This window comes from Burkholderia lata, from assembly GCF_902499335.1.
GTDB lineage: Bacteria > Pseudomonadota > Gammaproteobacteria > Burkholderiales > Burkholderiaceae > Burkholderia > Burkholderia lata_B.
In genome coordinates, this window is record NZ_CABVQK010000005.1 from 401,144 (window position 1) to 458,011 (window position 56,868).

General features: G+C 67.4%; 50 protein-coding genes and 1 pseudogene. 11 read left to right on the forward strand and 40 right to left on the reverse strand.

The genetic code is table 11. The features are described 5' to 3' along the window. Positions 1 to 733 precede the first annotated feature (733 nt). Together BCO18175_RS14885 and BCO18175_RS14890 are read left to right on the forward strand one after the other, a co-directional pair. The gene (locus BCO18175_RS14885; RefSeq protein WP_089429959.1) at positions 734 to 1,006 is read left to right on the forward strand and encodes a hypothetical protein; all 273 of its coding nucleotides are present in this window, start codon (positions 734 to 736) and stop codon (positions 1,004 to 1,006) included. Between the two features lie 55 nt (positions 1,007 to 1,061). Continuing rightward, positions 1,062 to 1,454 carry a VOC family protein gene (locus tag BCO18175_RS14890; RefSeq protein WP_217483912.1) on the forward strand — a complete coding sequence of 131 codons (393 nt, stop codon included), beginning with the start codon at positions 1,062 to 1,064 and terminating at the stop codon, positions 1,452 to 1,454. Positions 1,455 to 1,592: 138 nt separating this feature from the next. Here BCO18175_RS14890 and BCO18175_RS14895 read toward each other — a convergent pair whose 3' ends face one another. From BCO18175_RS14895 to BCO18175_RS14915, 5 genes are read right to left on the reverse strand one after another with little or no spacing between them, the layout of a single operon-like run. Then, on the reverse strand, positions 1,593 to 2,315 hold the full coding sequence (locus BCO18175_RS14895; RefSeq protein WP_174981952.1) for an ABC transporter ATP-binding protein: 723 nt from the start codon (positions 2,313 to 2,315) through the stop codon (positions 1,593 to 1,595). Further along, positions 2,305 to 3,057: an ABC transporter ATP-binding protein gene (locus BCO18175_RS14900; RefSeq protein ID WP_254608077.1), complete on the reverse strand. Its 753-nt coding sequence runs from the start codon at positions 3,055 to 3,057 to the stop codon at positions 2,305 to 2,307. The genes BCO18175_RS14895 and BCO18175_RS14900 overlap by 11 nt, the downstream gene beginning before the upstream one ends. Further along, positions 3,054 to 4,001 (reverse strand): branched-chain amino acid ABC transporter permease, encoded by a 948-nt coding sequence (locus BCO18175_RS14905; RefSeq protein WP_174981953.1) that lies wholly within the window; start codon positions 3,999 to 4,001, stop codon positions 3,054 to 3,056. The genes BCO18175_RS14900 and BCO18175_RS14905 overlap by 4 nt, the downstream gene beginning before the upstream one ends. After that, positions 3,994 to 4,869, reverse strand: coding sequence for a branched-chain amino acid ABC transporter permease (locus BCO18175_RS14910; protein WP_174981955.1), 876 nt, complete (start codon positions 4,867 to 4,869; stop codon positions 3,994 to 3,996). Before BCO18175_RS14910 ends, BCO18175_RS14905 begins: the two co-directional genes overlap by 8 nt. 37 nt (positions 4,870 to 4,906) lie before the next feature. Then, complete coding sequence (locus BCO18175_RS14915; protein WP_174981957.1) at positions 4,907 to 6,094, reverse strand: ABC transporter substrate-binding protein; 1,188 nt, start codon at positions 6,092 to 6,094, stop codon at positions 4,907 to 4,909. Positions 6,095 to 6,649: 555 nt separating this feature from the next. On the opposite strand from BCO18175_RS14915, the gene BCO18175_RS14920 reads away from it, so the two are divergent. Then, on the forward strand, positions 6,650 to 8,302 hold the full coding sequence (locus BCO18175_RS14920; RefSeq protein WP_174981959.1) for a methyl-accepting chemotaxis protein: 1,653 nt from the start codon (positions 6,650 to 6,652) through the stop codon (positions 8,300 to 8,302). Positions 8,303 to 8,366: 64 nt separating this feature from the next. Here the strand turns inward: BCO18175_RS14920 and BCO18175_RS14925 are convergent, their stop codons facing one another. The 5 genes from BCO18175_RS14925 to BCO18175_RS14945 all read right to left on the reverse strand — a co-directional run bounded on the left by BCO18175_RS14925 (position 8,367) and on the right by BCO18175_RS14945 (position 13,689). Beyond that, complete coding sequence (locus tag BCO18175_RS14925; RefSeq protein ID WP_174981961.1) at positions 8,367 to 9,350, reverse strand: succinylglutamate desuccinylase/aspartoacylase domain-containing protein; 984 nt, start codon at positions 9,348 to 9,350, stop codon at positions 8,367 to 8,369. An 81-nt stretch (positions 9,351 to 9,431) separates the two neighbouring features. Beyond that, a complete protein-coding gene (locus BCO18175_RS14930; RefSeq protein ID WP_174981963.1) occupies positions 9,432 to 10,760 on the reverse strand; it encodes an MFS transporter in 1,329 nt (442 codons plus the stop codon). A 180-nt stretch (positions 10,761 to 10,940) separates the two neighbouring features. Further along, a complete protein-coding gene (locus tag BCO18175_RS14935) occupies positions 10,941 to 11,849 on the reverse strand; it encodes a LysR family transcriptional regulator (RefSeq protein WP_174981965.1) in 909 nt (302 codons plus the stop codon). 123 nt (positions 11,850 to 11,972) lie between these two features. After that, a complete protein-coding gene (locus BCO18175_RS14940) occupies positions 11,973 to 12,938 on the reverse strand; it encodes a dTDP-4-dehydrorhamnose reductase family protein (protein ID WP_174981967.1) in 966 nt (321 codons plus the stop codon). Positions 12,939 to 13,275: 337 nt separating this feature from the next. After that, complete coding sequence (locus BCO18175_RS14945; protein ID WP_174981969.1) at positions 13,276 to 13,689, reverse strand: DoxX family protein; 414 nt, start codon at positions 13,687 to 13,689, stop codon at positions 13,276 to 13,278. 1,019 nt (positions 13,690 to 14,708) lie between these two features. Between BCO18175_RS14945 and fliD the strand changes: the two genes are divergently transcribed. Continuing rightward, positions 14,709 to 16,208: a flagellar filament capping protein FliD gene (gene fliD / locus BCO18175_RS14950; RefSeq protein ID WP_174981971.1), complete on the forward strand. Its 1,500-nt coding sequence runs from the start codon at positions 14,709 to 14,711 to the stop codon at positions 16,206 to 16,208. A gap of 195 nt (positions 16,209 to 16,403) precedes the next feature. Here the strand turns inward: fliD and BCO18175_RS14955 are convergent, their stop codons facing one another. The 4 genes from BCO18175_RS14955 to rbsK all read right to left on the reverse strand — a co-directional run bounded on the left by BCO18175_RS14955 (position 16,404) and on the right by rbsK (position 21,115). Beyond that, positions 16,404 to 17,051: a hypothetical protein gene (locus tag BCO18175_RS14955; RefSeq protein WP_174981973.1), complete on the reverse strand. Its 648-nt coding sequence runs from the start codon at positions 17,049 to 17,051 to the stop codon at positions 16,404 to 16,406. 768 nt (positions 17,052 to 17,819) lie between these two features. Continuing rightward, positions 17,820 to 18,764 carry a dihydrodipicolinate synthase family protein gene (locus BCO18175_RS14960; protein WP_174981975.1) on the reverse strand — a complete coding sequence of 315 codons (945 nt, stop codon included), beginning with the start codon at positions 18,762 to 18,764 and terminating at the stop codon, positions 17,820 to 17,822. Between the two features lie 44 nt (positions 18,765 to 18,808). After that, entirely contained in the window at positions 18,809 to 20,128 is a 1,320-nt protein-coding gene (locus BCO18175_RS14965; RefSeq protein WP_174981977.1) for an MFS transporter, read from the reverse strand. Between the two features lie 60 nt (positions 20,129 to 20,188). Continuing rightward, positions 20,189 to 21,115 (reverse strand): ribokinase, encoded by a 927-nt coding sequence (rbsK, locus tag BCO18175_RS14970; protein ID WP_174981979.1) that lies wholly within the window; start codon positions 21,113 to 21,115, stop codon positions 20,189 to 20,191. 241 nt (positions 21,116 to 21,356) lie between these two features. On the opposite strand from rbsK, the gene BCO18175_RS14975 reads away from it, so the two are divergent. After that, positions 21,357 to 22,442, forward strand: a complete 1,086-nt coding sequence (locus tag BCO18175_RS14975) for a LacI family DNA-binding transcriptional regulator (RefSeq protein ID WP_174981981.1) — start codon at positions 21,357 to 21,359, stop codon at positions 22,440 to 22,442. 37 nt (positions 22,443 to 22,479) lie between these two features. On the opposite strand, the gene BCO18175_RS14980 is transcribed toward BCO18175_RS14975, so the two are convergent. From BCO18175_RS14980 to BCO18175_RS15010, 7 genes are all read right to left on the reverse strand, one after another. Next, complete coding sequence (locus BCO18175_RS14980) at positions 22,480 to 23,550, reverse strand: lysozyme inhibitor LprI family protein (protein ID WP_254608078.1); 1,071 nt, start codon at positions 23,548 to 23,550, stop codon at positions 22,480 to 22,482. Positions 23,551 to 23,681: 131 nt separating this feature from the next. Further along, the gene (locus BCO18175_RS14985) at positions 23,682 to 24,707 is read right to left on the reverse strand and encodes a CobW family GTP-binding protein (RefSeq protein ID WP_254608079.1); all 1,026 of its coding nucleotides are present in this window, start codon (positions 24,705 to 24,707) and stop codon (positions 23,682 to 23,684) included. Then, positions 24,704 to 26,371 (reverse strand): amidohydrolase, encoded by a 1,668-nt coding sequence (locus BCO18175_RS14990; RefSeq protein WP_174981983.1) that lies wholly within the window; start codon positions 26,369 to 26,371, stop codon positions 24,704 to 24,706. The genes BCO18175_RS14985 and BCO18175_RS14990 overlap by 4 nt, the downstream gene beginning before the upstream one ends. A gap of 36 nt (positions 26,372 to 26,407) precedes the next feature. Beyond that, positions 26,408 to 27,802, reverse strand: coding sequence for a sodium:solute symporter family protein (locus tag BCO18175_RS14995; RefSeq protein WP_174981984.1), 1,395 nt, complete (start codon positions 27,800 to 27,802; stop codon positions 26,408 to 26,410). 84 nt (positions 27,803 to 27,886) lie between these two features. After that, positions 27,887 to 28,084 carry a DUF3311 domain-containing protein gene (locus BCO18175_RS15000; RefSeq protein ID WP_174972736.1) on the reverse strand — a complete coding sequence of 66 codons (198 nt, stop codon included), beginning with the start codon at positions 28,082 to 28,084 and terminating at the stop codon, positions 27,887 to 27,889. Between the two features lie 253 nt (positions 28,085 to 28,337). Continuing rightward, positions 28,338 to 29,459 (reverse strand): Fic family protein, encoded by a 1,122-nt coding sequence (locus BCO18175_RS15005; RefSeq protein WP_217483913.1) that lies wholly within the window; start codon positions 29,457 to 29,459, stop codon positions 28,338 to 28,340. Between the two features lie 94 nt (positions 29,460 to 29,553). After that, a complete protein-coding gene (locus BCO18175_RS15010; protein WP_174981985.1) occupies positions 29,554 to 30,471 on the reverse strand; it encodes a LysR family transcriptional regulator in 918 nt (305 codons plus the stop codon). A gap of 128 nt (positions 30,472 to 30,599) precedes the next feature. Here BCO18175_RS15010 and BCO18175_RS15015 point away from each other — a divergent pair, with 128 nt between their 5' ends. Together BCO18175_RS15015 and wrbA are read left to right on the forward strand one after the other, a co-directional pair. After that, positions 30,600 to 31,325 (forward strand): pirin family protein, encoded by a 726-nt coding sequence (locus BCO18175_RS15015; RefSeq protein ID WP_174981987.1) that lies wholly within the window; start codon positions 30,600 to 30,602, stop codon positions 31,323 to 31,325. A 61-nt stretch (positions 31,326 to 31,386) separates the two neighbouring features. Then, a complete protein-coding gene (wrbA, locus tag BCO18175_RS15020) occupies positions 31,387 to 31,989 on the forward strand; it encodes an NAD(P)H:quinone oxidoreductase (protein ID WP_174981989.1) in 603 nt (200 codons plus the stop codon). Positions 31,990 to 32,079: 90 nt separating this feature from the next. On the opposite strand, the gene BCO18175_RS15025 is transcribed toward wrbA, so the two are convergent. The 6 genes from BCO18175_RS15025 to BCO18175_RS15050 form a co-directional block, all read right to left on the reverse strand. Then, positions 32,080 to 32,385, reverse strand: coding sequence for a hypothetical protein (locus tag BCO18175_RS15025; protein WP_166966120.1), 306 nt, complete (start codon positions 32,383 to 32,385; stop codon positions 32,080 to 32,082). A 230-nt stretch (positions 32,386 to 32,615) separates the two neighbouring features. Continuing rightward, positions 32,616 to 33,350 (reverse strand): LrgB family protein, encoded by a 735-nt coding sequence (locus BCO18175_RS15030; protein WP_174981991.1) that lies wholly within the window; start codon positions 33,348 to 33,350, stop codon positions 32,616 to 32,618. Continuing rightward, positions 33,347 to 33,718: a CidA/LrgA family protein gene (locus BCO18175_RS15035; protein ID WP_174981993.1), complete on the reverse strand. Its 372-nt coding sequence runs from the start codon at positions 33,716 to 33,718 to the stop codon at positions 33,347 to 33,349. Before BCO18175_RS15035 ends, BCO18175_RS15030 begins: the two co-directional genes overlap by 4 nt. Positions 33,719 to 33,902: 184 nt before the next feature. Further along, positions 33,903 to 35,891 carry a sensor histidine kinase gene (locus tag BCO18175_RS15040; protein ID WP_254608080.1) on the reverse strand — a complete coding sequence of 663 codons (1,989 nt, stop codon included), beginning with the start codon at positions 35,889 to 35,891 and terminating at the stop codon, positions 33,903 to 33,905. Positions 35,892 to 35,990: 99 nt separating this feature from the next. After that, positions 35,991 to 36,644 carry a FlhC family transcriptional regulator gene (locus BCO18175_RS15045; protein ID WP_254608081.1) on the reverse strand — a complete coding sequence of 218 codons (654 nt, stop codon included), beginning with the start codon at positions 36,642 to 36,644 and terminating at the stop codon, positions 35,991 to 35,993. Continuing rightward, positions 36,641 to 36,964, reverse strand: coding sequence for a flagellar transcriptional regulator FlhD (locus BCO18175_RS15050; RefSeq protein WP_174972724.1), 324 nt, complete (start codon positions 36,962 to 36,964; stop codon positions 36,641 to 36,643). The genes BCO18175_RS15045 and BCO18175_RS15050 overlap by 4 nt, the downstream gene beginning before the upstream one ends. Positions 36,965 to 37,279: 315 nt before the next feature. On the opposite strand from BCO18175_RS15050, the gene BCO18175_RS15055 reads away from it, so the two are divergent. Continuing rightward, positions 37,280 to 38,008 carry a response regulator gene (locus BCO18175_RS15055; RefSeq protein WP_254608082.1) on the forward strand — a complete coding sequence of 243 codons (729 nt, stop codon included), beginning with the start codon at positions 37,280 to 37,282 and terminating at the stop codon, positions 38,006 to 38,008. Positions 38,009 to 38,098: 90 nt separating this feature from the next. Next, the gene (locus BCO18175_RS15060) at positions 38,099 to 39,790 is read left to right on the forward strand and encodes a hybrid sensor histidine kinase/response regulator (RefSeq protein WP_174981994.1); all 1,692 of its coding nucleotides are present in this window, start codon (positions 38,099 to 38,101) and stop codon (positions 39,788 to 39,790) included. Positions 39,791 to 39,925: 135 nt separating this feature from the next. Here the strand turns inward: BCO18175_RS15060 and BCO18175_RS15065 are convergent, their stop codons facing one another. The 4 genes from BCO18175_RS15065 to BCO18175_RS15080 form a co-directional block, all read right to left on the reverse strand. Then, positions 39,926 to 40,966, reverse strand: coding sequence for an alpha/beta hydrolase (locus BCO18175_RS15065; RefSeq protein WP_174981996.1), 1,041 nt, complete (start codon positions 40,964 to 40,966; stop codon positions 39,926 to 39,928). A 65-nt stretch (positions 40,967 to 41,031) separates the two neighbouring features. After that, positions 41,032 to 41,457 carry an organic hydroperoxide resistance protein gene (locus tag BCO18175_RS15070; RefSeq protein WP_174981998.1) on the reverse strand — a complete coding sequence of 142 codons (426 nt, stop codon included), beginning with the start codon at positions 41,455 to 41,457 and terminating at the stop codon, positions 41,032 to 41,034. Positions 41,458 to 41,681: 224 nt separating this feature from the next. After that, positions 41,682 to 42,248, reverse strand: coding sequence for a TetR/AcrR family transcriptional regulator (locus BCO18175_RS15075; RefSeq protein ID WP_174982000.1), 567 nt, complete (start codon positions 42,246 to 42,248; stop codon positions 41,682 to 41,684). A gap of 158 nt (positions 42,249 to 42,406) precedes the next feature. Continuing rightward, a complete protein-coding gene (locus tag BCO18175_RS15080) occupies positions 42,407 to 43,003 on the reverse strand; it encodes a TetR/AcrR family transcriptional regulator (RefSeq protein WP_174982002.1) in 597 nt (198 codons plus the stop codon). Between the two features lie 148 nt (positions 43,004 to 43,151). Between BCO18175_RS15080 and BCO18175_RS15085 the strand changes: the two genes are divergently transcribed. Continuing rightward, complete coding sequence (locus BCO18175_RS15085; RefSeq protein ID WP_174982004.1) at positions 43,152 to 44,171, forward strand: alpha/beta hydrolase family protein; 1,020 nt, start codon at positions 43,152 to 43,154, stop codon at positions 44,169 to 44,171. Between the two features lie 98 nt (positions 44,172 to 44,269). Further along, the gene (locus tag BCO18175_RS15090; RefSeq protein WP_174982005.1) at positions 44,270 to 46,123 is read left to right on the forward strand and encodes an ABC transporter ATP-binding protein; all 1,854 of its coding nucleotides are present in this window, start codon (positions 44,270 to 44,272) and stop codon (positions 46,121 to 46,123) included. 62 nt (positions 46,124 to 46,185) lie between these two features. On the opposite strand, the gene BCO18175_RS15095 is transcribed toward BCO18175_RS15090, so the two are convergent. The 9 genes and pseudogenes from BCO18175_RS15095 to BCO18175_RS15135 all read right to left on the reverse strand — a co-directional run bounded on the left by BCO18175_RS15095 (position 46,186) and on the right by BCO18175_RS15135 (position 56,724). Then, complete coding sequence (locus BCO18175_RS15095; protein WP_174982006.1) at positions 46,186 to 47,676, reverse strand: aldehyde dehydrogenase; 1,491 nt, start codon at positions 47,674 to 47,676, stop codon at positions 46,186 to 46,188. Positions 47,677 to 47,701: 25 nt separating this feature from the next. Then, positions 47,702 to 49,117, reverse strand: coding sequence for an amidase family protein (locus tag BCO18175_RS15100; RefSeq protein ID WP_174982008.1), 1,416 nt, complete (start codon positions 49,115 to 49,117; stop codon positions 47,702 to 47,704). 47 nt (positions 49,118 to 49,164) lie between these two features. Beyond that, on the reverse strand, positions 49,165 to 49,545 hold the full coding sequence (locus tag BCO18175_RS15105; protein WP_174982010.1) for a cupin domain-containing protein: 381 nt from the start codon (positions 49,543 to 49,545) through the stop codon (positions 49,165 to 49,167). A gap of 71 nt (positions 49,546 to 49,616) precedes the next feature. Next, on the reverse strand, positions 49,617 to 50,909 hold the full coding sequence (locus tag BCO18175_RS15110; protein WP_174982011.1) for an NAD(P)/FAD-dependent oxidoreductase: 1,293 nt from the start codon (positions 50,907 to 50,909) through the stop codon (positions 49,617 to 49,619). Between the two features lie 26 nt (positions 50,910 to 50,935). Next, the gene (locus BCO18175_RS15115) at positions 50,936 to 52,498 is read right to left on the reverse strand and encodes a DUF3138 family protein (RefSeq protein WP_174982013.1); all 1,563 of its coding nucleotides are present in this window, start codon (positions 52,496 to 52,498) and stop codon (positions 50,936 to 50,938) included. Positions 52,499 to 52,519: 21 nt separating this feature from the next. Beyond that, complete coding sequence (locus BCO18175_RS15120) at positions 52,520 to 53,461, reverse strand: ABC transporter permease subunit (protein WP_174982015.1); 942 nt, start codon at positions 53,459 to 53,461, stop codon at positions 52,520 to 52,522. Continuing rightward, complete coding sequence (locus BCO18175_RS15125; protein ID WP_174982017.1) at positions 53,458 to 54,441, reverse strand: ABC transporter permease subunit; 984 nt, start codon at positions 54,439 to 54,441, stop codon at positions 53,458 to 53,460. Before BCO18175_RS15125 ends, BCO18175_RS15120 begins: the two co-directional genes overlap by 4 nt. A gap of 10 nt (positions 54,442 to 54,451) precedes the next feature. Continuing rightward, a pseudogene (locus BCO18175_RS15130) lies at positions 54,452 to 55,540 on the reverse strand (ABC transporter ATP-binding protein); the annotation flags it as partial. Between the two features lie 62 nt (positions 55,541 to 55,602). Beyond that, a complete protein-coding gene (locus BCO18175_RS15135; RefSeq protein WP_174982022.1) occupies positions 55,603 to 56,724 on the reverse strand; it encodes a polyamine ABC transporter substrate-binding protein in 1,122 nt (373 codons plus the stop codon). Positions 56,725 to 56,868 lie beyond the last annotated feature (144 nt).

The following is a 56,868-nucleotide window of genomic DNA, read 5'->3' on the forward strand; positions in this document are numbered from 1 at the left end:
TCAGTCCATCGGGCGCGACTTGTCGCTTCATCCCCGCCGGGGGCGCGCGGCATGTGCCGGATCGACCCGCAAAACGCCGGCGTGCGGCACGTCCGAAATCCCGTTCAATGTGGCCCGGCCATCGACCGGGCGCCGTCGATCCTCATCGGCCGTTGGCAAGAGCAAGAACCCGAGAACCAGCGGGTCATCATGGCTTGATCGAGCTAGCGAGAAGCCGACCGGCCGAACCACACGCCCGGACTTCGGGACAAGACCTGCGTGGTTCCTCGTCCAGGGTTTCGCCCCTCTCTCGAATGCCGGACCTCGATGGACGCCCATGCGTTGCGCCTGCCATGCCCGCTCCACCATCAACCATCGAATCAATATTAGTCGCCGATTATTTAAATACCGAAACAATCTAAAAACAAAAACAACAAGACGCAGAATTCAATGAAATCGCATTCAAACAAAAAATTATCGAACCCGATTAACGATAAATTAATTCGATTGGAATTCTCAAATCCAACTAAATAGTCTGTGTTGTGCGCCGCAACACCGCGAGCAGAAATCAACGATATAACGGAGGCGCAGCACGAATCATTGCATTCGTGCTTTGTCACAATGTTTCCCCTTGCCAGGCCACCGTTGATTTCCAGACACTTGTGAATCAGCAATCCGGAAAGACAGAGCAGTCTCTCCGGACGTGACCGACGTCGTCAAATCGCATTACTCCATTCATTTTCGAAGGAAAGTCATGAAGAAGATCGCAACCGTGCTGTTTTCAGCACTGATGCTCGCATCCACGTGCGCGTCCGCCCAGGCGCTTTGCAAAGCCGGCAAGATCGACAAGATCGAAACCGACACCACCGGCAACCTGCTGGTGACCATCAACGACGGCGTCTACTCGTTCGGTGCCAAGGAAGTTTATTCAATTATTTACCAGGCATACTCGGAAAACAGAAATCTTTTTATCTATGGAAATAATTGCGCGAACGGCTCGCCGGCGACCCGCTTTGCCATTCGCTAATCAACCCTGAAACGCTCGACGATTATCAATACGTGGAGCCCGGGGCTGGATTGACATGCTGAATCCAGCGCCACCGCGGGCTGCGGTGTCGACACTGCGTAACATGACACCTTCATGCCCGCTGCCCGCCCCCTGTCGCTGCCGTTCAGGTACCCATGCTATCGATTTCAATTCGCCGCGCATCGTGTACCAGCACGACAATTGCCTGCTGGTCATCACGTCGCCGCTCGACGGCAAGCCGGCCACGATCGCCAATGGTGGCACCATCGGGTTTGCGATCGGCAGCATCGAGCAGGTCGAGGCCTTTCACGCCACCGCCCTGGCGCGTGGCGGCAGCACCTGCGAAGATTCACCGGACGAACGGAACACGCCGTTCGGCCGGTTTTACCTCGCCTACGTGCGCGATCCGGACGGCAACAAGCTTTGCGCGTTCCACAAACCTGCGTGAACAACCGGGATTCATGCTGCCAGCGTTGACAGGCAGCATGATCACCGTGGCATGACGGCCGATCCAGCTGCCGCACGAGCAGCCCCGAACCCGATCCATTCCACCGGCCGCACCGCCATGAGCGGCGCGCGCTGCCGGCTACATCCCCATGTACGCCCGTCGCACGTCGTCGTTCGCCGCGAGGTCCTGCGCGGGCCCATGCGCGACCACCAAACCGCCTTCTAGCACGTAGCCGTAGTCCGCGATGCCGAGCGCGATCTCCGCGTTCTGTTCGACCAGCAACACGTCGACGCCGTCGCGGCTGACTTCGCGCACCACCCGTGCGATGTGGTCGACGACGGCCGGCGCGAGCCCGATCGTCGGCTCGTCCAGCAGCAGCAGCTTCGGTTCGGCCATCAGCGCGCGCGCCACCGCCACCATCTGCTGCTGGCCGCCGCTCAGCGACCCGGCGGGCTTGTCGAGCTTCGCCGTCAGGTCCGGCAGCAACGACAGGCAGCGCGCCAGGCTGCGCGCGATGCCCGCGGTGTCGCGCCGGCTGTACGCGCCGAGCTCGAGGTTCTCGCGCACGGTCATCGGGCCGAACAGCCGCCGCCCTTCGGGCACCATCGCCAGGCCGTGCCCGACGAGCGCGTTCGGCGGCAGCCCGCCCACCGGGCGGCCGAACAGCCGGACCGCGTCGTGCGCCGCGGGCAGCAACCCGCTCACGCATTTCAACAGTGTGGATTTGCCGGCACCGTTCGCGCCGATCAGCGTGACGACCTGCCCGCGCATCACGCGCAGGCTCACGCCATGCAACGCGGGCACGACGCCGTACGCCGCTTTCAGGTGGGTCACCTCGAGGGTGGGCGCGTCAGTCGACATTCACGTTCCCCAGATAGGCGGCCAGCACGTGTGGATCCTCGCGGATCTCGGCCGGCGTGCCGGTGGCCAGCAACTGGCCGTGATGCAGGACGTAGAGCCGGTCGCAGGTGCGCATCACGGCCTTCATGTTGTGTTCGACGAGCAGGATCGACGTGTCGAAGCGATCGCGAATCGTGCGGAACGTCTCGAGCACCGCGCCCACCTCGGTCTGGTTCAGGCCCGTCAGCGGTTCGTCGAGGCACAGCAGCCGCGGCCGCGGCGCGAACGCGATCGCGATGCTCACCAACCGCTGCAGCCCGTGCGGCAAGTCGCCGGCGGTATCGCCGAGTACCTGCTGCAACCCCACCAGCTCGGCCGTTTCCCGCACGCGCCGCGCGCGTTCGCGGTGACTCGTGCCGCGCATGCCGCCGATCGCGCCGATCAGGATGTTGTCCTCGACCGTCATCGTGCGCATCAGGCTGCCGTGCTGGAAGGTCCGCACGAGCCCGTACCGGCTGATCGTCTCGGGAGAGCGGCCGGTCATGTCGTGGCCGCCGATTTCCAGCCGGCCGCAGCTCGGCGCGAGAAAGCCGCTGAGCAGGTTGAACGTCGTGCTCTTGCCCGCGCCGTTCGGGCCGATCAGCCCGAGAATCTCGCGCTCGCGGATTTCGAGGCTCAGGTCCGACACGGCCAGCAGCCCGCCGAAGCGTCGTGACAGGCCCTCCGCGCGCAGCCGGACCGACGGCGTGTTCATCGTGGTCATCGCACGTCTCCCGTCACTGACGGCAGCGCCGTCTTCACGCGCACGGCGCGGCGGCGCGCCAGCCATCCCGTCACGCCATCGGGCATGAACAGCACGCCGAACACGATCGCCGCGCCGTAGAAAATCTGCTCGCCGCCGCCGAAGCGCTGCGCGACGCTCGCGAGCAGCACGAGCAGCACCGCGCCGACCACCGGGCCGAGCGCGTGCCGCTCGCCGCCGACCTTCAGGTACGCAAGCGCGAACGTCGACAACATGAAGCCGAAGTCGAGCGGGCTGATCACGTTGTTCGAAAACGCCTGCAGCGCGCCCGCGATGCCGGTGACGAACGACGCGATGCAGAAGCACAGCACCTTCATCGCATGCACCGGAATGCCGACCGAGCGCACGACGTTGTCGTTGTCCCGAATCGCGACGAACACGCGCCCGACGTGCGAGTGCTCGATCCATGCGAGCAGCAGGATCAGCACGCCGGCCACCGCCACCACGAAGGTCGGGAAACAGTCGCCGAGCAGCGCCGGCGGAAAGATGCCCACCATCCCCGAGTTGCCGCCCAGCCATTCGGAACGCGTGTACAGGATGCGCAGCGCCTCGGTAAACGCGAACCCGATCAGCAGGAAGTACGGACCCTTGACGCGCAGCGTCACATAGCCGAACACGGCGCTGACCAGCAGCGCAACGACTCCGCTCGCGAGCAGCGCGATCGCGAACGGCAATTGCCACAGCGTCGTCGCGGCGCCGCTCGCATACGCGCCGAGGCCGAAGAACGCGGCGACCGCGAAATTGAGCTCGCCGATCAGCAGCACGAAGCGCAGGCTGCTCGCCATCATCGCCGCAATCGCGATCCAGATCACGAGGTTCCCCGCGTAGCCGGAACCCGCGGCGACGCTCAGCAATGCGGCCAGCACGACGGCCGGCAACCCGTAACGAAAGCAACGATCATTCATGGCCGAGCAGCCCCTTCGGTCGAACCAGCAGCACCGCCATCACGAGGACGAAGATCGCGAGGCTCGCGACCGACGGATCGAAATAAAAGCCGACGAAACTCTCGACGAACGCGATGAACAGGCTGCCGAGGATCGCGCCGGGCACGCTGCCCATCCCGCCGATGACGACGGCGATGAAGCCCTTGACCAGATACGCATCGCCGAGCGTCGGCGTGACCGCGGCCACCGGCGCGATCAACGCGCCCGCGACCGCGCCGATCGCGGTGGCCGCGACGAAGCCGCGAAACGCGATGCGCCGGTACGGAATGCCTTGCAGCATCGCGGCTTCGTGGTCGATCGACACCGCGCGCAATGCCTTGCCGAAGCGCGTGCCGCCGAGCGCGAGCGTCACCAGCAGCGTGAGCGCCGCGGCCACGCCGCACAGCACGAGGCGCTGCGCGGCGATGCTGACGCCGAGCACGTCGACGTTGCCGTCGATCAGTGGCGGCACCGGGCGCACGCCGCCGCCGAACAGCTTCATGAAACCGCCCTCGACCATCAGCACGAGCCCGGCCGACAGGATGAACGAGCCCGTCATGTCGCGCTCGACGCGCTTGAAGCCGACCTCGTAGACGAGCGCGCCGAATGCCGACGCGGCGATCACGCCGAGCAAGCACGCGAACGCGTAGGCGAGCCACACGGGCAGGCCGCCGTTCGCGAACCACGGCACCGTCACCGACACGACCAGCGCCGACAGCGTGAAGAACTGGCCGTGCGCGAAATTGACGATGCGCAGCACGCCGAAGATCAGCGTCAGCCCGAGCGCGAACAGAATGTAGACCGCGCCGATCTGCAGCGCGGTGAAGATCAACTGGAGAAGCGTCTGCATGAATCCGCCCGCATCGAAAGGTTGGGTGCGGCCACGCTCAGCGCAGCTCGCCGGACGCGATGCGCGTGACTTCCACGAGCTTGCCGTCCTTGAGCTGCGTGACGATCACCGGCAACAGCATCTGCTGCGGCGAGCCATACACCGCCTTGCCGCCGAATCCCGACCTGCCGCCGTAGAACGACGTGAACGTCACGCCGTTCATCGCCTTCGCGACGTCGGCCGGCGCGGTGCTCTGCGCCTTCTCCATCGCCGCCTTCAGCGCATAGACTGCGTCGTAGATGCCGATCTGCACCGCATTGATCGAATCGCCGGTCGCCTTGCGCACGCCGTCGTCGAGCGCGCGCTGGTGCGCGGTCGCGGACGCCCCGTCGAGGCTCACCGCCGCGCCGAGGTACACGCCCTGCACCGCGCTGCCGCCCGTCGCGATCAGCCCGCTCGCGCCGGTGCCCACCTCGACGATCTTCACGCCGTTCCAGCCGAGGCCGCCCAGCTCCTTGAACACGATTCCCGCATCGGCCGGCGGCGTCGAGCACAGATCGATGCCGTCCGGCTTGAGCGCGCTCAGCTTCGCGGCGACCGGCTGGAACTCGCTGCTGCCGCGCTCGTACCAGTCGCTCGACACCACCTTGACGCCCACCGCCTCCCACGCCTTGCGCGCGATCTTCTCGGTTTCCTGCCCCGTCGCGTCGTTCGGGTTCAGCAACGCGACGGTCTTGATCGGGTGCGTCTTCGCGATGAAGCCGGTCAGCGGCCGCGCGATCTCGAGCGTGGTGTTCATCTGCGTGAACGTCAGCGGATAGTTCGGCCCCTTGATGCTCGCGCCCCACGCGGTCGTGAACAACAGCACGCCCTTGCGCTCGGTCAGCGACTGCAGCGCGCGCACCGGCGCCGTGCCGATGCTGCCGGCGACGAACTTCACGTCGTCCTTGTTGACCAGCGCCTGCGCGACCTTGGCGCCGTCCGCCGCGTTGTACTTGTTGTCATAGGTCACGCACTCGAAGTTGACCGTCTGGCCCTTGACCCGCACGCCGCCCGATGCCGCGATCTCGGCGGCCGCCTTGCGGCACAGCCAGTCCGCACCGACGCCCCACGGCGCACCGGAGCCGGACAGCGGCACCGACAGCCCGAGCTTGATCGTCTCGCCCGCCGTCGACAATGGAACATGCGCGCAACAGGCGATGGCGATCGAGGTGCGCAGCAGGCGGCGAATGGTCGGATGCAACATGGCGGTCTCCTCCGTGAGTGGGGCTGTTTGTGGAAAGCATTAGATTCGCCCTCCGAAGGAAGAACAACGCGCGCGCCGGAACGGTTCCGTACATCGAAAGCGAAGGACGCGAAACGATCTGGACAATCAGGGGAAATCCCGACGACCGGCACACCGGACGATGCCGTCTCGGCCAACCATCGGCAACACGTTCATGCGGATGGCGATCCGCCGTGTGGCAACCCGCTGCCCTTTTCCATACGCGGCACGTGGTACGCCGCGGCACGTCACCTTTGCAGTCCGAACGAGCAGGCCGCGCTCCGACGACAACGCATCGTCACGTCGTCGGCCCCAATGTACGGAACGCGCAACCGCTCACGATTGACCCCTCGACGTGGCGCTCAGTAGCATCGGCCGCGCTGCGTATCGCCGTATTCAAAGTGCGGCGCGCCCCCTTCCGTCGCCGCCGCAACGACACGAACCGGGCAAGCGCGCTGCCCGCGCATCGCATACGGCCGGACGGGCCGGGGCCCGCCGCGACCGGTACATCGACAACAACGAGGAGATCTCACGACAATGAAGCTGTCATTCAAGCAGCGGCTCGGGTTGCCGCTGGTGCTGAGCCTGCTTTGCCTGGTCCTGCTGTCCGTCACCGACGCGTACCGGAGCCGCGAGATGCGCGTCGATGAACGCAAGCTCGATCTCGTTCATGCCACGCAGATCGCGCTCGCGACGGTCGACACGTACGCGAAACGGGCCGCCTCGGGCGCGCTGAGCGTCGACGAAGCGCAACGGCAGGCGATGGATGTCATCCGGGGCATGCGCTACGGCGATTCGGGCTATTTCTCGATCGTGAATTCGAAGGGCGTGGTGCTGATGTATCCGTTCGACGCGTCGCTGCAGAACAAGTCGCTGAACGAACTGAGCCCGAAGGTCGCCGCGATCATCCGGGCGCAGATCGACGTGACGCGACAGACCGGCAGCGGGTTCCAGCGTTTCGACTATCCGAAGGAAACGTCCGGGGTCACGACGGACGCCGTGCGGGTCGCGTACGTCGACACCTATCGGCCATGGGACTGGATCATCAACACCAGCCTGTTCGTCGACGACATCGATTCCGCGTTCTACGCGAGCCTGGCGAAAAGCCTCGGCATTTGCGCGGCGATCGCACTGGTGATGGGCAGCATCGTCGTGGCGATCAATCGCGGCATCGTCCGTACCATGGGCGGCGAGCCCGGCTATGCGGTCGAGATTGCCGGGCGCATCGCGGCGAACGACCTGACGGCCGCCATCGTGACCGCGCCGCACGATCGCGGCAGCGTGCTCTATTCGATGAAGCGGATGCAGGCGAACCTGTCAGGTGCGATCAACGGCATCAAGACGAGCGCCGATTCGATCGCGTCGGCGGCCGCGCAGATTTCGGCGGGCGACCTCGACCTGTCGCGACGCACCGAGCTACAGGCGGCATCGCTCGAGGAAACGGCGGCAAGCATGGCGGAACTCTCGTCGCGGGTGAGCCAGAACGCCGACAACGTGCGCCAGGCGAGTCAGGTCGCGGTGCAGGCCGTGCAGGTCGCCGAACGCTGCAACGGCGTGGTCTCGCAGGTGGTCGATGCAATGGGCAGCATCGACGCCAGCTCCGGCCGGATCGCCGAAATCGTCGGCATCATCGAAAGCATCGCCTTCCAGACCAACATCCTCGCGCTCAATGCCGCCGTGGAAGCGGCGCGGGCCGGCGAACAGGGGCGCGGTTTCGCGGTCGTCGCGTCGGAGGTGCGTTCGCTCGCGCAGCGTTCGTCGGCGGCGTCGAAGGAGATCCGCGGCCTGATTCACGATTCCGTGGATCGTGTGCGCGGCGGCGTGGCGCTCGTGAACGCGGCGGGCACGTCGATGGCCGAAATCATGCACGCGATCTCGCGCGTGACCGACCTGATGGAGGAAATCGCGGCCGCGTCGACCGAGCAGGGCCACGGCATCGACCAGGTCAATCAGGCCGTGTCGGAGATGGACCGGGCGACGCAGCACAACGCCGCGTACGTCGAGGAAGTGGCCGCCGCCGCGCAGTCGCTGGACGACCAGAGCAGGCAGCTCGTCGCGATGATTTCGACGTTCACCGTCCGCGACGACGACGGCGCGCCGCCGCGACAGGAAACGCTCGATGCACGCCCGCCTGTCTCGACCGCGTTCGGCAAGCGCTCCACACCGGTGCGTGAATCGTATGCGGTGTAGCGAGCAACGCACCGGCTGAGCAAGGCCGAGCGCGCCAGATACCGGCGGCTCGCCGCAGACGACGTCAGCGATCCAGCAATCGCCCCAGCCGCATCATCGTGACGTTCACACCGAGATGGCGCATCGACGGTTGCACGATCACGCAGTGGTCGTATGGCGTGACGATCACGTCGTCGCCGTCGCGCGCGATCTCGGTGCCGGCCTGCTCGATCACCTCGAGCCCCGTGAACGGTTGCGAAAACCGGAAGTCCATCGAACGCGCGACGACCGGCTCCGTGATCTCGACGAACTTCTGCCGCACCGGCGCGGCTTGCGTGAGGAATGCCGCGACGTCGTCGCGCGCGACCACACCCGCATGCAGCAGGAAGCGCGCCGCGCTGTCGAGCGCGACATCGCGCGCGCTCGCGGCGAAGTGCTGGCCCGTCTCGATCAGCAGCGCATTCTTCGCGCTCGCCGGATCGCCGAAGCCACCGTAGTCGCGCAGCCGCGTGCCGTTCGCGTGGCCGCGATCGATGATCACGTGCTCCGGCGTGCCGATCGCGGCCGCCAGCGCGATCGCCTTTTCAAGCGGGCCGGTCATCATCAGCGGCGCGGACGCTTCGTGCATCGAATGAATGTCGAGCAGCAGGTCGACCGTATCGAGCAGCGGGCGCATCGCGCGCGCACGCACGCGTTCGCGGCTGTCGCGCGTGCCGTCGAGCGCGGCCGGCGTCCACACGCGATTCATGTCCTCGTCGAGGTAGCGCGTCGCATCGGCATTCGCCGCGCTGAAATGCTCGTACGCGCCGACGTTGCCGAAACCGAGCGACAGCCGGCCCGCGACCGGGCGCAGGCCCGCGGCCAGCAACGTGTCCACCGCGATCGCGCCGCTAACTTCGTTGCCGTGCGTCAGCGCGAGAATCATCACATGCTTGCCGGGCCGGCCGCTGTCGAACGTATGCAGATAGTCGATGCCCGTATTGCCCGCGCGCCAGCGCGAGATGTCGGGGAAGGCCACTTCGATCGGATAGGCCGGCAACGCGGCACGGATGGCTTCAAGCGTGGTCATGTCGGAAAGGCTCAACAGGGTTCGGGAAAGGCGCAGCCGGCATGTGCCGGTTGCGCCGGAATCGGGTTCGGGGCCGGCGCGTCACGCCTCGGTCGCGCGGGTCGACGGCGTGGCGGCGGCCGCCGCGCCGCGCATCCGGCGGCCGAGCGAGATCACCGACGTGATCCCGAGCACTGCCGTGGCCATCACGTAGAAACTCGGCGCCAGCTTGTTGTGCGTCGCGTCGATCAGCCAGGTCACGATCAGCGGCGCGAAGCCGCCGAACAGCGTCACCGAGAAGTTGTACGACAGCGCGAGGCCCGTGCCGCGCGTACTCGTCGGGAAGATGTCGGCAAGCAGCGCCGGCAGCGGCGCGAGGCTCACCGCGATCAGCAGGCCGACCAGCGCCTGCACCGCGAGCAGCGTCTCGACCGTCGGATAGCGGTTCAACATCACGAACAGCGGCCACGTCGTCACGCCGACCAGGATCAGCGCGATCAGCATCACGCGGATGCGGCCGAAACGATCCGACAGATGCCCGACAACCGGCGCGGCGACCATCAGCATCGCGCCCGTGACGACCGCGCCGAGATATGACGACGTGGCCGGGATATGCAGCTGCTTGACCGCGTACGTCGGCATGTACAGCTTGTGCACGTAGTTGAACGCCGTGGCCGTCGCGACGACGCCCGCGCCGAGCAGCAGGTTCGCGCGATCGCGAGCGAACACGTCGCGCAGCGGCGACTTCGCGCGCCCCTTTTCGCCAAGCCGGCGGAAATCGGCCGGTTCGTCGATGTTGCGGCGGATGTAGAGCCCGACCGGGCCGATCAGCAGCCCGACCGAGAACGCGACGCGCCAGCCCCACGCATGCAGCTGGTCGGTCGTCAGCAGCAGGCTCAGCAGCGCGGACACGCCGGCCGCGAGCACCGTCGCGAGCCCCTGCGTCGACATCTGCCAGCTCGCGAAGAAGCCGCGGCGCTTCGCATCGGCCTGCTCGACCATGAACGCGGTGGCCGCGCCGAATTCGCCGCCGGTCGAGAAACCCTGCAGCATCCGCGCGACGATGATCACGAGCGGCGACGCGATGCCGATCTGCGCATACGTCGGTGCGAACGCGATCATCGCGGTGCCGACCATCATCAGGCCGATCGACATCGTCAGCGATGCCTTGCGGCCTGCGCGGTCCGCATAGCTGCCGAGCACGATCGAGCCGAGCGGGCGCGTGATGAACGAAATGCCGAACGTGCCCACCGACAGCAGCAGCGAGGTCGCCGCGTCGTGCGTGGGGAAGAACAGCTGGCCGATCACGATCGCGAAATAGCCGTAGATCAGCAGATCGTAGAACTCCAGCGCGTTGCCGATGCTCGCGGCGCAGATCTCGCGCCACGGGTTGTGCGGGGCCGGCGTCGCGGCGTGCGTGTTGCGGGTCATCCCTGTGCTCCTCCGGTAATGCTGGCCGTCAGGATTTTGAAAGACGGTGCACGGCGTTGCCGGCGGCCGTTCGGGCCAGTCAAGCGCGGAGTGTAGGCAACGCGGGGCGGGCGTTCGTGCCGTTTCGGCACGCAATCGTGCCGATCGGCGCGCGGGCCCCGGCGCCGCTGTCCGGAGCGGCTATGCCGCGCCGTCGTCGCGTGACGGCGCGGTGCGCCAGATCGCGTCCAGTACCGGGTGCGGGTCGTTCCGGCGCCGGTACAGCGCGATGTCGAAGCCGATCTGCCAGTCGGCGCCGCCGACGATCGCGAGCTCGCCGCGCCGCACGTCGTCGGCGACGAGCCGCTGCGGCAGCCACGCGAGACCGAGCCCGCGACGCGCCATCGCGAGGATCGCTTCATACGAATCGGCCTGGTACACGGGCCGTAGCGTCGGGCGGTTCGGCATTTCGGCAAGATGGCGCGCGAGCACCGCGCGCAGCGTCAGCGTGCGCGCGAACGCGAGCCACGGCACCGGCGCCTGCCCGGCCGGCAGCCGGTAGCGCACGCTGCCGCGCGCATCGAACGCGCTGACCGGCACCAGCACCTCGCGCGCGACGGACAGCCAGTCGAAGCGGTCGCGATCGATCAGTAGCCGCGTGTGCGGGCTCGAATAGACGATCAGCATGTCGGCGTCGCCGGCCGTGAGCTGCAGGATCGCCTCCTCCGCGCTGCCGGTCGATACGGTCGCCGTGAAGAAGCCTGCGCGCGCCACCGCCTCGTCGTACCAATCGGGGAAGAAGGTGGCCGAGAGCGTGCGGCCGGTCGCGATCCGGAGATTGTTCTCCAGCACCGGCGCCGCTTCCTGAAGCTGCGTGCGGGCGCCGTGCAGGATGTCGAGCGCGTTCGACGCGGCATCGAGGAACACGGTGCCGGCCGCCGTCAGTTCGAGCGGCTTCGTGCGCGCGATCAGCCGCGCGCCGACCCATTCCTCGAGCGACCGGATACGGCGGCCGAACGCCGGATGCGTGACGAACCGGTTCTCCGCTGCGCGCGTGAAGCTGCGCGTGCGCGCAAGCTCGACGAAGTCTTCGAGCCATTTCAGTTGCATGGCTGGGCTCCTGGGTGGGCGGTGAGGTGCGGGCCGGTGCTCGCTCGCGAACGTCATACGTTGCGCGGCCGCCGCATGGGCAGATGGAGCTCATGCGGCGCGGGCCGCGCGTGGCGCCCGATCCTACAGCACCTGCGGCGCATCGCGCAGCACGGCGCGCAGCGCGGTATCGAACGGCGTCGCGTGGTCGATCCCGGCGGCGCGCACGCGCGATGCGTCCAGATGGCAATCGTACGGGCGCGGCGTCGCGTCGGTCGGCTGGTCGATCCGCGTGAGCGCGGCTTCGATGCCGAGCGCGGCCGCGATCCGCTGCGCGATGTCGTACTTCGTCATCGGCTCCTCGCCCGACCAGTGACGAAGGCCCGTGATCGATGCCCCCGCGAGATGGCGCAGCGTCAGGTCGCGGATCACGTCCGCGACGTCCGGCGTATACGTCGGGTAGCGGATCGCCCATGCGTCCATGCCGACCGCGTCGGCGCCCGGCTGCGCGGAGGCGACGATCGCCGGCACGAGGCTCGTGACGGCCGATTCGCTCCAGTCGACGATCGGGCCGTAGAGCAGCGGCAGGCGCAGCACGCACGACAGCGACGACGCGGCGAGGAGTGCCGCCTCGCCTTCCAGCTTCGTGCGGCCGTAGATGTTCAGCGGATTCGGCGCGGCGTCCTCACGGTACGGGGCGGCCTTGCCGTCGAACACATAGTCGGTGGAGATGCCGAGCGTCCATGCGCCGTGGCGCGCGGCGAGCGCGCCGATGCGGGCCGGCGCGGTGACGTTGATCGCGCGTGCGCCGGCAGGGTCGCGTTCGCAGACGTCCGGACGGCGCTCGGCCGCGCAGATGATCACGGCGGCCGGTTGGCTGGTGGCGAACAGGTGCTCAAGGGCCGGCTCGTCGAGGACGTCGAGTTCGGCGAGGTTTTCCGGGGGCAGTGCGAGACGTCTGGCGCCTGCGCTTTGCGGGTTCCGGATGGTCGCGACGAGGTTCAGCGACGATTCGCGGGCCAGGGATGCGGCAACTGCACGGCCGAGGAGGCCGGCGGCGCCGAGGAGGAGGACGGTCGGGAGGTCGGTGGACGTGGTCAGGTTTGGCATGGGCGGCAATTCGGGGGACGTGGGAGCGCGCGAAGTCGCGATCGACGTTCGAGCCATGGTCGTGCGGAGAATAGCCGAGTATGACAGGCGGTACATCGTCGTGGCAGATCGGAGCCCCCTCGACAGGCGTGCGTCATGTGTGCAGCGGCTGGCGCCTGGCACGGTGCACCGTCCGCCGGATCGACACCGGTTCTGCGGGCGATGTCGACACACCACGCGGCCTCCTCGCCGCGCGAGCGGTCTGCGGAGCCGCCACGTCACGATCATCGCCAAAAAGCAAAGCCCGGTGCGCTTTCGCGCACCGGGCCGTCACACCTGCAGGAAACGTCGTGCTGCCTTACTTCCGGTCGAACGAATACCGCCCCGGGCCAGTCAGCGCGAGCAACAGCAAACCGCCGATGATGCTCACGTTCTTGTAGAAGTTGATCATCGCCATGTACTGCTCCATCCCCTGCAGCGCCCAGTAGCGATGGCCGATCAACGCGGTCGCGAGCGTGTAGGCCGCGAACACCAGTGCGAGCGGACGCGTATAGAAGCCGATCGCGATCAGCAGGCCGCCGGCCAGCTCGATCCCCACCGCGATCGCGGCCGCCAGCTCGGGCGCCGGGTTCCCCGTCGACGCCATGTATGCGACCGTGCCCGAGAAGCCGCTCAGCTTCTGCCAGCCGAACAGCACGAACAGGATCATCAACAGCACGCGAGCCGCCAGCAGCAGCTCGTCCTTCTTCGACTCCAGCGAAACGTAACGCATAGCAATCACCCTTGAATTGACGGTTTGATGCGTCCGGTGCCGATATGCGCCGAATCGGCGCGCCAGTTCGGCAACGAACCACTCCTCGCACGATCGGACAGCAAGCCGGCTGGCCCGCCGCCGAAGAATCCGTCGGGTCGCGCCGTTCCTGGCGCGCTCCGGATCGGTTCTGGCGAAGCACGGATGCAGTCTACTGTCCCACACGAAATCATCAATCCGCTAAAAAAAGATTCGCTGTCACATACAAGTGGACAATTCGAGACAGCGACGCCACTAGACAACGGCCTGCGAGCCGTGCCGATCAACCTTTCCGATGTTTCACGAGAATGAAAAATGCCCTTCTTGTTTCAGGCCACTTGATTCAGTCGACATTTCAGAATTCAATTGACGCGGATCGGCCACGACACGCATTCCTGCCGTCATTCATCGACAACCGGATACACGGCTCACGCAGACCGGTTTGATTTCCGAAATTCCGTCAACATTGCCAACGGATGTGCACTTCGTTTCAGAAAAAGACACATGGCCCGAAAATACGCATTGGCAAAGGAAAACGCTTCACGGGCATGCCGAGTGATGTAGCACGCCGGGAATCGTCCAGCCGACGCGGATTCCATCTTGATCCCGGGCCGGCAGATCGCCTTCCGCACACCGTCAACCGATCCGGTGTTTAGTGGAGAAAACGAAAAAACTTAAAACATTCACGTTCCCGGCAAGTTTTCAATGCCGGCAAAAATCATCGAATGAATTTAATCAAAACGATGTGTTAACGGCAAAAAATCGCCGATCTTTAGCCCTCGCTTAATCACCCCGCTCCCGCCCACATTTTTCCCAATAACCATTACAAAAAATTACCAATTAATGCCGATTTAAATATACGATAGCGCACGTCCTTACGTTTTCCCGACATTCCCGTGAACCCCGGAACGCGTCTCGCCGGAGACGGTCTGCATTCGAATCGCCGCAGGCCGTCCCGGCAGCCGCTCGTCACGGGATCGCTTTCCAACCGGAGACCACCCATGGCAATTAACACGCCCGTGAACAGCAGCGCGAATACGAACAGCGTGATGCAACAGGCGGTGCAATCGATCATCAGCGGCTCGACCGGCAATACGTCGGATATCAACGCGCTCGTCAAGGTGCTGGTGAACGCGAAGACGGCCGGCCGCGCGGCCGCGCTGACGTCGACGCAAGCCACCAGCACGACGCAGATTTCCGCATTCGGCGCGCTGTCGTCGGCGCTGGGCGCGCTCGAGGCGGGCCTCGCGTCGCTGAAGAACGGCGCCCTGCAGTCGACGTTCAACGCAGTCGCGAGCGGCAAGGGCCTGACCGCAACCGCGGGCGTCGGTGCGGTCGCCGGCACCTACACGGTCGGCGTCACGCAGATCGCAACCGCGCAGGCGCTCGCGTCGTCGGGCTTCGACGGGAGCAAGGCGCTCGGCACCGGCACGTTGACGCTGTCGCTCGGCAGCCAGTCGTTCAAGGTCCCGGTCGGCAGCACGAACAACACGCTGTCGGGCATTGCGGCCGCGATCAACTCCGCATCCGACAACCCGGGGATCAGCGCAACCGTCATCAAGGGCACCGACGGCGCGCACCTCGTGCTCTCGTCGACGAAGACCGGCTCGGCGAACGCGATCAGCGTCGCGGTTGGCGACGTGTCCGGCGACAACGGGCTGTCGAACCTCGGCGTCAAGTCGACGGCCGACACGTCCGGCGGCGCATCGAAGATCGAATCGGCGAACAGCGCGGCCGCGTGGCAGCAGAGCACCGCCGCGCAGGACGCGAAGTTCACGCTCAACGGCATCGCATCGACCAGCGCGAGCAACGCGGTGTCGGGCGTGCTGACCGGCGTCACGCTGAACCTGTCGGCGGACGCGATCAACGCGACCGGATCGCAGACGCTGACGATCAGCACCGATACGAAGGCGCAGGCGGCGACGATCACGAATTTCGTGAACCTGTACAACACCGTCGTCAAGACGATGGGCACGCTGACGAGCTTCACGCCGGGCGCGAACTCGCAGGGTGCGTTGATCGGCGATTCGACGCTGAACACGATCCGCAACTCGCTCGCGTCGAGCATCGCGCTCGGCGTCCCCAACGAGAACGGCAACGGGCACACGAACCTGATGACGCTCGGCATCACGCTGGAGAAGGACGGCACGCTGAAGATCGACAACGCGAAGCTCGACAGTGCGCTGTCGACCAACCAGGCGGGAGTCGCGCGTCTGTTCAACTCGAAGAACGGGATCGGCGCGCGCCTGGCCGAGCAGATCGCACCGTTCACGAAGAAAGACGGGATGATCGACGTGCGCACGAACGCGCTGAGCGCCGATCTGAAGCGCGTCACCAAGCAGCAGTCGGACCTGACGGACTACGCCGACCAGCTGACCAAGCAGTACCAGGCGCAGTTCACGGCGCTCAACTCGCTGATGGCCAAGATGAACTCGAACACGAAGTACCTGACGCAGCTGTTCGGCGGCGCCAACAGCGCCGGCACGCTGGCGAACAAGTGATGAACGCCAGGGCCGCCCGATGATCGTGGCGGCGGCCACCGGTCGATTCATCGACCGGTGGCCGCCGCACACGATGTCCCGCCTGGAAACATCGCTCACGCCCGGCAGTGCGCAAGCAAGCGCCGGGCTCTCTTCCCCGGTTCGCGCCCTGGCGGCAGGCAGCCTGCCCGCGGTTCGCCGGAAGCGTGCGTGCCGTCAGCCGAGACCTTCGACGCGATCGGCGAACAGGTCGATCGCACGCGACACCTGACGCCCGAAATAGCCCGGCCGCTCGCGCTCGTACGCGCGCAGCAGCGACGTGCATTCACGCTCGGCCCAGCGCCACACGGGGCCCTGTTTCGCGAAGACGGGATGATCGTGCAGCTCGGCCGGCACCATATGCTCGTCGTCCCAGCCCCAGAAATACGCCTGGTATGCGCGCGCGAACGGCACCCCCAGATTGCTCGCCACGGTCTCGTCGTGACGCAGCGTGAAATCGACGATCTCCTTGCGTGCACGGCCGCCGACGTCGTCGTGACGCGCCTCGATCCAGCAGTGATATCTCGCCAGTTGCGACAGATGCCGCGCGGTGCGGCGCCGCTCGCGCGTCGTGCATAGCGCATACAGGTTGCCGCCGCCGAAATCCAGCACCTCCCCGCCCGCGAACGGCCGGTAGGGCTTGCCGGTCAGCAGCGTCAATACCTGCGCGCCGACAATCGCGTAGTCGGCACATCGCATATAGCCGCTGCGCGTCGTCGCTTCCGACACGCTCCGGTGGATGACCTCGTCGATCACGGCGTGCAGCATGGCATCTACCGGTGCCGCCAGAATCGGTGGCTGGCCTGTCGTCGTGGCGTGTTGCATGGGAAGCAGATGCGGATTCAACGGTTCGTCGGTAAAAAGCGCTCGTCGGCGCGATATTACGAATCGTTACAAGAAACGCCGAAAGGGATTGATCAGATTTGTGTGCTTTTGTCGTCCTACGTGAACATGCGCCGGTCAGCCGGTGGCGGAGGCGGAAGATCGCCGGGCGCAACGGGTCGGATGGACGAGCGGCGGCGTTGGGCTTGGGGCTTGGGGCTTGGGGCTTGGGGCTCGCGGCTCGCGGCTTGCGGCTCGCGGCTCGCGGCTTGCGGCTCGCGGCTTGCGGCTTGCGGCTTGCGGCTTGCGGCTCGCGGCTCGCGGCTCGCGGCTCGCGGCTCGCGGCTCGCGGGCGGCTCGATAGTGCGACGGGATGGATGAAGGTGGAGCCGTGCGTCGGCGTCGTGTCGGCGGCACGCCGTCATTCGTGACAACCAGCCCCCTGTGACCGCCCGGCCAGTGCGGCGACCCGGTTGTGAATGGCGAATTCACCGCCTTCGACCGAATTGAAAATCCCGATGGGTTCGCGCGTTACGCGTTCGGCCAGAACGCGGCGCCGGCCTCACCGCATCCGGGCCGTGGCAGGTGCGCCACCGACGTCGCTTGTCGCATCGCGTGCGCGACGCTTCGCGACAAGCCGACCGTGCCTACGGCCAGCGCGCGCCGCTACCGCGCGCCTCCCGAGGTACTCATGCGAGCGAAGGCGGCCGCCGGAGCGGCACGCCATACGGTCGCGCACCGCAAGCCTCGAACGGCACACCGCGTGCCCTATTACGCAGCGATCCGCCGGCGGAAATGCTCGGTGCCGGCCACGATCTTGTCGAGCACCGCATCGAGCGCCCAGAACCGTTCTCGCACGTCGTAGTCGATCGCACGGCACTTGATCGACGCGAACGTGCCGATCCGCTGGTGATACAGCTTCGCGAGCGCCGGATACCCCAGCGCCTCGGACACCGCCGAAACGACCAGGAACGTCGAAAGCTCGTCGGCCAGCGCCGGATTCGTATGCGCTTGCGTACGCAACCACCGGTACAGGTCCGGATGGAAGTTGGTGAACACGCCGTTGAAGCCGGCGGAACCCGCCTTCATCGCATCCCACGCAATCGCCGCGTTCGCGTTGAGGATCTTCAGCGGCGAGCCCTCGGCGAGCGCGACCCGCCGCTTCACCGTCTCCAGGTCGCAGCTCACGTCCTTGAGCATCACGAAGCGGCCCGTGTCGATGCACGCGCGCAGTTCGTCATCCGACAGCAGCCGCCGGTAAGGCGCCGGACACTCGTACAGGCCGAGCGGCAGGTCCGCCGGCAAGCGCGCGAGCAGCCGGTGAAGATGGTCGAGCAGCGCGCCGCTGCCCTTGCGCTGCGGATCGAGGCGGTTGGTCACGAGCACGACGCCCTGCGCGCCCGATTCGGCCGCCGCGCATAGCTCCTCGACCTGCGCGTCGAGATCGTCGCTGATGTGCCCGGACGCGACGACGGGCACGCGCCCGGCCACTCGTTCGACCACGAAGCGCGCGAGTTCCGCGCGTTCGGCCAGACTCAGGAACTGCATCTCGCTCGACTGCGCGACCGCGAACAACGCATCGGCGCCGTGCGCCAGATACCACTCGATGAGCCGCTCGAGCCCGGCGTAGTCGATCGCGCCGGCATCGTCGAACGGCGTCAGCATCACCGGGACGATGCCCTCGATGGTCACGTTCGATTGCTGCGGGTGTTGCATCTGTTTCTCCTTGCTTCAGTGAATGCGGGACGCATGCCGCGTGCTCAGGCCGGCAACGGCCCGGACGCGGCGCTCGCGGCCTGCTCGGGAATCGGCTTGCGCACCAGCAGCAGGTAGGCCATTGCACCGGCGAACGCGATCGCCGCGGCCGTCAGCAGCGCCGGCACGAACGACCACTTCTGCGCAATGATGCCGGTCAGGATCGGCGCAAGCGCGCCGCCGATGAAGCCGCCGAAATTCTGGATCGCGCCGAGCGACGCGATGCGGCTCGGCGGCGCGGCCGCCGTCGCGAGCGCCCACGAGCAGGCCGATGCGGCGTTCGCGAGAAAGATCACGACGGAAATGCACGCGAGCGCCACCGTGTTGCTCTGCACGAGCGCGGCGGGAATCGTGAACGCGACCATCCCGAGCATCGCGACCACCACCGCATTGCGCCTGCTGACGACCGGCGAACGGCTGCGGCGCGTGACCAGGTCCGACAGCCAGCCGGCCAGCAGCGAGCCGACGAACCCGCACAGGAACGGCACCGACGCGGCGAAGCCGGTACGGATCAGGCTCATGTGCCGTTCCATCGTCAGGTAGCCCGGCAGCCAGGTCAGGTAGACCCAGTTCAGGTACACGGATCCGAAGAAGCCGATCAGCATCCCCCAGGTCGTGCCGTGCGAGAACAGGCCGCGCCATTCGGCGAACGTCAGTTTCGGTGCGGCAACCACGCTTTGCGCGTCGGCATCGAGATAGCTGCGCTCGGCCGCGGACAGTTGCGCGCGCACCGGATCGCGATACAGCGCGAACCAGACGACGGCGACGACGAGGCCGGCCGCGCCCGTCGCGACGAACGCCCAGCGCCAATCGAACGACGCGACGAGGATCGACAGCAGCAACGGCGCCAGCGCGGTGCCGAGCGGCGACGCGGCGTTGAAGATGCCGGTCGGCGTGCCGCGCGCCCGCAGCGGAAACCAGTTGCTCACCACCCGCGCGGCCGACGGGAACTGCGGCGCCTCGCCGATGCCGAGCACGATGCGCGCGACGATGAACCAGCCGAAGGTCGACACGATGCCGCCCGCCGCCTGCGCGAACGACCAGACGATCAGGCCGATCCCGAGCAGCCGGCGCGGCCCGATGCGGTCGACCAGCCCGCCGACCGGGAACTGGCACAGCGCGTAGCTCCACGAGAAGGCCGACAGCAGCAGCCCCATCTGCGCGAGCGACAGGCCGAGATCGCCGCGGATCGCCGAGCTTGCGACGGCCAGCGTGCCGCGATCGAGGTAGTTGACGATGCCGCTCGCCATCAGCAGCGCGAGCGCGATGCGCTGCCCGCGCCGGATCCGCGGCGGGGCTTGAGGAACAGGTTGGCTTTCGTTCATTGCGGTTGTCTCCATGTCACTGATATCGGCCGGTTCCGGCCTGTCCGTCTCATGCGGAATTCAGGGGTCCAGGCGCGCCACTTCGTCGCGCGTCGGGATCGAGGTCTGCGCGCCGTAGCGCGTCACGCTGATCGCGGCGGCGCGCTGGCCGAAGCCGATCGCGTCGCCCATCGATGCGCCGCCCGCGCGGGCGGCCGCGAACCCGCCGACGAACGTGTCGCCGGCCGCGGTGGTATCGACGGCGGTCACCGACATCGCCGGCAAGCGGCCGTTGCTCGCACCGCCGCGCCAGCAGACACCGCGCGCGCCGAGCGTGACCAGCACGTTGCCGACGCCCTTCGCGCGCAGCGCATCGGCGGCACGCACGGCGGACGCATCGTCGCCGACGGCGATGCCGGTCAGCGACTCGGCTTCGGTTTCGTTGACGACGAGGTAGTCGACCCGTGCGAGCAACGCGTCGAACAGCGGCTGCGCGGGCGCGGGATTGAGCAGTACCGGCGTGCGGTGCGAGCAGGCACAGGCAATGGCGCGCGCGACGGTCGTCACCGGTACTTCGAGCTGGCACACGAGCATCGCGGCCCCCGCGATCGCTTCGCGTGCCGCGTCGATCCGGTCGGCATCGAGGCGCGCATTCGCGCCGGGCACGACGACGATGCTGTTCGCGCCGCCCTCGTCGACCGTAATCGTGGCCACCCCGGTCGACGTGCCGCCGATCCGGTCCAGGTGCGCCACGTCGATGCCCTCGGCCGCCAGCGCGTCGTGCAGGCGCGCACCGAACGCGTCGTCGCCGACGCAGCCGATCATCGCGACCGACGCGCCCAGGCGCGCGGCCGCGACCGCCTGGTTCGCACCCTTGCCGCCATGAACGGTCTGGAAATCCGTGCCGAGCAGCGTCTCGCCCGGCACCGGCAGGCGCGGCGCACGGGTGACGAGGTCGATGTTCACGCTGCCGACGACGGCGATACGCGGTGGATAGGTGTAGCTCATTTCCGAATGTAACCGCTTACATTTGCGACGGACAAAATGGCCGGAATGGCCGTCGTCGATGAAAATTTCACGATATGGATAGAATATGGGTCAGACACAATACGGAAGCACGTCAAGATAGCGCTTACATTCTCACAAGGTCGAGCGAGAATGCAAGCGAAGCCACCAAGAATTAGGGGTAAACAATGACGCATTTGACAACGCGCGGCGCCGCCACCGCCGCCACGCCGGGAGCCGGCCGATGAGCACGCCTCCGTCCCGCGGCGGTGCACCCCGCGCGCGCCGCGGCAGCGGCCGCTCGGTGCTCGGCGATGTCGCGAAGCTGGCCGGCGTATCGACCGCGACCGTCTCGCGCGTGTACAACGATCCCGGCAAGGTGTCGGCCGACGTACAGCAGCGCGTGCGCGACGCGGCGCGCACGCTGAACTGGATTCCAAACGCGGCGGGCCGCGCGCTTGCGTCCACGCGCACCCACATCACCGGCGCGATCATTCCGACGCTCGACGACCAGGTGTTCGCATCGCAGGTCGCGGGCATGCAGACGGTCATGGCCGAGCACGGCATCACGCTGTTCCTGGGCTGCTCGAACTACGATCCCGCGCAGGCGCTGGCCCAGGTGCGCGCGATGCTGTCGCGCGGCGTGGAAGCCGTGTCGCTGGTCGGCGAAGCGTATCCGCCGGAACTGTTCGAACTGCTTGCGCTGCACCGCGTGCCGTACGTCGTCACCTATGCGTATCGCGACGACAGCCCGCATTGCTGTATCGGCTTCGACAACCGCGCGGCGTTCGCGCGGCTCACCACCCACCTGCTCGACCTCGGCCACCGCGATTTCGCGATCATCATGCAGCCGTCCGCCGACAACGATCGCGTGCAGGCCCGCCTGCGCGGCATTCACGACACGCTGGCCGCGCGCGGGCTCGCGGTGCGCCCCGTCCACCAGCACGAAGGCGCGGCCACGATTGCCTTCGGGCGGGCGAGCCTGCGGGCGATCGCCGGCAGCGACGCGGCCACGCGGCCGACGGCCGTGATCTGCGGCAACGACGCGCTCGCGCTGGGCGCGTTGCTCGAGGCGCAGGCGCTCGGCATCGACGTGCCCGCGCAATTGTCGATCACCGGGTTCGACGACATCGCGCTCGCGCGCGAAATCCAGCCGCCGCTGACGACGATGTGGGTCGACACCGACGCGATCGGGCGCCAGGCCGCACAGGCCTTGCTCGACGCGCTCGAGAACGGCGCAACGGGGCCCGGTCATGCGGTGCTGCCGGAGTTGCGCACGCGGGAATCGGCTGCGGCGCCGGCGCAGGTGCGCGCAGCGCGACGGAAATGACGATGCGCCGGGCGGCTTCGGCCGCCCGGCCCGCCCGTCACTGCATCACGTCGACCGGCAGCGTCTTGTCGAGCGTGTCGTGCCACGCGAGGATGGTCTTCGGCACGTTTTTCTTCCATGCGGGCACATTCGTGTAATAGCGCATCCGCACGTTGTTCTTCGCGTCGAATACGAGCAGCCCGATCCACAGATCGTTACCGCGGCGCATCACGATCGCCGCGTTCGTCGTCGCGATGCCGCGTACCCAGTACGAACTCACGTGCGCATTGAGCCCGTCGAGATCCTTCTCGTCGGCGCTGTAATTGACGTTGTCGACGAGCGTCTGGTAATCGGCGCCGAGCAGCTTGCGCGCGGTCGCGTTCTGCGTCGCGTCGGCGACGACCTTGAGGCTCAGCAAGTCGGCCGCCGGCTTCGCCTGGAACTGCGCCGCGGTCACATACTCGCCGCCGTAGGAGACGCCCGCACCGGCACCGCAATCGAAATCCGCGCCGTGTTGCGTGACGCCGATGCGTCCGCCCTTCCGTTCGAAATCGAGCCGGCACTTGTCCTGACGGTAGGTGCCGCTGTCGCCGTGCAGCACGATGTCGCCGTCGAGCGCGCCCGTATTCGCGCCGTTGTTGCCGCCCAGCTCGAAATGCAGGCGCGGCGCCGTGCCGGTGAACGTCAGCACGCCGCCGAACGACGGGTTGTCGCTCGTCATGTACCACGTCTGCTGCCAGCGGTCGGCGGCCAGCGGCTTGCCGTTCAGGCTCGCGAGCCGTTCGCGGTAGCGGTCGCCCAGGCACGGCGCGTCGGCGCCGCACTGGTCGCGCTGCTTGAGCCATTTCAACTGTGCGGCCTTCAGCGCGGCTGTATCGCCGCCTTTCGCGAGTGCCTGCTTCCATGCCGCCGCGAGGTCGCCGTCGAGCTTCGACAGCGTGGCGTCCGCGCAGATCGCCTTCTCGGTTGGAGAAGCGGCTTTCGCGCAGTCGAAGCCGGCCGCGTGCGCGGCGAGCGGCAGCAGCGTCAACAGTGCAGCCGCCGCGACGGATCGCAGGTGCGTGCACGATGCATCGCTAGCGGGAAGCGCGGTTTGCCCGCGCGCATTCGATCGGTTCCGGATGGTCATCGGCTTGGCTCGTCGCAGGATCGCGCGCCTGTAGAAGCTACCTGCACGCGGCATTCGAGGTAAAAACGCCCGGCCCGGCATGTCGCGCATGCCGTTGCTCGCCGAAGCCTAACCCGAATGCGCGGCGCCGATCAATCGATGGTCGATGTCAGCGCAACCGTCGAGGCGGCCACGCTGCATTGCACGATGCCGTCGCGCAATGCGGCTTCCACGGCGGCATCGATGAACCCGATGAATACCATCACGCCGTCTCCTTCGTGCGCGGCCAGCCCTTCGTCTTCCATCGACGAGAACCGGATGCGCCGCGCGGCGACCTGGCAGACGCGCGTGGCGACCGTGCGCTCCACATCGGCCACGCGCACGACGCCCTTCGCGCGCAGGATCGTGCGCGGCAACGCCTTCAGCCATGCACGCAACCGCGCCTTGTCGAGCACGTCCGGCGCGGCGACGGTGACGCTCGCGAACGCCGGCATCGCGTCGTGTCCGATCGCCCGGTGCGCACGCACGATATCCGGCACGCTGCGGCGATCGGGCACGGCCGCATCGAACAGCAGCGCGAGCGGAATCTCGCCATGCCGCGCGGCGACGACGACATCGGTCGGCGCACACGCGCGCACGTCGTCGAGCACCGCGTCGCGCTGTGCCGGTGCAACGAGATCAAGCTTGGTCACGACGATTGCGCCCGCGCCGTCGAGCTGGCGCTGCGCCATCGCGCCGACGAGCGGATCGGCGAGCGTGTCGCGCCACGCAAGCGCATCGGCGACGACGAGCACCGACGTCAGCCGGAACGCACCGTTCAGCAGCCCGATCTGCGCGATCTTCGCGGGATCGGCCACGCCGCTCGCTTCGACGAGCAGCAGTTCGGGCCGCACGTCGCGCGTCGCGACGCGCGTCAGCGCATCGACGAGCGCGCCGCCGATCGTGCAGCAGATGCAGCCGTTGTCGAGTTCGATCACGTCGTCGCCGCGCGCACGCACGAGCCGCGCATCGATGTTCACCGCGCCGAAATCGTTGACGAGCACCGCGATGCGCCGGCCATGCGGCGCCTGCAGGATCGCGTTGACGACCGTCGTCTTGCCCGCGCCGAGATAGCCGCCGATCACCGCGAGGTCGATCGGCGCGGGCGCGCGAGCAGCGGGCGTAACCTGCATGCTCATCGCGGCGACCGGAACACGCGCCCGCCGAGCACGGTGCCCCACACGGCGAGTTCTTTCAGGCGCGCGGGTGCGCATACCGACGGATCGTCGTCGAGCACCGCGAAATCCGCGAACTTGCCGATCTCGATGCTGCCGACGAGATGATCCATCCGCAACGTGTAGGCCGCGCCCAGCGTGATCGCATGCAATGCATCGTCTACCGCCAGCCGCTCGCCCTTTCCCAGCACGCGCCCGGACGCCGTCTCGCGCTGCACCGCGCACCATGCGGTGAACAACGGATTCAGCGGCGTGATCGGCGCATCCGAATGCAGCGCGAACGGAATGCCGAGCCGCCGCGCGGAGCCGGCCGCATCCATCCGGTTCGCGCGATCGGGGCCGATGGTCTGGCTGTAGTGCGCATCGCCCCAGTAGTACAGATGATTCGCGAAGAAGTTCACGCACATCCCGAGCGCGCGAACGCGTTTCAACTGCGCGGCGTCCGCCATCTGGCAATGCTGCAGCGTATGGCGATGATCGAGGCGAGGATGGCGCGCGAGCAGCGCCGTCATCGCGTCGAGCACGACGTCGGTCGCTTCGTCGCCGTTGGTATGCACGTGCAGTTGCAGCCCCGCGCGATGAAACGGCTCGAACACGTCGACGAGCTGCGCGGGCGGAATCAGCCACAGCCCGTTCGGCTGCCCGCCCGCGTAGCCAGGCCAGCGCACACGCGCGGTGAAGCCCTGGATCGAGCCGTCGACGATGAACTTCACGGGCCCGAAATGCAGCTTGTCGGTATTGCGCTCGATCTCCGCGAGCACGCTGTCGGCCGAGCGCGCAGGATTGCGTTGCGGCGCGAACGCCGGCACGATCCGCACCGGGTAATCCGGATCGGCGGTGACGTCGTGCAGCGTGCGGTTACCGTCGGCCGACAAATCGTTGACGAGATCGGTGGCCGTCGTCACGCCCGCGAGCTGCGCGACGCGCCCGAAGTTCCAGACGGCGTGCGGCTTCTCGCTCGCGGAAATCGCGAGCTTGCCGCCGATCGTCTGATACACCGGCAGCATCGCCGCGAACTCCTGCAACTCGCCGGTCGGGCGGCCGTCGGCATCACGCGTCACGCCGTCGATGTCGGTGTCCTCGTCGATGCCCGCGCGCGCGAGCATCGCGCCGTTCACGTTCATCAGGTGCACGCTCGCATGCAGGATCGCGATCGGCCGCCGCGCGGACACACGATCGAGCTCGCGCGTCGTCAGCCGCGCCGTGCCGAAGAAGATCGGATCGAAGCCCCACGCGAGCAGCGGCCCGTCGTCGGTCATCGCGCGCTCGGCTTCCGCGAGCCGTTCGAGCACCGCGTCGAGCGAGCGCAGCCCCGGCCACAGCGTGCCGTCGGGGCCGCGCCGGTCGTAGTAGCCGACGTACACGGCGTCCCACATCGCGCCTTCCATCAGGTGGCAATGCCCTTCGACGAGCCCCGGCATCAGCACCTTGTCACGCAGCGTGTCGTCGGTCGTACACGCACCGAACCGTGCATGCCACGTGGCGGCGTCGGCGGCATCGCCGACCGCGAGGATGCGGCCGTCGCGCACGGCGACGTGCGTGGCCGACGGCTGCGCCGGGTTCATCGTCAGGATGCGGCGCGCCGTGAACACCGTCACGGGCGCGGCCGGGGTTGCGGATGCTTGCATGGGATGCGGTTCTCCTTGCGGCGGAACGCCGATGGCTCAGGATACGGCGTACTGCTTGACGGGGCGGCCGTGCAGCATCGCATGCACGGCCGCGACGACGAGCACGTTGACGACGAGGCACACGAGGCCGAGGTTGATGCCGCCGAAGTCGACATGGAACACGTAGAAGATCATCGCGAGCACCTGGCCGCAGATCATCCCGGCCCCGACCGCGACGGGCCGCACCTGGCGCCGCGCAAGCAGGATCAACACGCCCGGCAGGAACTGCGTGACGCCGTAGTACGTGGTGTTGATCAGCGTGAGCATCAGGTTCGGCGTGAGCATCGTGGTCGCGATCGACAGCAGCAGGTAGCCGACGATCACGTATTTCGCCGCACGCTTCTGGCGCGACTCGGGCAGGTTCGGCATCAGGTTGCGCGTGACAATCGGCCCGATCGCGAGGCAGATGCCGGCCAGCACGAGCAGCCCCGACAGCGCGGCGCCGGCCGCGACGAGGCCGATCAGCCAGCCGGGCAGCAGGTGCGTGACGGCGGCGAAGAACGCATCGTTCGGCGACGCGAGCGTCAGGTTCGCGGTGAGCGCGTAATACGACGCGATCACGAGGAACGGATACATCAGCATGTAGAGCGGCATCACGACCTGCGTGCGCCGGATCGCATCCGGCCCGCGCGCGGTGAAGAAATTCTGCGCGGCGAACGGCATCAGGTAGAAGCCGAGCGACTGGAACAGCATCGTGCTCATCGAGAAGCGCAGCTGCGATCCGCTCATCGTGTTGCTGACCTGCCGGCTCGCGGCGTCGAACACCGGATGCACGCCGCCCACCTGCCACGCGACGGCCACGCCCGTCACGACGATCGCGAGCAGCATCAGGATGTCCTTCAGGATCGCGATGTACGCCGACGCGCGCACGCCGGAGATCGCGATATAGGTGAACGCGAGCGCCGCGCACACGAGGATCAGGTACAGCGGCTCGACGTGCCAGCCGAGCCCCTTGAGCGCTGCGACGAGCCCGGTGAACTGCAGCTGCCCCCACGGGATCAGGAACAGGATCGATGCGCACGCAACGACGAGCTCGAGCCCGCGGCTGCGGTAGTGGCCCTTGAACAGGTCGGGCAGCGTGATCGCGTTGTGGCGCTTGCCGACCTCCCAGATCTTCGGGCCGACGAAATAGCCGATCGGGTAGGCGAGCAGGATGTAGCCGAGGAACCACACGCCGTAGGTCGGCCCTTTCGCGTAGATGCCGCCGGGAAAGCCGACCATCGTGCCGATGCTGTAGATCTCGCCGGCAGTCAGGAAGAACACGAGCGCCGTGCCGAACTGGCGTGACGCGACGAAGAAGTCATGCACGCTCTGCTTGCCCCGGCCGCGGCCGGACCGGATGGCGAGATAGAGCGACAGCGCGATCAGCGCGGCGAAGACGACCGTGGACATGCGCACCTCTGCGAAAGGACGGAATGCGTAGGGTTCGCCGGCAAGCACGGGCAGCCGGCGGTCCGCAAGAAGCGGATGCGTGCGCTAGGCGGCGCCGCTCGCGCGGCGGTCGAACAGCATCCAGCACGCGAACAGGCAGCCGGACGTCAGCACGAACCACGCGAAGATCCACATGAAGATGAACGGCACGCCCAGCACGTAGCGGTCCTGCGCGGCCACCCAAGGCAGCAGGCCGATCACGCCGAGATACGGAATACCGATGCCGATCAGATACCTGAGCATGCGCGTCTCCTCGAAAGCGGGTTCGTGCGGAATGGTCGTACGCGGGGGCGGCGAAGGTCGCCTGGTCGACATCCAGCGTCGAATCCAGTATTCGAAGACAAAAAGGCGCGGGATAGTGCCAGACGCGGGCAATCGCTTGGGCCAGCGGCGAGCGGCCCGGCGCGGTCGCCCGGTCAATACGGAAGCGATCGAAGCGGCAACCCGACCCCGCTGCGTCGCGGTCGACGCTTGCCGGTCATGACACGAGCCGGCGTCAGCCGTCGAACGGCGCCAGCTCGTAACTCGTGCTCCGGCCGCCGGACGACGAGCGACGCAGCACACCGTGCTCGACGAGCTCCGTGATGTCCCGCAGCGCGGTGTCTTGCGAGCACTTCGCCAGCGCCGCCCACTTGGTGGAAGTCAGCTTGCCCTCGAAGCCGTCGAGCAGGCGATTCATGACCTTGACCTGGCGTTCGTTCATCGCGAAGCCGGCACAGCGTTGCCAGAAGCGGGCCTTGACCAGAACGGCGTCGAGCGTCGTGTGTGCGTGATCGACGGCCCTGCCGAGCGCGGTCAGGAACCACACGAGCCATTCCGTGACGTCGAGCGAACCGCGTTGGGTGCGCTCCAGCACATCGTAATACGCATTGCGCTCGCGCTGGATTTGCGCCGACAGGCTATAGAAGCGCTGCGGACTCCCGTCGGCACGTGCCAGGACCAGATCCCCGAGCGCGCGCGCAATCCGGCCGTTGCCGTCGTCGAACGGATGGAGCGTGACGAACCACAGGTGGGCCAGGCCGGCCCGGATCAGCAGGGGCTCGACCGGCGCGGCATTGAGCCAGTCGAGAAAACGCGCGATCTCGCTGGCGACGCGGGCGGCGGGCGGCGCCTCGAAATGCACGCGCTGCCGGCCGATCGGCCCGGACACGACCTGCATCGGCCCGGTCGCATCCGTGCGCCAGCCACCGACGGTGATCCGCGACATCCCCGAGTAGCCGGTCGGAAACAGCGCCGCATGCCACCCGAACAGACGGGCGTCCGTGACCGGCGCCACCGCATGGGTCGTCGCGTCCAGCACCATGTCGACGACACCCTCGACGTGACGATCGACCGGCGCCAGCGCGCCGATATCGACCCCGAGCCGGCGCGCGATCGACGACCGCACCGATGCCACGTTCAGGCTTTCGCCCTCGATCGCACTGGTCTTGACGACGTCCTCCGTCAGCGCGGCCAGGCTGGCCTCGTCGCGCAACGCCAGGCCGACATCTGCCAGCCGCCCGGCCAGCATGCCTTGCGCACGGCTGACGTCGGCGAGTGGCGTCGCCAGTGCCGGGAGGTCGAAGCGCCACGCGGGCCAGTCGGCCGACTCCCAGATGTAGGTGTAATCTCCGCTCATGATGCGGAGATTATCGCATCGATTCACCGCATGACTCAATATTCTCCGCAAATCATGCGGAGAATGACACCCTCATTCACCGCAAACCGGCCGGCTACCGTGCCCGGCCCGCCCCGCCCTTCGCGGCCGGCGCAGCCGCGCCGAGCCGTTCCGCGAGAAACCCGATGAACGTGCGCAGCGTGACGAACCCTTCCCGATGCTGCGGGAACACCGCGTTGAGCGTGATCGGCGAAGGCGCATATGCGTCGAGCACGGGCACGAGCGCGCCGCTGTCGAGCGCCGCGCCGACGATGAAATCCGGCAGCAGCGCGATGCCGAGCCCCGCAATCGCCGCGTCGCGCACCACTTCGCCGTTGTTCGCGACGAGCGGCCCCTGCACGTCGAACGTGCGCGCCGCGCCGTCTACGCGGAATTCCCAGCCGATGCGCCGCTCGCGCCCGTACAGCACGCACGTATGGCCGGCGAGATCGGCCGGCGTCTGCGGCGTGCCCTGCCGCTTCAGGTAGGCGGGGCTCGCGCACGCGATCATCCGCCACGCGCCGAGCGGGCGCGCGATCAGCGTCGAATCCTCGAGCGAGCCGATCCGCAGCACGAGATCGAAGCCCTCGCCGATCAGGTCGACACGCCGGTCGGTCAGGTCGATGTTCAGCCGGACGGCCGGGTGCGCGGACAGGAATTCGGCGATCAGCGGCGACACGTGCGTGATCCCGAACGACAGCGGCGCGCTGATCTTCAGCGACCCGTGCAGCTCGGTGCTGCGCACCGACATCGCCTGCTCGGCGTCGGCAATCTCCGCGAGGATCCGCTGCGCGCGCGCATAGAACTCCTGCCCCGATTCGGTCACCGCGAGGTTGCGCGTGTTCCGGTGCAACAGCCGCACGCCGAGCGACGCCTCCAGCGCCATCGTGCGCCGGCTGACGAACTGCTTGGACAGCATCAGCTGGTCGGCCGCCGCCGTGAAGCTGCCCGCATCGACCGTCGCGACGAAGATCCTCAGATCGTTGAGTTCCATATTGTCCACTCCATAGCGACAGTCATTATCTCTACAGTGATTTATTTGTCAAATCGATTGACCTAAGATTCATCTCAACGAACGGCCGGGCCCACTTCCGAGGTCCGGCGTCTTGAGGAACAAAAATCATGATCGAAATCCGTGCAGCAAACCAACGTGGCCGTGCGGAGCATGGCTGGCTCAGCTCCCGTCATACGTTTTCGTTCGCGAATTACTACGATCCGAAGCAAGTCGGCTTCTCCGACCTGCTGGTGATCAACGACGACCGCGTCGCCCCGGGCCGCGGCTTCGGCACGCACCCGCACCGCGACATGGAAATCCTGTCGTACGTGCTCGACGGCGCGCTGGAACACAAGGACTCGATGGGCACCGGTTCGGTGATCGTGCCGGGCGACGTGCAGTTGATGAGCGCGGGCACGGGCGTGCGCCACAGCGAGTTCAACCACTCGCCGGAACTGCCGGTCCACTTCCTGCAGATCTGGGTCGGACCGTCCGAAAAGGGTGCCGAGCCGCGCTATCAGCAGACGAACGTCACGGCCGACGACAAGCGCGGCAGGCTCGCGCTCGTCGTATCGCCGAACGGCGACGCCGGTTCGCTGAAGATCCGGCAGGACACGCGGATCTACGCGGGCCTGTTCGACGGCGCCGAGCGCGCGACGCTGGAACTGGCGCCGAACCGCTTTGCTTACGTGCACGTGGCACGCGGCAGCGTGACGGTCAACGGCGTGACGCTCGGCGAAGGCGACGGCGTGCGCATCCGCGACGAACAGGTGCTGACGGTCGCCGACGGGAAGGATGCCGAAGTGCTGGTATTCGACCTGCGTCCGGTCGAAGTAACGGCCGAGTGGGCATGAAGCCCGTTCGGGAAACCGGGCCCCGCTGAACGCGGGGCCCTTTTAATCGGAGATTCGCAACATGGCCAAGGTACTCGTTCTTTACTACTCGTCGTACGGGCACGTCGAAACGATGGCGCAGCACATCGCGGAAGGCGCGAAATCGGTGGCGGGCGTCGAGGTCACGCTCAAGCGCGTGCCGGAAACGATTCCCGCCGACCAGGCCCGCGCGATCGGCGTGAAGGTCGACCAGGCTGCACCGGTCGCCACGGTGGACGAACTCGCCGACTACGATGCAATCATCTTCGGCACGCCGACCCGCTTCGGCAACATGGCCGGCCAGATGCGCACATTCCTCGACCAGACCGGCGGCCTGTGGATGAAGGGTGCGCTCGTCGGCAAGATCGGCAGCGTGTTCGCGTCGACCGGCACGCAGCACGGCGGCCAGGAAACGACGATCACGTCGTTCCACACGACGCTGCTGCACCACGGGATGGTGATCGTGGGCGTGCCGTATGCGTGCAGCGGCCTCGTCAACATGAACGAAATCACCGGCGGCACGCCGTACGGCGCCACCACGCTCGCAGGCGCGGACGGCAGCCGCCAGCCGAGCGCGAACGAGCTCGACATCGCGCGCTACCAGGGCAAGCACGTCGCGGAACTCGCGAGCAAGCTCGCGTCGTAACGCGCCGGCCCGGCAGTTCGGGCAGCCCCGCACATGCGCAAACGGCGCCGGTCGACCCGGCGCCGTTCGTGCTGTGTACAGGTCCGGCCGTTACTGGCCCGATGCCGGAGCGGCCGGCGCCGCCTTCGTCGCGGGTGCCTTCGGTGCGGCGTTCTGCGGATAGTTGCTCTGGTCGTTGGTCAGCCGGTAGCCGCTGCCCGTGCCGATCGCCTTCAGGTCCGACGCGTGCCGCGCCCGGGCGGCCTTGCGGGCCGCCTTCTTCTGCGCCTTGTCGACCTGCTTCTGCGTCGGCGCGGACGCCGGATCCTGCGCATATGCCGCCGGCGCGGCGGTCAACAGCAGACCGAACGACGCCGTTACTGCTACTGCCACTGAAACCACGCGAGACTTCTTCATGGCCGGATCTCCTTGTCGATTGTTGGCTGTGGGTCGAACACCGGCGCGCACACGACCGCTTGCGACATCGGCGCCGATGCAACGTTAGCCGATCAGTATTCAGTTGTCCGTGTGCGTTCCTGAATTCTCCTGATAACGGCCACGATACATGCGTACCGCGCGCGCCGTCGTTCCGGCGCGTCGCCTGCGCCATCAGGGAAACCGATAACCCGGCCCCGCCCGGCCGGCGCTCAGACCCAGCGCGACAGCACCGGCAGCAGGATCGGCACGACGAAGGCTGTCAGCACGCCGTTCAGCCCCATCCCGAGCCCGGCGAATGCGCCGGCCTCCTCGCTGACCTGGAACGCGCGCGCGGTGCCGATCCCGTGCGACGCGACGCCGAGCGCGAACCCGCGCACGGCCGGTTCATTGACGCGCAGTGCGTTGAGGATCCCGCGTGCGCACACCGCCCCGAAAATCCCGGTCGAAATCACGAGCACGGCGGTGAGCGACGGAATCCCGCCGATTTCCGCGGCGACGGCCATCGCGATCGGCGTCGTCGCCGATTTCGGCGCGAGCGACGCGATCGTCTGGTGCGACGCGCCGAACAGCGCCGCGATGCCGACCGCCGACACGATCGCGGTCAACGAACCCGCGAGCAGGCCGACCAGCAGCGGCACCGCGGCGCGGCGCAGCTTCGACCACTGGCGGTACAGCGGCAGCGCGAGCGCGACGGTCGCGGGGCCCAGCAGGAAGTGGACGAACTGCGCGCCTTCGAAATACGTCGGATACGGCGTATGCGTGATCGTCAGCAGCACGACGATCAGCGCGACGGCGATCAGCACCGGGTTCGCGAGCGGGTTGAAGCGCGCCCGCGCATAGACGGCCTGCGCGAGCAGATACGCAATCAGCGTGATGGTGAGGCCCAGCAACGGGGTCGCGGCGAGATAGACCCAGATCGCGCCGAGTTTCGGGAAGGCCGTCATTGCGTGCCCTCCGCCGCGCCGCCCGCGCGCCGCTGGCGGCGCAGCAGCGCACGCGTGACGAGCGCGGTCACGGCGATCGCGAGCGTGGTGCTGACGGCCAGCGCGACGACGACCGCGACCGCGTCGCCGCGCACGCGGTCGGCCGACACCATGATGCCGACGCCGGCCGGCACGAACAGCAGCGACAGGTGGCGCAGCAGCTCGAGCGCGGTCGGCTCGATCGCGTCGGCCACCTGCGGGCGCAGCATCACGAAGCCGAACAGCAGCAACATGCCGATCACCGGGCCCGGCACCGGCAGGCCGAACAGGTAGGACACGCCTTCCCCGAGACACTGGAAGGTCAGCAAGACCGCGAACGCCCGCAGCATGAACCGCTTCTCCCGAACGTGGCCGCGCTGCCCGGCGGCCGCGCGACCGATGGCCGGCGGATTGACGCGCCGGCGTGGACGATACGGGCGATCGTACCAACTTCACGCGCCAGCGGACATCGCCGCGCGCGATCGCGGGAAGACACCACCTGCTGCACGGCGCGCGGCCTCCCGCCGCCACGCGTCATCCCGGCACGGGTTCGGCCGACGCCGTCCGATCCCGGCCGCACGCGCTGCCGGATGCGCCGGCCACGGGCAGCATGAGCGTCACGGTCGTGCCCTGCCACGGGGCGCTGCGCACGCTGATCTCGCCGCGGTGCCGGTCCACGACCGCCTTGGCGAACACCATGCCGAGCCCGACACCCTTCGTGTCGGGTTGCCCTTGCAGGCGAAAGCGCCGGTAACGCTCGAACAGGCGCGCCTGATCCTCGGCCGCGATCCCGTAGCCGTAGTCGCGGATCACGCAGCACACCGAAGCGCCGCCGTCCGCCAGGGCGACGCTGCACTCGATGCGGGTATGTTCCGCGCTGTACTCGACCGCGTTTCCCAGCAGATTGACCAGCGCACGCGACAGCAGCGCCGGATCGCCGTGCACGAGCGCGTCGTCGCACGACGGTACGTCCTCGACCGCGATGTGCTTTTCCCGCGCGCGCAGCCAGATTTCGTCGCGTGCCTGATTCATCAGATCGGCAACGTTGACGAGTTCCGACGCGTACTCGCTCGTCTCCGCCCGCGACACCTGCGCGAAACCGTCCGCCATTGCCAGCGTATGACGCGCCAGCCCGTCGATCTCGTGAAGACGCTCGCGCAGCGTGCAGTCGGGCGGGCACGCGGCAGGCGCGTTCACGAGCACGATGACCGAGGTGAGCGGCGCGCGCATGTCGTGCGAGAACAGCGTCAGCATATCGTTGCGCTGCCGCTCGAGCAGCGTGCGATGGACGTAGGCGCCGCGCAACGCGTCGAGTGCATCGTTCACGTGCACGATCTCGGGGCTCGTGCCCGGAATCCGGACGATCGGCGATACGTCGCCCTCGCTCAACGCGACGATGCGCCGGCTCAGCGCGTCGAGCGGCTTCGACAGCGTCCGCTGCGTGCCGCGCACGAGCAGGAACAGGATCGCGATGCAGCACGCCGCCTCGGCGGCGGACAGCGCCATCCGGACACGCGCCGCATCGCGCAGCGCCACCGCGCGCGCACGCGTGAGGTCGAGCACGTGATCGCGCAGCCGCTCCGATGCATGCAGGTCCCGCATCACCCGCTGCGTGAAATCCTCGGCATCCATCGCGTACGTGCCCGAGCGGCCCGCGCGGAGCGTCGCGGCAACGAGGGGCAGGAAGCTGCTGTCCATCGTGGTGTTCAACCGCGCCAGGTCGTTCGACAGCGTCGCGTCGCCGAGTTGCGGTGCGATCGCGCCGGCAACCAGCGTGCGCAGCTGCACGATGCGCCCACGCATCTGGAGGATGCGCGCCAGCCGCTCGTCGTCGAGCGGTTCGCGCCGAATCAGCGACGCGACGAACAGCGAGCCGAGCCGGCCGGTGTATTCGCGCAGGTCACCGAGCAGGCGTGCGAGGACCAGCGCGCCGAACGTGTCCGGATGGCGCATCGCGGTCCCCGCGATCACGCCGTTGGTCAGCGTCGCGAGGTCGTCGGCGGCCGCGAACATCCGGTCCTGCGCATACTGCGTTTGCCACGTCGCGCGCGATGCCGCCGGCCGCGCGGCCAGCGCATCGACTTCGTCGCGCGCGCCGGCGAGTTCGGCGCGCACCGATGCGAGCGCATGCAGCGCGGTCTCCCGCTCGGGGGCATCGAGCGCAGCGGCCTGCGCAAGATCGGCTCGAAGCGCGTCGAGCGCCCCATCGGTACGCGCCCGCGCGTCGCGCAGCGCCTGCGCCTCCGCGGCCGAATCGCGGCGCCGCAGTGCCAGCAACCGGTTGGCCGGCCAGCGTTCGGCCGAAATCCGGTTCGACGCGATCATCACGCACTCGACCAGCGCGAAATCGCGCAAATCGAGAATGCCCTGCCGGTACTGCTGATAGCTTTCCCATAGATTCGTGCCGCACGCGACCGCCGTCATCATCACGACGAGCACGAAGCCGGCACGCATCCGCTGCCGGATCGAGATGCCGCGCAGGTTCACGATGCCGGCCCGGTGCGCGAACGAGGCACACCGCATCCGCCATCGGGCGAGCGCGCCGCACCGGCCGACCCGACGCGCCAGCCGCCACCGTTCGCCGCGAGCCACACGGTGCCCGCCGCAGCCGCCGTTGCCCCGCTAGACTGCACGCCATTCTCCCGACGATTCGCCTGCGACGCTCCCGCTGTCGTGACAGGACGCGACGGCCGCACGTGCGTCCTGCCGCCGTGCGCGACGCGCGCCGGGTGCCACGCACGGCGTCTCCCCGGCCGCGCGCTTGCCGGCGCGCGGCGGCAGCCGGCACGCGACGCAGACGGGATGCCGGCGCAGTGCGTGGCGGTAGGTGATGAACGCCGCGCCGCAATCGCGGCATTGCGCGATGTCGAGCACGCCCGCGTCGACGAAGCGCACCAGCATCCACGCTCGCGTCAGGTCCAGCGGCAGCGCGAGACCCACGGCATCGCCATGTTCGGCGTACAGCGTATAGGCCTTGACGAGCGCCTCGAGCCGCGGGCAGCCCGCCCGGTTGCGCAGGAAGCGGTAGATGCTGTGGAACAGCGATGCGTGGATGTTCGCGAACCACGTCATGTACCAGTCGGTGGACGACGGCAGCAGCCCCTTCGGCGCGGCGCCGCCGCGCACTTCGCGATACAGGCGCACGAGACGATCGCGCGGCAATCCGCACTCGATCTCCAGCATCTGCAGCCGCGCGCCGAGCCGGATCAGCGCCGCCGCGTGCATCGTCAGCTGCGCATCGTCCGCGAGGCCGTGCCGCCCGGCGTGGCCGCTCACGATGTTTCCTCGTCGGGTAGCGCGAGGCCGGCCAGCACCATCGCGGTATGCACGCGCACGAGATCGACCGGCGGCGTCGCACGGGTCAGCGCCGACAGCACGCCGTACCGTCCCGGCCGCAATGCGCAGATCAGCTGCCCCGTCGACGCGAGCTCGTTCATGTGCTTCATCGACAGCGCGGCCAGCGCGGCGGCGACGTCGGCGGTCACACCCAGGCGGAACATGCCGGTTGCGCGATCCGACTGCAGCAGCCGCTGCGCAAGCCAAAGATACGACATGTTCAGTTCCCACATTGCATCACTGTCGTTGGCAACCTTCATCGTTCACCTCGATTCATGCGCGATCAGGATCAATGATTCACCGTCAGAATACGTGCCGATAATGCGGTTATTACGAACCGTTATTTTTTCGTTCGGCGTGAATAACCGAAATTCACCGTCGCCGAACGACGCGCAGGATGCGCGTGCATCGCGCCGCCATTCAGTCCTGAAGCGGCCGCTTGCTTAGTCGTTCACATCGCGGCGATGCGGCAACACATCGTATGGCGTGCCCGCATTCGCCTGCATTGCGAACTGTCGTGATTGAGTCTCGGCGATATTCCGCTGAATGTAAACGCGACGTTAGACGCAAGACAAATGCCCGATAAACACGACTTTAGTATTAAGACTTTCGTCTTGTACAATCCGGTACATTCTTGCCGGGCCGGCCCCGGCTTTTCTTATTTAACCGTCCTCATGAAAATTCTGATCGTCGACGATCACGCCATCCTGCGGGACGGCGTGGAGATGCTGTTGCGCCGGGGTGACGGCGATACTGTCGTCGTCCAGGCGAACAGCGCCGACGACGCGGTGCGGCTGCTCGACGAGCATGCCGACCTCGACGCCATCGTGCTCGACCTGAAGCTGCAGGGCATGGACGGCCTCGACGCCCTCTCCGTATTCGCGACGATGCGCCCCGGGCTCCCGGTCATCGTGCTGTCGTCGTCCGAGGATCCCGGCGCGGTGCGCAGCGCGTTCGCGCAGGGCGCGATGGGCTACGTGCCGAAGTCCGCCAGCCCGCGCACGCTGCTGTCCGCCATCCGGATCGCACTCAACGGCGAACGCTACGTGCCGCCGCTCCTGCTCGACGACCCCGCGCCACGGCCGCCTGACGGCGCCGCTGCGGCACGCGGTTCGACGCTGACGCAGCGTCAGGTCGAAGTACTGCGGTATCTCGCGGAAGGCGTGCCGAACAAGGTCATCGCCGACAAGCTCGGCCTGTCGGAAAAGACTGTCAAGGCGCACATCACCGCGATCTTCAAGGCGCTGAACGTCATCAATCGCACCCAGGCGGCGGCGGCCGGCAGGAAGGCCGGCCTCCTCTGATCCGACGCCCGCGCGCGTCGCGACATTGCCATGTGGCCGCGGAACGCCTAAATTTTTCCCATCTCCCCCGCCCGTTCGAGGAGCGTGCGCATGACGCGTGTCGACGAGCCGCCCGAAGCGCCGGCCGATCATGAAATCCCGTTCGACCTCGCCGCCGACGTGATCGCGCGCTGGCAGCGCCTCGTCGACCTGATGGCGGAAATCGTCGGCGTGCCGGCCGGGCTGATCATGCGCAACGTCGGCCGCGACATCCAGGTGCTGGTGGCGAGCCGCAACACCGGCAACCCGTTCTATCCGGGCGAATCGGCCGAACTGCACGGCTCCGGACTCTACTGCGAAGCGGTCATCGCGAGCGGCGATACGCTGGTCGTGCCGGATGCGCGGCAATCCGCGCAGTGGCGCAACAATCCCGACCTGCGCGTCAACATGGTTTCGTATCTCGGCCTGCCGATCCGTTGGCCCGACAACACGACGTTCGGCACGATCTGCTTGCTCGACTGCAAGGAGAACGCGTATTCGGAGCGCTACATCCGGCTCGTCGAGGAATTCCGCGACCAGATCGAGATGCAGCTGCAACTGATCCGCGCGCAGCGGATCGCCGAACGCGAACGCCTGCGCGCCGCGCAGCTGGCCGAGAACTTCCGGCGGCAAAAGGATCTCGCGACGGAGGCCGTGCACGTCAAGTCGAGCTTTCTCGCGGCGGCGAGCCACGACCTGCGCCAGCCCGTCCACGCATTGAGCCTGTTCGTCGGCGCGTTGCGGCACGTCCCGATGCCGGCCGACGGCACGCTGCTCGTCGATCGCATCGACCAGTCCGTCAACGCGATGGATGCGCTGTTCACCGCAATCCTCGACATCTCGCGGCTCGACGCGGGCGTCGTGCCCGTCCATCGCCGGCCGTTCGCGATCGGTGCGGTGCTGGAACGCGTGTGCCGCGAAGTCGCCGCCGACGCGCACGGCAAAGGCCTGTCGCTGTCGTACGTGCGCAGCACCGCGGTGGTCGATTCCGATCCCGTGCTGATCGAGCGCATCGCACGCAACCTGCTGTCGAATGCGGTTCGCTATACCGACGCCGGGCGCATCGTCGTCGGCTGCAGGCGCACGCACCGGCACGTGCGCCTGCAATTCATCGACACCGGGCGCGGCATTCCGGCCGACCAGCAGGCCCGCGTCTTCGACGACTACTACCAGTTGCGCCATCGCGACGGCGACCACGAACAGGGCGTGGGCCTCGGACTGGCGATCGTGCGGCGCCTCGCGGGGCTGCTCGACTGCCCGCTGACGCTGCGCTCCGAGCCCGGACGGGGCTCGTGCTTCGAACTGCAGCTGACACGGCTGGACACGGCCGTGCAGCCGAGCGTCGCCGCCGACGAGATCGCCGTCGACGAGGCGGCTGCCGCTGCGCACCTCGTGGTCGTGATCGACGACGAAAGCGCGATCCGCGCCGGCATGTCGATGCTGCTCGAACGCTGGGGCTACCAGGTCGTCACGGCCGCGTCGGTCGATGACGCGATCGCGTGCCTGGCATCGTGCGAGGTACGTCCGACCCTGCTGATCTGCGACCTCCACCTGCACGGCGACCAGAACGGGATCGGTGCGATCGCGCGGATTCGCGACGAATACAACACGGCGATTCCCGCGATGCTGATCACGGGCGACACGACCGCGCGGCGGCCCGGCCGGCTGAAGCACGGCGGGTTCGTGCTGCTGCACAAGCCGGTGCCGAGCGACAAGCTGCGCGCGGCGATGGCACGCCTGCTGCATGCGAAGGCGCCAGGATAGCGGTGCCGGGCCGGCACGCTGCGTCGCGCGAACCCTCCCGCCCGCCGCCCGCATGCAAAAACGGCGGGCACGTAGCCCGCCGCCGAGTCTGCGCACTCGCACCGCGTCAAGCAGGGTGCGAGTGCGAGCCGCCGCTTACTTCAACCGCGTCGCGATCTCGTTCGCCATCGCCTTCATCGCGGCCTTCGTCGGCGCATCGTTGGCCAGTGCGTTCAGCAAGCCGAAATCGTGGATCGTGCCGTCGTAGCGCGTGGTCGTTGCGTCGACACCGGCCGCGTCGAGCTTGCGGCCGTATGCTTCGCCTTCGTCACGCAGCACGTCGAACTGCGCGACCTGGATCAGCGCGGGCGGCAGGCCCTTCAACTGCGCGGTGCTCGCGCGCAGCGGCGACGCGTAGATCTCGTTGCGTTGCGCTTCGTTCTTCGTATAGGCGTCCCAGAACCACTTCATCATCGGCCGCGTCAGGAAGTGCCCTTGCTGATACGCGTTGTACGAACCCGTGTTGAAGTTGTGGTCCGTCACCGGCCACATCAGCCCCTGGAAGCGGATCGCGGGGCCGCCCTTGTCCTTCGCCATCAGCGCCACCACGGCCGCCATGTTCCCGCCGACGCTGTTGCCGACCACCGCGAGACGGCTGCCGTCGACGCCAATCTCCGCGCCGTGCGCGGCCACCCACTTCGTTGCCGCATACGCCTGGTTGATCGCGACCGGGTAATGCGCTTCCGGCGACGGCGTGTAGTTCACGAACACCGCGACGGCGCCCGATTGCACGACGAGGTCACGCACCAGGCGCTCATGCGTCGGGAAATCACCGAGCACCCAGCCGCCGCCGTGAATGAACATGAACACCGGCAGCGTGCCCGTCGCGCCTTGCGGGCGGACGATCGACACCGGCACGGACAAGCCGTCCTGTTCGATCGTGCGGTTCGACACGTCGATCCCCGACAGGTCGACCTTCGTGCCGTTCTGCGCATCGACCAGCACCTGGCGCGCCTTCGCGGGGCTCAGCGTTTCGAGGCCCGGGCCCTTCTGCCCGTTGAGCGCGGCGAGGAATGCGCTCGTCGTCGCATCGGGCCGCACGGCGTCGGCACCGGTGCCCGCGGCGAACACGGTGGACGTGACGGACAGTGCGGCGGCGACGGCGGCAGCGATCAGCAGCGGCTTGACGATCTTCATGATGTAACTCCTTGGCTCAACCTGTGAATGACGATGTGACGATGGATGATTCGCAATGCGTACGATCAGACGAGCGTGAGCGTGACGTCGATGTTGCCGCGCGTCGCATTCGAGTACGGGCACACGAGGTGCGCACGATCGACCAGCGTCTGCGCGACATCGCGATCGAGGCCCGGCAGCGAGATCTTCAGTTCGACTTCGATGCCGAAGCCGTTCGGGATCGCGCCGATGCCGACGCTGCCTTCGATCGCGGCATCCGCGGGCATCGCGATCTTGTCGCGCGCCGCGACGAACTTCATCGCGCCGATGAAGCACGCGCTGTAGCCGGCGGCGAACAGTTGCTCGGGGTTCGCGCCTGCGCCGCCCGCGCCGCCGAGTTCGCGCGGCGTGGTCAGCTTCAGGTCGAGGTTGCTCTCGGGCACCGTCGCACGGCCGTCACGGCCGCCGGTGGCTTTTGCATGGGCGCGGTACAGCACTTTTTCGATCGACATGACAGACTCCTTTTCAATCAGTGAGTGAAACAGCCTTACAACCCGGGACCGCGTGCCGGCTGCTCCGCAACCGGCATCGCGTTTGTTTATCTACTCATAGATAGATAAACATCCCCAAAAAAATGCAGATGGTTGACCCACCTGCCCACTTCATCTATCTATCACCAGATAGATAACAAAACCCAACAAAAGGCGGCGAACCGCCCGACTGCCTGCGCTGCCCTTCAGGACCGCGTTTTCCAGACCGCCTCGACATCCTCGAGACGTGCCCGCGTGTGAAACAGCCGGCTGGCCAGCACGCTGCCCTGGAACGCCGCATACAACGTGCGCGCGGCCGTTTCGGGCTTGCCGCTGTACTGCAGCGTGCCCTCCTTCGAACCCTGCGCCAGCAATTCCGCGAGCCAGTTCTCGTTGGCCTTGAAGAATGCCTGCACCGCCTGCCGCACGTTCTCCGGCAACGATTCGATATCGGCCGCCAGCATCCCGCACAGGCAGATCATGTTGCCGTCGCCGAGCGTGCGGCCGAACATCTTCGTGTACAGGCTCAGCTTCACGTCGGCCGGCAGCGCCGGATCGATCGCCCGCATGGCCGAGAGGACATCGTCGCTATAGACCGACACTGCTTCCAGTACGAGGTCATCCTTCGACGGGAAGTAGTAGTGGATGCTCGACGTCTTCACGCCCACCAGGTCGGACAGGTCTCGATAGCTGAAGCCGTTGTAACCGCGCAGCATCATCAGCGTGATCGCGTGGTCGAGGATCTGTTCGCGGACGGTCGGTTTCGTTTCCATGGAGCGAACTGTATCTACTCATAGATAGACAGTCAAGGACTTTTTTAAGGGCGCGATCCGCGGCCTGCCGCCCGGCGTCCCGCCCGCGCTCACCGGCTCAAGGCCGCCCAACGCATGCACCGGGCTCGGATAGCGCACGTCCACCGGCCCCGCCACCCTTACTGCGGCTTCAACATCCGCTGAATGATCGTCCGCAGCATCGCCCGGTGTGCGCGTGGCTTGAACCCCGGCTCGAACACGACGCGCCCGACCGCGCCTTCCGCGAGCGCGAGCAGCCAGGTCGCGACCAGATCGGGCTTCAGGCTGCCGTCGATCGTCCCTTGCGCGACGCCGCGCTTGATCAGCGCGACCATCCGCCCTTTCACCTGCGCCTCGTTCGCCGCGAACAGCGCGGCGACATCCGGATTGCGCGTCGCCTCCGCCGCGGTCTCGACGCTGATGCGCGCATAGACGGGATCGCTCGACAATTCCATCAATGCCAGCGCGATCTCCTCGATCGCGGTCAGCGCATCGTCGGCGTTCGCATGCCGCGCGAACAGTTCGGCCATCTCGCGCTGGTCCTCCTGCGCGACCGCCTCGATGATCGCCGCCTTCGTCGGGAAATAGTGGAACAGGTTGCCTGGGCTCATGCCGGCCGCCTTGCAGATCGCGGCCGTGGACGTCGCATGGAAGCCGTCGCGCGCAAAACAGTCGATCGCGGCGTCCAGGATCTGGCGCCGCTTCGCTTCCACTCTTTCAGGGTCGATCTTTCTCAACAGGAACTCCGTGCTCGACGATCACTCAAATCTTTATTAGACTGATTAGTCGATCTATTATCATGGCGACGTCCCGCAGGCGTCAAGGCACCGTACCGATGTACGTGCCGCCTGCGACGTCCGCCCACACCACCGCACCGAGGGCCTCTTGAAACGAATCGTCATTGCCGGCACCGCGCTCGTCCTGCTCCTGCTGGCCGCGGCGGGAGCAATCGTGTTGCGCGGCCTGTCCGATTTCGAGCTGAAGGGCGCGGATGTGTCGACGCTCGCGTTCCGCGCCGGCGACGCCGACCTCGTCGGCACACTCGCATTGCCGGCCCACGCGCCCGATGCGCCGATCGTGCTGCTCGTCCACGGTGACGGGCCGCGCACGCGTTTCTCGGACGACGCGATGCTGCCGCTCGTCAACAGCCTGCTCGATGCAGGCATCGGCGTGTTCGCATGGGACAAGCAGGGCACCGGCCGCAGCGGCGGCGACTGGCTCGCGCAATCGATGCAGGACCGCGCGAACGAAACGATCGCCGCGATGGCGCGCGTGCGCGCCGCCGTCGGTCCCGCGCCGAAGATCGGCCTGCTCGGCTTCTCGCAGGGCGGCTGGGTGATTCCGCGCGTCGCGAATGCGGTGCGGCCCGCGTTCTCGGTGATCGTCGGCGGCGCCGTCAGCTGGCGCCGGCAAGGCACTTACCTCACGCGACAGCAGCTCGAGGCAACCGGCCTGCAGCCGGATCGAATCGATGCGACACTGGCCGCCGAGCGACGCGACAACGACGCGATCTTCGGCCAGGCGGACGTGCCGGCCGATCCGCGCCGCCGTCCCGACATCGAGCCGCGCCGCTTCGGCTTCATCGCGCGCAACTACCTGGAGGACGCGTCACAGGCGCTCGCGACGATGCAGGGGCCCGTGCTGGCGGTGTGGGGCGCGCAGGACCGCAATGTCGATCCGCTCGACGAGGCGAACACTTACACGCATGCGTTCGCGAACCAGCCCGACCGGCGCGTGGCGGTCGTGCCCGATGCGACGCATGCGCTGCTGCGCGCCGGCTGGTTCGACTACCAGCTCGAGTCCGACTGGCCGACATGGAAGCAGTGGCTGTACACGGCGCTCGGGCGCCATGCGTATGCACCGGACACGCTCGGCCCGATCGAGGCATGGATCCGGGCGCAGTGAACACGTGTGCAACACGGCGCCGCCGCAAAGGGCGTCGTGCATGAAACGGGCAATACGGGCCGCGCCGGTCGGCGTGGCCGCATCAAGGAGAGGTTTCAATGTTTTCGTGGTTTGAACGGCGCCTGCCGACTTTCCCGCTCGAAGATCCCGTCACGCCGCCGCGGGGTTTCTTCTCGTTCGTCTGGGCGTGCACGAAAGGCGCGCGCAGCTGGATCCTGCTGATCGCGCTGACGTCGGCCGCACTGGCCGCGTACGAAGCCGCGCTGTTCGCAATGATGGGCCGCGTGGTCGACTGGCTCGCGTCCGCGACGCCGGTCGATTTCGGCGGCCGCCACTTCGGCACGCTCGCCGGGTTCGCGGCGATCCTCGCCGGCAGTACGCTGCTGATCGCACTGCATACGATGGTCAAGCACCAAGTGCTCGCGATCAACTTCCCGATGCGGCTGCGCTGGCTGTTTCACCGGCTGATGCTCGACCAGAGCCTGTCGTTCTACGCGAACGAGTTCGCGGGCCGCGTGACGACCAAGATCATGCAGACCGCGCTCGCGGTGCGCGATGCGCTGTTCATGTCGGTCGACGTCGTGATCGGTGTCGCCGCGTACCTGATCGGCATCCTCGCGCTCGCGGCCAGCTTCGACTGGCGGCTGATGATCCCGCTCGCGCTGTGGGCGCTCGGATACGGCCTGGCGTGCGCGTATTTCGTGCCGCGCCTCGGTGCGGTCGGCAGCCGCCAGGCCGATGCGCGCGCGCTGATGACGGGCCGCATCACCGACGCGTATTCGAACATCACGACCGTGAAGCTGTTCTCGCACACGCGGCGCGAAGCCGATCACGCTCGGCGCGCAATGGAAGCGTTCAAGGCGACCGGCGACGCGCAGATGCGGCTCGTCAGCGCGTTCGAGGTCGTCAACCACCTGCTGTCGACGCTGCTGCTGGTCGGCTCGACCGGCCTCGCGCTGTATCTGTGGATGCACGGCGAGGTGAGCGCGGGTGTCGTCGCGGCGGTGATCGCGATGGCGCTGCGCCTGTCGAGCTATTCGCACTGGATCATGTGGGAGATGACCGAGCTGTTCGAGAACGTCGGCACGATCCAGGACGGCATCAATACGCTGACGAAGGTGCGCAGCGTGGTCGACGCGCCCGATGCGACGCCGCTCGCGGTGCAGCGCGGCGGGATCGTGTTCGACAACGTGCAGTTCGCGCACGAGGACAACGACCGTGCGGTATTCGACGGGCTGAACCTGACGATCCGGCCCGGCGAGCGGATCGGCCTGATCGGCCGCTCGGGCGCCGGCAAGTCGACGCTCGTGAACCTGCTGCTGCGCTTCTACGACGTGGGCGGCGGCACGATCCGGATCGACGGGCAGGACATCGCGCACGTGACGCAGGACAGCCTGCGCAGCGGGATCGGGATGGTCACGCAGGATACGTCGCTGCTGCACCGGACGATGCGCGAGAACCTGCTGTACGGGCGCCCCGACGCGACCGAGCGCGAGATGCACGACGCGGCCGTGCGCGCGGAAGCGTCCGAGTTCATCGACCGGCTGCGCGACCGTCACGGCCGCAGCGGCTATGACGTCGAGGTCGGCGAGCGCGGCGTGAAGCTGTCGGGCGGCCAGCGGCAGCGCGTCGCGATCGCGCGGGTGATGCTCAAGGACGCGCCGATCCTCGTGCTCGACGAAGCGACCAGCGCACTCGATTCCGAAGTCGAAGTCGCGATCCAGCGCAGCCTCGACGGCCTGATGCACGGCAAGACGGTGATCGCGATCGCGCACCGGCTGTCGACGATCGCCGCGATGGACCGGCTGATCGTGCTCGACGAAGGGCGGATCGTCGAGGAAGGCACGCATCAGCAGCTGCTGCAGGCCGGTGGCATCTATGCGGCGCTGTGGGCGCACCAGAGCGGCGGGTTCCTCGGCGAAACGGCGGACGTGGAGAAGGCGGAGCAGTAAGCCACCCGTCCGGATGCGCAAGACGCGCGGCCTCGTTGCCCAGGCCGCGCGTCGCCACGACACTACAACCGCACGACCGTCGATTTCAGCTCGGTGTATTTGTCGAGCGCATGCAGCGACTTGTCGCGACCGTTGCCCGACAGCTTGTAACCGCCGAACGGGAAGTTCATGTCGTCGCTGCCGTCGCCGTAGCAGTTGACCCACACGGTGCCAGCGCGCAGCCGCCGCGCAACGGCATGCGCGGTCGAGAGATCGGCCGACCATACGGCCGCTGCCAGTCCGTACTCGGTGTCGTTGGCGATCCGCACGGCCTCGTCGATATCGTCGAACACGATCACCGACAGCACGGGCCCGAAGATCTCCTCGCGCGCGATCCTCGCATCGGGCTTCACCTCGAACACCGTCGGCTCGACATAGAACCCGCCCGTCTCCTCGCGCACGCGCGCACCGCCCGTGACGAGCTTGCCTTCGTCGCGCCCTGCACCGATGTACCCCATCACGCGATCGAGCTGCGTGCGATCGACGATCGCCCCCATCGTCACCGACGGATCGAGCGGATGCCCGGGCGCGAAACGCCGCGACGCGTCGACCAGCTTCGCGACGAATGCGTCCTTGATGTCGCGATGCACGAGCAGGCGCGAGCCGGCCGTGCACACTTCGCCCATGTTGAAGAAGATCGCGTCGGCCGCCGCCTGCGCGGCGCGGTCGAGATCGGGGCAATCGCGCAATACGATGTTCGGCGACTTGCCGCCGAGTTCGAGCCACACGCGTTTCAGGTTCGACTGCGCAGCGCATGCCATGATCTGCTGCCCCGTGCGCGTCGATCCCGTAAACGCGATGCAGTCGACGTCGCGATGCAGCGCGAGCGCCTTGCCCGGCTCCGCACCGCCCGGCACGACGCTGAACACGCCGGGCGGCATCCCCGCGTCGCATGCGAGCTGCGCAACGCGGATCGCCGTGAGCGGCGATTTCTCGGATGGCTTGAGCACGACGCTGTTGCCAGCCGCGAGCGCCGGCGCGAATTTCCACGCGGCCATCAGCAGCGGAAAATTCCACGGCACGACGGCCGCGACGACACCGATCGGCTCGCGCGTGACGAGCCCGACCAGATGATGGTCGACCGGCGCGACTTCGCCGCCGACCTTGTCGATTGCCTCCGCATACCAGTCGACGCAATGCGCGGCGGCCGGCACGTCGATCGCCGTGGTATCGGCGATCGGCTTGCCGGTGTCGAGCGTCTCGAGCAACGCGAGCTCGTCGAGATGCTCGCGCATCAGCGCGGCCCAGCGCTGCAGCACCGCCTTGCGGGCCCGCGGATTCATGCCGGCCCAGCTCCGCGCGTCGAACGCGCGGCGCGCGGCCGCCACCGCGAGGTCGACGTCGTCGGCGCCGCAGTCGGCCACGTGCGCGAGCACGCAACCGTCGATCGGGCTCACGCAGGCGAAGGTCGCGCCGGTTTGCGCGTGGCGCGCCTCGCCGTCGATGAACGCGCGCCCTTCGACCGGCAGCACGGCCGCGCGGGCTTGCCAGTCTTCGAATGTCGGTTGATTCATGCGTTTCCTCCTGAAAAGTCGCGCATCACGATCCGGTGACCGGATCGATCGGCGTGAAGATGCCCGCGCGCGCCTCGATCGCTTCGCCCGCGGCGAGACACAGCGCTTCCTGGAAGCGTCCGGCGACGAGCTGCACGCCGGTCGGCACGCCATCGCGGATGCCGGTCGGCACCGACAGCCCCGGCAGCCCGAGCAGCGCGGTCGCGAGCAGCGGCCCCTGCTGCTCGACGATCGCGCGCATCGCGTCGTCGCCGTGCTGATCGGCGTCGATCGCGAACGGCTGCGCGCACGACACCGGCATCAGCAGCAGCGGATAGCGCGCGAAGAACTGCTGCCAGTCGCGCAGCAGCGCAGTGCGCCGCGCGAGGCCGTTCATGTAGCCCTCGAGGTCCAGCGGCTTCGCGAGGCGGCGCTGGCTCGCGAACGCGGTACGGATCGCCGCGTCGCCGTGCTGCATGATCACGTCGCCGAGGCCGCTGCGCGCTTCGTTGGTCACCAGGTCCAGCCACAGTTCGCACGCTTCGGCGATCCGCGGCGGCACCGCTTCCTCGACGATGCAGCCGGCTTCTTCAAGCCAGCGTGCGGCCTGCCGGATCGCATCGGCCACGGCCGGATCGGACGGCACGCCCGGTAGCGCCGGGCACACGGCCACGCGCGCGGGGAACGCGGCTTCGTGTGCATTCGGCGCAACCGGCATCCACCATGCGTCGCGCGCGTCGCCTGCCGCCATCGCGTCGAGCGCGAGCCGCAGATCGCCGACCGTGCGCGCGAGCGGCCCCTGCACGGATGCGAGCTGCACCGCGAGCGTGCGGTCCTTCGACTGCGTCGGGTTGTACGCCGGTACGCGCCCGGTGCTGGGCCGCAGCCCGGCGACGCCGCATGCGTAGGCCGGGTAGCGGATCGAGCCGCCCAGGTCGTTGCCGTGCGCGATCGCGCCGATGCCGGCGGCCACGGCCGCGGCGGCACCGCCGCTGGAACCGCCCGGCGTCAGCGACGCATCCCAGGGGTTCGACGTGCGGCCGTGCAGGTCGTTGTCGGTGAACCAGCGATACGAAAACGCCGGCGCATTGCTGCGCCCGATCACGATCGCGCCGGCCTTGCGCAGGTTCGCGGTCACCGGGCTGTCCTCGTGCGCGATCAGGTCCGAAAACGCGCGCACGCCGTTGGTCGTCGCGTATCCGGCCGTGTCGACGTTGATCTTCACGGTCACTGGCACGCCGTGCAGCGGGCCGAGCGGTGCGCCGCGCGCGATCGCGGCATCGACATCGGACGCGGCCTGCAACGCGCTGTCGGCCATCACGTCGACGATCGCGTTGATGACGGGGTTCACCGCTTCAAGCCGCTGCAGGCAGCTGCGCGTGAGTTCGGCGGCAGACACGTCGCGACGCGCGACGCGCTCGGCCATCTCGGCCGCGCTGAGACGCCACAATTCCTGGGTCATGGGTTGCTCCTCGTTGATCTCGATGGTTGTCCTGAACCGGCCGTGCGTTACGCGCCCGGCTGTCCGGCCTGCGGTGCGTGCGACGCATAGATCTTGCGGCACGTTTCGACGACTTCCCACGTGCCGCGAAAGCCCGGCGGAATCACGAAGCGGTCGCCGGCGCGCAGCACGCGCTCGCGTCCGTCCGCGTCGCGCACGATCGCGACGCCGCTCAGCATTTCGCAATACTCCGACTCGTCGTACTCGATCGTCCAGCGGCCGGGCGTGCATGCCCAGATCCCGCAGCTGAACTGCCCGCACGGGCTGATGTAGTGATGCGACAGCGTCTGCAGCGGATTGCCGTCGAGCAGCAGCCCGCTCGGCACGCGGCTCTGCGTGAGCTTCGCCGGTGCCCGCATCAGGTCGACGAGATGCGTGATGTTGGTCATGAGTGCCTCCAGGGCATGAGTGATTCGAAACGTTTCGGTGCCGCGCGGCCGGGCGAGCCGCCCCGCGCGGGTCAAAGCAGGTCCATCATCCGGTGCCAGGTCATCGCGAGCGCCAGCATCGGCGTGCGCAGCGCGCGCCCGCCCGGAAAGTCGCGATGGCGAATCCGGCCGAACAGGTCGAAGCGCGCGGCCTGCGCGTCGATCGCTTCCGCGATCAGCCGCCCCGCCAGGCCCGTCACGTTGACGCCGTGCCCGGAAAAGCCCTGCGCGAAATACACGGTCGGCTCGAGCCGGCCGAAATGCGGCGCGCGATTCATCGTCGCGTCGATCAGGCCGCCCCACGCATAGTCGATTCGCACATCGGCCAGCTGCGGGAACGTCTTCAGCATGTCGCGCCGCATCGTCGCCGCGAGGTCGCGTGGCGTGTTCGTCGAGCTGCTGGCCTTGCCGCCCCACAGCAGCCGGCGGTCGCGCGTCAGCCGGAAATAGTCGAGCGCCGAATTGGTATCGCAGATCGCCGCATCGGCCGGCATCGTCTCGGCCGCGCGCGCGTCGCCGAGCGGTTCCGTCGCGATCAGGTACGTCGCGACCGGAATGATCTTGCGTGCGAGCGCCGGCGCCAGCCGCCCCAGGTACGCGTTGCAGGCCAGCACGACATGACGGGCGTCCACGTGCCCGCGTGCGCACGTGACGCGGTGATACGGCGCGGCACGATCGAGCGCGAGCGCGGGCGTGTCCTCATGGATCGTCACACCGGCTTCGTGCGCCGCCCGAGCGAGGCCGAGCGTGTAGTTCAGCGGATGCAGATGGCCGCTGCCTTCGTAACGGAGGCCGCCGACGTAACGGTCCGACGCGACGAAGCGATGCATGTCGGCACGCTCGACGACCTCGTAGCCGCGATAGCCGAAGCGTCTCGCCGCGGTATCGCGCCACGCGCGCAGCGCATCGAGATGGCGCGGCTTGTTCGCGGCGGTCAGGAAGCCCGAGGTCAGGTCGCAATCGATGTCGTACCGCTCGACCCGCTGCCGGACGATCTCGACCGACTCCAGCCCCATCGCCCAGACGCGCCGCAAGTCGTCTTCCGGCAGGTAGGCCGAGAACGTATCGATATCGCACGCGTAACCGGCGATCAGCTGGCCGCCGTTGCGGCCGCTCGCGCCCCAGCCGATCTTCGACGCCTCGACGAGCGCGACCGAATGGCCGCGCTCGGCCAGATCGAGTGCCGCGGACAGGCCCGTGAGCCCGCCGCCGATCACGCAGACGTCGGCCGTCACGGCCCCGTCGAGCGACGGATACCGTGTACGGTTGTTGGCCGTCGCTGCGTAGTAGGACTGAACATGTTGCTGGTTTTCGAACTTGAGCATGTGCAAGACTCGCGAACGGCGTCGCGTCAGAACGCGTAGATGAGTTGGGTGGCGAGCAGGTCGTTCGACTTCTCGTACGACCCGTCGTGACGCAGGAACACCTTGTTGCTCGCCCAGTCGTGCCGGTATTCGACCTTCACCGTCACTTGCTGGGTCGGGTAGAACAGCAGGTCGAACGCGGCGGCCTGCCGCGTCGCGCCCTTGCATTCGAAGCCGACACCGCCATTCGCCTTCGACATCGCGAGGCAGTCCGCATCGATGCCGAAGCCGTTGTACGGATCCATCCCGTTACCGTTCAAACCGATCGACGAACCGCCGCCGCCGTTCTTCCGGTTCACGAGCAGATCGTAGCGCAGCGTCGCGCCCATGCGGCCGACCACCGGCGCGTTGAACTTGCGGTGCGCGAGCAGCGACAGCCCGAACCACTGCGCGAGCCCGCCGTTGAACGCGCCGTGCTGCTGCTGGCCGTAGTCGAACTCGGCGTTGTACTGCGCATCGGCGAGCGTGTAGGTCGCATCGGCCTCGCCGAAGAAGAACGCGCCGTACGCGCTCGGTGCGTTGCCGCCGACGCCGTAGCGCACGTTGCCGGTCGCCGGGTCGACCGCGCTCGGCAGCGTCTGGCGGCCGATGCTGATCGAACCGCCGACGTCGAGCGCGCTGCCGCGCAGGTAATCGACGCGCGCGGTAAAGGTCGGCACCTTGTTGCTCGTCGTGATCGGGTCGCCGAGCGCGTTGACGCCGGTCTGCGTGACCGCGCCCGCGCTGCGGAACTGCTCGTTGCCGACGAAGAACTTCCACGCCCAGTGGCCGTCCGCGCTCTGGTAGTTGAGGCCCGCACCGATCGACGAGCCCGGATCGGAGAAGTCGTACAGCAGGTTGTGCGTGAGCGTCAGCATCTGGCTCGACTGCTGGTACTCATAGCCGCCGAAGCCCGTCACGAGACCGCCGGTGAGCGCCGTCGTGCCCGACAGCGGCACGGTCAGGACGGCCGTGTTGATGATGTTCAGCCCGCTCGAGCCGCTGCCCGTCATCATCGACAGGCCCGCGCCGCGGTTCGGCATCAGCGTGATTTCCGCGGACGGCGCGGTCGGGCCGACACCGAACGTCTTCTTGATGTCGAGGAATACGTCGCCGAACGTGCTGTTGTAATAGGTATACGCGTTCTCGTGGTTCGCGAACTGGAACGACGACGTGCCGGCGCCCCGGTTGACCACGTAGGTCGGGTCGAGATAGCCCGTCACGGACAGCCCCGCGATCGGGCCCGTGCGCGCGGCATCGGTCAGCGAATCGACCTTCAGTTGCTGGTTCGCGACCTGCTGCCGGATTTCCGACACGTCGTCGTTGGTCAGCACGGCCGATGCCTGCCCGTAGCCAGGTGTGGACGGGTCAGCCGCCGCACCGGTCGCCGCGTTCGCCGCGGCCGGTGCGGCCGGAGGCTTCGCGCCGAGCTGCGATTGCAGCGCGCTCATCTGCCGTTGCAGCACCGCGATCTGCTGCTGCAGCGTCCGGATCTGGTCGGCGCTCGAGTTCGCCGCGGCCAGCCCCGGCAGCGCTCCGGCGATCAGCGCGCAGAGCATCTTCTTTTTCATGGAATGTCTCCTTGTCGTTCGTCACTTCGTGGGATGCGGGATGCGGTCGTGCAACGGCGGCGCGGCCGGCGGGCGCGCGGGCGGCATGGTGGAGGGCGACGCGGGAGTGCCGGATACCCCGGATGCGGATGCCGCGTGCCACGTACGCGTGTCGCGCGCCTGCCGACGCTCGCGGGCCAGCATCGCGCGGTTCACGACGACGACACCGATCGTCACGGCCGTGATGAACACCGTGGCGAGCGCATTCATCTCCGGGTTGAGCCCCATCCGCACGCGCGAGAACACGACGAGCGGCAGCGTCGTCGACCCGGGGCCCGACAGGAACGCGGACAGGATCACGTCGTCGATCGACACCGTGAACGCGAGCAGCCAGCCGGACACCAGCGCCTGCGCGATCAGCGGCAGCGTGATCACGAAAAACACCTTCCACGGCCGCGCGCCGAGATCGAGCGCAGCCTCCTCGATCGAACGATCGAGCTCCTTCACACGCGACTGCACGATCACCGCGACGAACGACAGGCACAGCATCACGTGGCCGATCCAGATCGTCAGCCAGCCGCGCCCGGCCGGCCAGCCGAAGGTCTGCTGCATCGCGACGAACAGCAGCAGCAGCGAGATGCCCTGGATCACTTCCGGAATCACCAGCGGCGCGTTGATCATCGCGGCATACAGCGTGAAGCCGCGAAAGCGCCCCATGCGGGCGAGCACGAAGCCGGCCCAGGTACCGATCGCGACCGACGCAGTGGCCGTCAGCAGCGCGATCTTCAGCGACAGCCACGCGGCCGCAAGCAGTTCGTCGTCGTGCAGCAGCGCGCCGTACCACTTCCGCGAGAAACCCGACCACACCGTGACCAGCTTCGACGCGTTGAACGAGTACACGACCAGGCTGACGATCGGGACGTACAGGAACAGGAAGCCCGCGCCCAGCACGCACGCGGACAGGATGCGATTCGCGCGGGTCATGGCCTGGCCTCCGCTTCGGTCTGGCTGTAATGGAGCAGCGCCATCGGCACGAGCAGCAGCAGCACCATCGTCACCGTCACCGCGGACGCCATCGGCCAGTCCATGTTGTTGAAGAACTCGTCCCACATCACGCGGCCGAGCATCAGCGTGTTCGCGCCGCCGAGCAGCTCGGGGATCACGTATTCGCCCACCGCCGGAATGAACACGAGCAGGCTGCCCGCGACGATGCCGTTGCGCGACAGCGGCAGCGTGATGCGCCAGAACGCGGACCACGGCGTCGCACCGAGATCGTTCGCGGCTTCGAGCAACGTGAGGTCCATCTTCACGAGGTGCGCGTACAGCGGCATCACCATGAACGGCAGGTACGAATAGACCATCCCGATGTAGACGCCCGCGTCGGTGTGATACAGGCGCAGCGGTGTCGCGATCACGCCGAGCGCCGCCAGCACGTGATTCAGCAGCCCGTCGTCCTTCATGATCCCGACCCACGCATAGACGCGGATCAGGAACGATGTCCAGAACGGCAGCATCACGGCCATCATCAGCAGGTTGCGGCGGGCCGGCGCCGAGCGCGCGATGCAGTACGCGATCGGATAGCCGGCCAGCAGGCACATCAGCGTCGACGCCGCGGCCATCTTCAGCGAGCTGACGTAGGTGTTCAGGTACAGGTCGTCCTGCAGCAGCAGCGCGTAATGCTTCAGCGACAGCACGACCTGCACGGTGCCGGCCTCCAGCCGCGCAAGTGCGGTGTACGGCGGGATGCCGAGCATCTGGTCGGCGAAGCTGATCTTCAGCACCAGCACGAACGGCAGCGCGAAGAAGATCGCGAGCCACACGAACGGCACGCCGATCGCGACGCTGCGGCCCGACGGCAGGAAGCGCGACAGCGCGGCAAAGCGGCCCGGGCTGGCGCGGCCGGCGCCGGCGCTCGCGGCGCCGGTCGGCACCGGCGCGGACGGAGTGGAAGCGGAGGTTCTCATCGTGGCGTCCTCACTGCGTCAGCACGACGCCGCTGGCCGGCGACCACGACACGAACACGTCGTCGTTCCATGCCGGCGCACCGTCGTTCATCAGGTGCGAGCTCGACAGGTTCGACACCACCGTCTTTCCGCTCGGCAGGCGCACGTGATAAAGCGAGTAGCTGCCCATGTACGCGATGTCGGTCACGACGCCGCGCGCCCAGTTGTGCTTCGAGCCCGGTTTCTCGCGTGACACGTGAATGCGCTCCGGACGCACCGAGATGCCGACCGGCATCCCGAGCGGGCCCGTCACGCCATGGTTCACATGCATGCGTGCTTCGAGGTCGTCGCTTTCGACGAAGATGTGATCGGGTTCGTCTTCAACCACGTGCCCTTCGAACAGGTTCGTCGAGCCGATGAACTCGGCCGAGAAACGGCTGTTCGGGTATTCGTAGACTTCACCGGGCGAGCCGATCTGCACGATCTTCCCTTCGCTCATCACCGCGAGGCGGCTGGCCATCGTCATCGCCTCTTCCTGGTCGTGCGTGACCATCACGCAGGTCACGTCGACCTTCTCGATGATGTTCACGAGTTCGAGCTGGGTCTTCTGGCGGATCTTCTTGTCGAGTGCCGACATCGGCTCGTCGAGCAGCAGGAGCTTCGGGCGCTTGACCAGCGAGCGTGCAAGCGCGACGCGCTGCTGCTGGCCGCCGGAGAGTTGATGCGGCTTGCGCTGTGCGTACTTGCTCATCTGCACGAGCGCGAGCGCATCGGCCACGCGCTCCTTGATCTCGTTCTTCGGCGTGCCTTCCTGCTTCAGGCCGAATGCGACGTTCGATTCGACCGTCATGTGCGGGAACAGCGCGTACGACTGGAACATCATGTTCACCGGGCGGCGGTACGGCGGCAGCGATGCGAGGTCCTCGCCGTCGACGAAGATCTTGCCGGAGGTGGCCGTCTCGAGCCCGGCGAGCATGCGCAGCAACGTCGACTTGCCGCAGCCCGAGCTGCCGAGCAGCGCGAACAGCTCGTTCTTCGCGATCGTCAGGTTCACGTTGTCGACGGCGGTGCTGTCGCCGAATTTCTTCACGACGTTTTCGATGCGCACGAACGCGTCCGTATCGTGGCAGACGCCGGCCGCAACCGAGGCGGCAGGGAACGTATGGATCATCGTCGTCTCCCTCAACCGCCCGACTTCAGTTGCAGCCACAGACGGTTCTGCATCCGCGCGATGTCGGCGCTACGCGGCATCGCGAGCGACGTCTTCGCGATCGTCGCGTCGGACAGGTAGATGCCCGGGTCCTGCACGATCGCCGGTGTCACGAGCGGGCGCGCGGCCTTGTTGGCGCTCGGGTAGAAGATCTCGTTCGTGATCGCCGCGTTGGTCTTCGGGTCCTCGATGTAGTTGATCCACTTCAGCGCGGCTTCCGGATGCGGCGCATCCTTCGGGATCGCCATCACGTCGAACCACAGCAGACCGCCCTCCTTCGGATTCACGTAGCGGATCTCGTACGAGCGCTTCGCGTCGAGCGTGCGCCGCCGCGCGATGCCGACGTCGCCCGACCAGCCGAGCACGACGCAGACATCGTTGTTCGCCAGGTCGTCCGCATAGCCAGCCGAGCTGAACTGCGTGACGTACGGGCGGATCTTCTTCAGCACGTCGTAGGCCGCCTGGTAGTCGGCCGGGTTCTTGCTCTCCGGGTCCTTGCCCATGTACTGCAGCGCCGCCGCGAACGCGGCGTCCGGCGCGTCGAGCAGCGAGATGCCGCAGCCTTTCAGCTTCGCCGCGTTCGCCGGGTCGAACAGCAGCGCCCAGCTGTCGGTCGGTGCGTTGTCGCCGAGCCGCTTCCTTACCGCCTCGACGTTGTAGCCGATCCCCGTCGTGCCCCATGCCCACGGCACGCCGTACTGGTTGCCCGGGTCGGCCTTCGCGACCATCTTCATCAGCACCGGGTCGAGGTTCGCGAGATTCGGCAGCTTCGACTTGTCGAGCTTCTGGTACACGCCGGCCTGGATCTGCTGCGCGAGATAGTTCGACGTCGGCACGACGATGTCGTAGCCCGAGCTGCCCGCGAGCAGCTTGGTCTGCAGCGTATCGTCGCTGTCGTAGCTGTCGTAGCGCACCTTGATGCCCGACTGCTTCTCGAAGTTGGGCACCGTGTCCTTCGCGACGTACTCCGACCAGTTGTACACGTTCAGGTTGGTGTCGCCGGCATGGGCGTGCAGGCTGGCCGCGACGGCCAGCGCCGCCGACGTGATGCGCGCGGCGCGCAACGCCGGTTGACGACGGATACGGATACGCATGGGGATTCTCCTTGTGATGGGGATCGGCCGTTGCGCCCGGTCCGGGTCCGGACTCGCGTCAACGCCGTCGAGCGGTGTTCAGCACAAGGGTCAATGTAGAGTTCGCGGCCGGCAGCGTCAGTCCCGTAAACCGGGACAAACGGC

Bases quoted from the DNA above. Each gene is read 5' to 3' on its own strand.
- BCO18175_RS14990 (WP_174981983.1), bottom strand. From the start codon at position 26,371: ATGCAAGCATCCGCAACCCCGGCCGCGCCCGTGACGGTGTTCACGGCG.
- rbsK (WP_174981979.1), bottom strand. From the start codon at position 21,115: ATGAGCTACACCTATCCACCGCGTATCGCCGTCGTCGGCAGCGTGAAC.
- BCO18175_RS15075 (WP_174982000.1), bottom strand. From the start codon at position 42,248: ATGGAAACGAAACCGACCGTCCGCGAACAGATCCTCGACCACGCGATC.
- BCO18175_RS14905 (WP_174981953.1), bottom strand. From the start codon at position 4,001: ATGAATGATCGTTGCTTTCGTTACGGGTTGCCGGCCGTCGTGCTGGCC.
- BCO18175_RS14890 (WP_217483912.1), top strand. From the start codon at position 1,062: ATGCTGAATCCAGCGCCACCGCGGGCTGCGGTGTCGACACTGCGTAAC.
- BCO18175_RS15100 (WP_174982008.1), bottom strand. From the start codon at position 49,117: ATGACCCAGGAATTGTGGCGTCTCAGCGCGGCCGAGATGGCCGAGCGC.
- BCO18175_RS14960 (WP_174981975.1), bottom strand. From the start codon at position 18,764: ATGCAACACCCGCAGCAATCGAACGTGACCATCGAGGGCATCGTCCCG.
- BCO18175_RS15125 (WP_174982017.1), bottom strand. From the start codon at position 54,441: ATGAGAACCTCCGCTTCCACTCCGTCCGCGCCGGTGCCGACCGGCGCC.
- BCO18175_RS14945 (WP_174981969.1), bottom strand. From the start codon at position 13,689: ATGCGTTACGTTTCGCTGGAGTCGAAGAAGGACGAGCTGCTGCTGGCG.
- BCO18175_RS15090 (WP_174982005.1), top strand. From the start codon at position 44,270: ATGTTTTCGTGGTTTGAACGGCGCCTGCCGACTTTCCCGCTCGAAGAT.
- BCO18175_RS14900 (WP_254608077.1), bottom strand. From the start codon at position 3,057: ATGACCACGATGAACACGCCGTCGGTCCGGCTGCGCGCGGAGGGCCTG.
- BCO18175_RS14895 (WP_174981952.1), bottom strand. From the start codon at position 2,315: ATGTCGACTGACGCGCCCACCCTCGAGGTGACCCACCTGAAAGCGGCG.
- BCO18175_RS14935 (WP_174981965.1), bottom strand. From the start codon at position 11,849: ATGCAACTGAAATGGCTCGAAGACTTCGTCGAGCTTGCGCGCACGCGC.
- BCO18175_RS15110 (WP_174982011.1), bottom strand. From the start codon at position 50,909: ATGCTCAAGTTCGAAAACCAGCAACATGTTCAGTCCTACTACGCAGCG.
- BCO18175_RS15040 (WP_254608080.1), bottom strand. From the start codon at position 35,891: ATGCGGTGTGCCTCGTTCGCGCACCGGGCCGGCATCGTGAACCTGCGC.
- BCO18175_RS15010 (WP_174981985.1), bottom strand. From the start codon at position 30,471: ATGGAACTCAACGATCTGAGGATCTTCGTCGCGACGGTCGATGCGGGC.
- BCO18175_RS14925 (WP_174981961.1), bottom strand. From the start codon at position 9,350: ATGACCACGCTTGAAGCCATCCGTGCCGCGTTGCCGGCCTATCCGATC.
- BCO18175_RS15000 (WP_174972736.1), bottom strand. From the start codon at position 28,084: ATGCTCAGGTATCTGATCGGCATCGGTATTCCGTATCTCGGCGTGATC.
- BCO18175_RS15120 (WP_174982015.1), bottom strand. From the start codon at position 53,461: ATGACCCGCGCGAATCGCATCCTGTCCGCGTGCGTGCTGGGCGCGGGC.
- BCO18175_RS15115 (WP_174982013.1), bottom strand. From the start codon at position 52,498: ATGAAAAAGAAGATGCTCTGCGCGCTGATCGCCGGAGCGCTGCCGGGG.
- BCO18175_RS15005 (WP_217483913.1), bottom strand. From the start codon at position 29,459: ATGAGCGGAGATTACACCTACATCTGGGAGTCGGCCGACTGGCCCGCG.
- BCO18175_RS14940 (WP_174981967.1), bottom strand. From the start codon at position 12,938: ATGCCAAACCTGACCACGTCCACCGACCTCCCGACCGTCCTCCTCCTC.
- BCO18175_RS14965 (WP_174981977.1), bottom strand. From the start codon at position 20,128: ATGAACGAAAGCCAACCTGTTCCTCAAGCCCCGCCGCGGATCCGGCGC.
- BCO18175_RS14995 (WP_174981984.1), bottom strand. From the start codon at position 27,802: ATGTCCACGGTCGTCTTCGCCGCGCTGATCGCGCTGTCGCTCTATCTC.
- BCO18175_RS15050 (WP_174972724.1), bottom strand. From the start codon at position 36,964: ATGAAGGTTGCCAACGACAGTGATGCAATGTGGGAACTGAACATGTCG.
- BCO18175_RS15105 (WP_174982010.1), bottom strand. From the start codon at position 49,545: ATGACCAACATCACGCATCTCGTCGACCTGATGCGGGCACCGGCGAAG.
- BCO18175_RS14910 (WP_174981955.1), bottom strand. From the start codon at position 4,869: ATGCAGACGCTTCTCCAGTTGATCTTCACCGCGCTGCAGATCGGCGCG.
- BCO18175_RS15070 (WP_174981998.1), bottom strand. From the start codon at position 41,457: ATGTCGATCGAAAAAGTGCTGTACCGCGCCCATGCAAAAGCCACCGGC.
- BCO18175_RS14920 (WP_174981959.1), top strand. From the start codon at position 6,650: ATGAAGCTGTCATTCAAGCAGCGGCTCGGGTTGCCGCTGGTGCTGAGC.
- BCO18175_RS14985 (WP_254608079.1), bottom strand. From the start codon at position 24,707: ATGAGCATGCAGGTTACGCCCGCTGCTCGCGCGCCCGCGCCGATCGAC.
- BCO18175_RS15030 (WP_174981991.1), bottom strand. From the start codon at position 33,350: ATGACGGCCTTCCCGAAACTCGGCGCGATCTGGGTCTATCTCGCCGCG.
- fliD (WP_174981971.1), top strand. From the start codon at position 14,709: ATGGCAATTAACACGCCCGTGAACAGCAGCGCGAATACGAACAGCGTG.
- BCO18175_RS15015 (WP_174981987.1), top strand. From the start codon at position 30,600: ATGATCGAAATCCGTGCAGCAAACCAACGTGGCCGTGCGGAGCATGGC.
- BCO18175_RS14975 (WP_174981981.1), top strand. From the start codon at position 21,357: ATGAGCACGCCTCCGTCCCGCGGCGGTGCACCCCGCGCGCGCCGCGGC.
- BCO18175_RS15065 (WP_174981996.1), bottom strand. From the start codon at position 40,966: ATGAAGATCGTCAAGCCGCTGCTGATCGCTGCCGCCGTCGCCGCCGCA.
- wrbA (WP_174981989.1), top strand. From the start codon at position 31,387: ATGGCCAAGGTACTCGTTCTTTACTACTCGTCGTACGGGCACGTCGAA.
- BCO18175_RS15135 (WP_174982022.1), bottom strand. From the start codon at position 56,724: ATGCGTATCCGTATCCGTCGTCAACCGGCGTTGCGCGCCGCGCGCATC.
- BCO18175_RS15055 (WP_254608082.1), top strand. From the start codon at position 37,280: ATGCCCGATAAACACGACTTTAGTATTAAGACTTTCGTCTTGTACAAT.
- BCO18175_RS14980 (WP_254608078.1), bottom strand. From the start codon at position 23,550: ATGACCATCCGGAACCGATCGAATGCGCGCGGGCAAACCGCGCTTCCC.
- BCO18175_RS15035 (WP_174981993.1), bottom strand. From the start codon at position 33,718: ATGCTGCGGGCGTTCGCGGTCTTGCTGACCTTCCAGTGTCTCGGGGAA.
- BCO18175_RS14930 (WP_174981963.1), bottom strand. From the start codon at position 10,760: ATGACCCGCAACACGCACGCCGCGACGCCGGCCCCGCACAACCCGTGG.
- BCO18175_RS14885 (WP_089429959.1), top strand. From the start codon at position 734: ATGAAGAAGATCGCAACCGTGCTGTTTTCAGCACTGATGCTCGCATCC.
- BCO18175_RS15060 (WP_174981994.1), top strand. From the start codon at position 38,099: ATGACGCGTGTCGACGAGCCGCCCGAAGCGCCGGCCGATCATGAAATC.
- BCO18175_RS14955 (WP_174981973.1), bottom strand. From the start codon at position 17,051: ATGCAACACGCCACGACGACAGGCCAGCCACCGATTCTGGCGGCACCG.
- BCO18175_RS15095 (WP_174982006.1), bottom strand. From the start codon at position 47,676: ATGAATCAACCGACATTCGAAGACTGGCAAGCCCGCGCGGCCGTGCTG.
- BCO18175_RS15025 (WP_166966120.1), bottom strand. From the start codon at position 32,385: ATGAAGAAGTCTCGCGTGGTTTCAGTGGCAGTAGCAGTAACGGCGTCG.
- BCO18175_RS14915 (WP_174981957.1), bottom strand. From the start codon at position 6,094: ATGTTGCATCCGACCATTCGCCGCCTGCTGCGCACCTCGATCGCCATC.